The organism is Ruegeria sp. C5 (assembly GCF_056537605.1).
The window spans coordinates 1-55643 of the sequence record NZ_JBQFRX010000010.1 but is presented as its reverse complement, the minus strand read 5'-3'; the positions used below and the strand labels follow the sequence as shown (position 1 = coordinate 55643).

The window sequence follows — 55643 nt, the reverse complement described above, 5'->3', positions numbered from 1 at the left end:
TTCCCTCGTTAAGGTTTGTGGCAAGACCTTTCTTCCCGTTGGGCCCGGGAGGGCGGAAGGCGCCCATCGGGTCCCAAAGCCGCTCAGGGGTATCGGCGTCAGCCGATGGCCCGTGGCGGGTGCGGGAGCATTTGGACAAGGTGCCCGTGTGCTAGTTGGTCAGTCTTCTTCGAACGGGTCCCATTCGTCTTCAACCTCGGGCAGGGCTTCGGTTTCGACCTGAGCGGCGCGTTGTTCTGCGGTTTCGATGCTCTTGATCCGCGCTTTCGGGAAATGAGTCAGCACTGCTTGCACCAGAGGATGCTGTTCAGCCTCGGCCTTCAGTGCCAAGTCTGCAGCGTCCCGTACCTCGGCAATGGTCGGTGCGTTGCCCTCAGCGACAATAGAAACGGCCCACCGGTTGCCTGTCCAACGCTGCAGCGACGCGCCCAATCGTTGTGACAGGTCGGTCGGGGCGTTGTCGGTTGGGGCGAACTCGATCCTGCCCGGTTGGTAGGATACCAGACGCACGCCGTTTTCGACCTCGACCAACAACTTCACGTCCCGGTTGGCTCGGATCAGTTCAACCACATGTTCAAATGTTGGATAGCGTGCCAGCGCTGCCTGCACATCTTGGGCCAGCGCGGCTGTTGGCCCGCCTGCGTTGCCGCCGATTCCCGATGCGGCATAGGCCGGTCGGGCCACAGCCTGTGGCGCGGAAAGAGCATGTCCAGGCGCCCCGATTCCCTTGCCGGGGCCACCATTGGGCGGCGGAGGCGTATCTTGCAGACGCTTGATCAGCTCCTCCGGGCTAGGCAAGTCGGCCACATGGGTCAGGCGGATCACGGCCATTTCCGCAGCCATCATTGCGTTGGGTGCGGCGGAAACTTCCTCAAGCGCTTTCAGCAGCATTTGCCACATGCGTGTAAGGACTCGCATGGGCAGAGCCTCGGCCATTTGTTGACCTCGGGCGCGTTCGTCGGGGGAAACGGTGGGATCTTCGGCGGCATCCGGGGTGATCTTGACCACCGAAACCCAATGCGTGATTTCAGCCAGATCGCGTAAGACGGCGAGTGGATCAGCCCCTTCGGCATATTGCCCGCTCAGCTCGGTCAACGCGCCTGCAGCATCGCCGCGCAGGATCATATCCATCAGATCCAGCACCCGGCCCCGATCGGCCAGCCCCAGCATCGCGCGCACCTGATCCGCGCTGGTTTCACCGGCCCCGTGCGAGATCGCCTGATCCAGCAGTGAGGTCGCATCCCGCGCTGATCCTTCGGCAGCCCGGGTGATCAACGATAACGCATCCTCGGCAATCTGCGCCCCTTCGGCATCTGCAATTTTGCGCAGCAGTCCGATCATATCCTCCGGCTCGATCCGGCGCAGATCAAAGCGCTGGCAACGGGACAGGACGGTTACCGGGACCTTGCGAATCTCGGTGGTGGCAAAGATGAACTTCACGTGTTCGGGGGGTTCTTCCAGCGTCTTGAGCAGCGCGTTGAAAGCGCTGGTCGACAGCATGTGAACCTCGTCGATGATATAGATCTTGTAGCGCGCAGACGCAGCGCGATAGCGGACGCTGTCTATGATCTCGCGGATGTCATTGACACCGGTGCGGCTGGCGGCGTCCATCTCCATCACATCGACATGGCGGCCCTCCATGATGGCTACGCAGTGTTCACATTGACCGCAGGGTTCGGTGGTAGGGCCGCCGCTGCCATCGGGACCGATGCAGTTCATACCCTTGGCGATGATCCGGGCGGTCGTCGTCTTACCGGTGCCGCGGATGCCGGTCATGATAAAGGCCTGCGCGATCCGATCCGCTTCGAATGCGTTTTTCAGGGTACGCACCATGGCGTCCTGACCGACTAGATCGGCAAAGGTTTCGGGGCGGTATTTGCGGGCAAGAACCTGGTAGGCGGGGTTGGGCGTCTCGGTCATGTCTGCTCTGTCGGATTCGCGTTACGCCGCAGCGTAGAGGCCCCCGCCGCCCGCGTCCACAGCCAGCCGGGACGATTTTCATTTTGGAATGCGTGGGTATGCGGCTAAAATCCACTCTATTCTATTTACTGGACCAGTATGTTGTTGGGTGAAGTTTGTTTGGGGGGAGATTATGTCGCAACTGGTGGTTTATGCGTTGCAGGTTGGCGGAGGCACCTTGGCCTTGTCCTCGATGCCTGGGCGTGGAGGAACGTATACAGAAGACCTTGATCTTATCGCAGACTGGAAGCCCGGGCTTGTGATCTCGATGACGACTGAGGTCGAGATGATTCAGGATGGTGCGCGGAATTTTGGCGCTGATATTCAGGGGCGTGCCAGCAGATGGGTGCATTTGCCGATCGAAGATTTTGGCACGCCACCCAAAGAGATTTTGGACCGCTGGCCCCGCGTTGGCGCGACCGCACGTCAGGCGTTGTCAGGTGGTGGCCGTGTACTAGTGCATTGCCGTGGTGGCTGTGGCCGATCCGGGATGGTGGTTCTGCGTCTGATGGTTGAATGCGGTGAACGGCCTGAGGCGGCATTGAAGCGATTGCGTACGGTGCGTCCTTGCGCAGTCGAGACAAATGCCCAGATGCTTTGGGCCGTTGAACCGGCCCGTGTTCAAGCCGTTTGACGGCTTAGACACCAACATGTGGCGAGATTTCGCCACCGTTGTGCTGCACCAGAAGCGAAGCCTCAAGCATGGCGCAAGGAGGATTCCTTAGCAGGTCTGCGGGTAGGCTGCGGTACTCGGTTCCGAACATCATGTCTGCGTAGTCATCCAGCCGGCCGGTATCGATTTCAGGATCGGTTCCGCAGAATACACGTATCTGGTCGCATTGGGCGCGAAAGCGGGCGGTGCATCCTTCCGGGCAGTGCGACAGATCTATGGTGCCTTCAATCTCAAACTCAGTTTTCGTGACCGGTTTTGTGGCGGACATGGTCTGCGTCAGAGCCCGCGCCATCTGTGCCAATGCGGGGCAGGGCGCGCCAGTACGTTGGCACACGGTCGCCGCGAATTCGTGTGTTTTGGTCTTCCAGATCATCAATGCGCCCTCCGCGCGCAAGGCGAGGGCGTGGCACAGGTTGGTCGTTGCGGAGCACGATCAAACCCGTCCCGGACACCCCGCCCGAGTTTCGGTTCTACATCCGATGGCAGGTCTCCTGACTTGCGGGTCATCGCTTTGCCGACCTTCCCAGCCTTCAAGGCCAGTGGTATCTCGGCATTGCTCTCCGCTTACAGTTGCGGGGGCAGTCTCGGACTAGGTTCTTTCCGGATTTATTCGGGCAGAACCGCACCGTGTTCCCTTTTCATCCCGGCCCGATTGGGCGCGAGAACCATCGCGACATGGCTAGCGGCTGCGCCGTGCCCGAGTCAAGAAAATTGCGTCAGGCAAGTGACGTATGGTCCAGTCACGTCAACCTTGACTTGAGGCGCTTCGGGTGAACTGATCAGTTCAGTCGGTATTAGAGGGCACCATGTTGGACACGCAGCAGGCGGTTGTGACCGAGGATTTTCAAATCCCGTCCGGCCCGGCAATGTTGTCGGCGCGGCTTTACCGTCCGGTTGCCGACCCCGAAAAGGTGGTCGTCATAAACGGTGCGACTGGGGTGCCGAGGGATTACTATCAGTACTTCGCCCGATGGCTCGCCGAAGAACAGGGCATGGCCTGCCTGACTTACGATTACCGGGATTTTGGTCACTCTTTGGTGGGTTCGCAAAAGCGGTCAAATGTCACCATGGCCGATTGGGCGTTGATCGACATTCCAGCCGCCCGGGCCGAGATGCGCCGACGGTTTCCGCAGGCCAAGCTATGGAGCATCGGTCATTCCTTGGGCGGAATGTTTGGCCCGATCCAACCCGATATCGATCAGATTGACAGGATGATCTGTGTCTGTTCGGGTCTGGTAACGCTGGCGGATCACCCTTGGCCTTATCGCGCTTTGGCGGCGTTGTTCTGGTATGGTCACGCGCCGCTGGTGGTCAAGGCGCTTGGCTACCTGCCCGGGCGGTTGGTCGGGTTTGGATCGGACCTGCCTGCCCAAGTCTATTGGCAATGGCGCAAATGGTGCACCGCCCCCAAAAGCTATGTGCCAGAGATCGGCACGACACTGCCCGCCGCCCGCTGGAAAGACTTGGGCAAACGTGTCGATCTGTTTACCTTCGCAGATGATGAAATGGTGCCGCCGGATGCTGTCTGGCGTCTTGCCGATCTCTATGGACCCAAAGCCGGGCGCCATCTGCTTGCACCAAGCGAATTCGGAGTGTCCAAGATCGGCCATATCGGTGCATTCGCAAGACGGAATGCGGCAGTCTGGCCTAGGCTGATCGCCTGATAGCGCTGGGCACCGGTAGGTCGGTGCCCAGCTTCGTTATAGCCCTTTACGGGATTTTTTCTCGTGCATCACGCTGCGCACCATCTTGCCGAAAGCCTTGTCACGGGCGCGGGCCTGCGCCACCGAAGCGGAATTGTGTTGGTCTTCGCGCCGCAGCTTGCGCCAGCGGTCCAGCCGCGCGGGATCAAGCGTACCAGCGTCGATTGCCGCCTGCACCGCACATCCGGGCTCAGACTCGTGCTGACAATCCGAGAAGCGGCAATCCAGGCTGAGGTCTGAGATGTCCGAAAATACCTCATCCAACCCCTCCTGCGCATCCAGCAGACGCAACGCGCGCATGCCGGGCGTATCGATCAGCCAGCCGCCATTGCGCATGCGATGCAAGGCGCGTGCAGTTGTTGTGTGCCTGCCGCGCGCATCGTCTTCGCGAATACCTGCGGTGGCCTGATCCTGCCCCGTCATCCCGTTGGCGAGCGTCGTTTTCCCAACGCCGGATGATCCAAGCAAGGCGCTGGTTTGTCCTTTCGGACACCACGACAGAACTTGTTCGAGATCGCCGTGATCCAGCGCGTTGACCGCAAGTACCGTCAGAAACGGGGCGAGCGATTGGGCTTGATCTACATAAAGGCTCGGATCATCGCACATGTCCGATTTGGTCAGAACGACCACCGGATAGCAGCCTGCCTGATGCGCCAGCGCAAGATACCGCTCCAATCGTGGCATATTGAAATCGGCGTTGCAGGAACTGACGATGAACAGCACATCAACATTTGCAGCAATCAGCTGCGCCGCTGCCCCTGTACCTGCGGCCCGGCGCTGCAGCAGGCTGCGCCGGTCCAGCACTCGGCGTATGCGTTTGTTTTCATCCGCCAGAACCCAATCCCCAACGGCATATGCGCCGGTTGATTGATCCAGAGATAACAAAGGCGATTCACCTTCAGGGCTCAGCCCGATCAGTCGATCCCGGTGTACGGCCGAGATGCGATACGGAAGAAGTGACGGATCAGCCGTATGCTGAGCCGCGAAATGAGAGGACCATCCGAGGTCCGAAAAGGAAAGTAACATTGGTCTGCCTGTGATCAGAAACAGCAATCCCGTCGAATGGCAATCGCGCATCCGCCGGCGACGTGTTCAGGCAATCAGTTGATCGGAAAGGATCAGAACCGGTCTGCCCGAAGGGTTTTTGCTACAATCATAAACGCCCTCCTGCGGCTGATAGGTTCTAAGTGAGAGGTTGGACATCGACCCAAGCGGGGCTCGTTGTGGCTGCTTCCTTCCGGACCTGACCAGGTTGGCGAGGCGCTCGCCCGCGCCAACCTCTCAAAGCCGATATAGGTGCATCCCCTGAAAATGGCAACCCGTCAGAAGGTCAGATGAATGCGCATGAAACCATCCGCATAGTCGGGCAGAATGCGTGGATGATACTCAGCAAGCTCTGCAACATGGTGTAGCGCGCGTGGCCCCGTTGTCAGGATCGCGCCCTGCCTTTGGTTTGGTACAAAAGAAAAGGGGCGCGGTGCATGCGCGAGTGGGTCGGCGGGCAATGTGCCCGCGACGTATTTGCATAGAATATCCTGTATGCTGATCTGAGGCAGGTCAATCATACGGGCTTGTCGCGCAATTGGAAAATGACCACCGCCATTGGCGCGGTAGTTATTGGTGGCGACAAGGAAACTCTGGTCAGGCGCAATCGGCTGCCCATCGAATTCCAGGTTGCGTATGCGGGAAAATGCCGGATCAATCACTCGACCGAGCGTATCGAACCGCGCCGGTTGCGAAAGATCGATCTGGTAGGTGACGCCATGCAGGACATCGAAATTGAAGCCCGTGCGCTGAGGATCGGCAAGATCGATCGGGGCGTCTGATCCAAGTTGATGGAACAGCCCGGCTGACATCTCAAGCCAGTCCCGAATCTGAGAACCTGAGGCCAGCATCGCGCGCAATTCATTAGGAAAGACACTGAGATCAGCGATATGTCGAACTGAAATCTCGCCTGAGGGGATATCAGTGTAGTACTTGCTTCCTGCGCGCCCGCCGAACTTTGCCGGGGCGGCTGACGATATGATCGGCAAATCTGCCCAGTCGGTATCGACCAAATGCGGGCGTAGGGCAGCGGCCTGAGCCGCCGCAACCAAGGCCAGACCGCGATCCGGTATGCAATATGAGAAGTAGCTGTGTAGCGTGTGTGGGATTGTGCCCACTGGCCTGGTCACCCTTTTGCGCGTCGCAGCGTGGCCGGTCGCAAACAGCTCTGTGATCCTTGGGCATTCGGGTATTTCTGTGCCCGATTGAGCGATTGCCCGCGCTTCGACATGGCTGCCTGTAATGCGCCAATCGCCGGTGGTATCTTTTTGCAGTGTCAGATCAATGATCCCAAGATGAGACCCGGCCCAACCCTGCATGACAACCGGCGTTCCATGCACAAGCCCCCGCGTACTGTCGACGAATGGATAACCATCATGCGCCTTTCCGGGCAGTGTCAGATGGGTGTGGCCTGCGACGACGGCATCAATCAGCGGCATCTCGGCCAGCGGGATGATCGCGTTTTCCATATCCGGCTCGGCCATTGCCGATCCCAGTCCGGTATGCGCAAGGGCGACAATCAGATCGCAACCTTGCACGCTGAGATCTTCAGCAGCGCGCCACGCAGCGGCGAGAATGTCTGTTACCACGACCCGGTCCGTTAGCAGATGTGCTTCCCACTGTGCGGTTTGAGTGGGCAAAACAGAAAGAACCCCGATGCGGATTGCGGTGCCCTGTCCATTTAGTCTGACAACTCGATGCAGAATCGTGTGTGCATCCCACCCTTGTTCGGTCTGAGTGGTTTGCATATTGCTGCAAATCATTGGGCAGGCGGTTTGGCGAGCGATGCGATTGACGAGTTCCAACCCAAATCCGAAATCGTGATTACCCAATCCGATCGCGTCATAGTTTAACGTGTTGAACGCGCGTGGCAGGGGATGGGCGTCTGGCACGTTTTCAGCTGCCCAGTTGCCAAATGGCGTTCCCTGCAGGCTATCACCATTGTCAAACAACAGCACAAGGGCTTCGTCGCGTTCAGCCTGTCTGCGCGCCTCGTGAATCAGGCTGGCGGTACGGGTCAAACCAATCGCAGGTTCGGGGCGATCCGAATAGTAATCATATGACGTCAGGTGCATGTGTAGATCGGATGTAGCAAGGATTCGAATCCGTGCGCCATCATCTGCATCTCTTCGTTGTCGCATTAAATACTTTGATTTCAATATCTTCAACTTGTAGCTGTCAGTGTGCCAACGTTTCCACCATGAGGCCGATTTAATGCAATTTCCGGGGCGATGCTGCGGTCATTCCGCGGCAGGGTCGAAAAATGTTTGGTCGATACCCGTTGCACGATCAGGTAAGACGTGGCAGCCCTTTGCGCGGCAGTCAGGAACGGCAGGCATGAAACGCGCAGAACAGGTGACATTTGGCGGCTCGGCACTGGATCGGGCGGGTTTGCTGCGCGGCGACGCGGACAAACTGGCACAGGTTTATCGTGACCCTTTGGCAACATGTGTGTTGCTGTGGCGTGGCAAACTGTTGGTTGAGGGTGAGGCACTGGACCGGCTCGCCCGGCTTCCGATGGCGCACAAGATTCTCGAACAGGGCCCGGGCGGTGTGATCGAGCAACCGATTTTCCTTGGAAAATCCGAGGATGGATCGCCGCTTTTTGCCATGGACATCTCGGGCTGGGCGGCTGAAGGGCTGGATTTATCCGGTGTCGGAGATTTTGTCGACCGCAGCGAACAGCAGCACCCTGATCTGCCCGAGGGGTGTGTCTTTGCCGAGCTGCGCCGCATCATGACACGCCTCAACCCACGAGACGCAGAGATTGCGGCAACCGCCAAGGCGGTGATCGGCTGGCACGAAACGCATCAATTCTGTGCCCGATGTGGTGCCCGCAGCGAGATGTCTCAGGGTGGATGGCAGCGCAGTTGCCCGGCCTGCGGCGGCCAGCATTTCCCGCGCACCGATCCTGTGGTCATCATGTTGATTACCCATGGCAATTCGGTGCTGATGGGGCGCTCTCCGGGCTGGCCTGAAGGCATGTATTCGCTTTTGGCTGGTTTTGTTGAGCCCGGTGAAACGCTGGAAGCCGCTGTGCGGCGCGAAGTGATGGAAGAGGCGGGCGTGCCCGTGGGTGCGGTGCGCTATCTCGCAAGCCAACCCTGGCCCTTTCCCGCATCCCTGATGTTTGGATGCGCAGGCGAGGCGTTATCGCGCGATATCCAGATCGATCCGGTCGAGATCGAGGATGCGATCTGGGTCACCCGGACAGAGATGATGCAGGCCTTCGCTGGGGATCACCCTAAGCTGTTGCCTGCCCGAAAAGGTGCGATTGCGCACTTTTTGTTGCAACACTGGCTTGCAGACACGCTGGACTGACGAGAAACTGAACCCAATCTAGGGCAGAGAAAAGCAAACATGCAGTTTTCAGCGCAGGAAGATATCGATGTCCCAATCGAGACGGTCTTCACCATGGTCTCGGATTTTGAACGCTTCGAACGCAAAGCCTTGCGGCGCGGGGTCGATGTGCGTCGGGTCACGGGGTCGGTTGTGCCGCAGGCCGGAATAACCTGGGAGACCGAATTCAAAATACGTGGCAAGCCACGTCATATCATTATCGAGATGACAGAATGCGATCGCCCGTCCTTGATGCGGTTCCAGTCCAGCAGCAAGGGAATGAACGGCGACACGGTGATCGAGCTTTTGGCGCTTTCCCAACGTCGGACACGGCTGCGCGTTGAAACATCGCTGGGTGCGAAAACGCTGCCCGCCCGCCTATTGCTTCAATCCCTGAAGTTAGGGCAATCCCGATTCAGGCGACAGTTCCAGACCCGTCTCAGCGAATTCGCGCGCGATATGGAGGAACGACACCTCCATGGTGTCTGACAACCGAGAAGTAGATGAGTACTTTAACGAGACCGATCATACGCGACGCTGTCGAAGCCGATGCGGATGGCTTGTCCGGTGTGCTAACAGCGCTTGTAGCGGCCGGAAAGCGGACCAAGCCCGCCGACAGCGCCTTTGCACTGACGCATTACATCTGCGACCCTGAGCGGATTCAGTGTAGCCTTGCCGTTGCGCCGGACGGACAGATACTGGGTTTCCAGTCGTTGAAGCTTGCCACCCGAAACAACCCGTATGGCGTTGCGGTCGGGTGGGGCATCATTGGGACGCATATCAAACCGTCCGCTGCGCGATGTGGTATCGGTCGGGCGTTGTTCAAACGTTCTCTTCAAGCCGCTCGGCAGCAGGGATTGCCCGCTATCGATGCTACGATCGGGGCCAACAATTTCGACGGCCTTGGCTATTATGAGGCGATGGGATTCAGAGAGTACCGGCAGATGGATGGCGCGATTTGCAAGGTCTATCGCATGGGGACCGGAGTGACCAACCCGTAATCCGCCGCACTTTCAGGATGTCGCACCGAAGGATTCTAATTACTGTTCTAAGGTGCAAGCGTAGCTGCCCCGCCTATCCAGGCCGTTCCTTTGAAGGGGCGAGCCAACTACCTGCACTATCCACGAGGTTGCGCCGCCGGATAAACGCCGAGGACTTCTACGTTGGTGGTAAAATGCTCAAGCTCATCCATCGCCAGTTGCACATTTCGATCGCCTGGATGACCCACGATATCGGCATAGAACTGGGTCGCGGTGAAGGACCCGTCGACCATATAGCTTTCCAGCTTAGTCATGTTGATTCCGTTGGTGGCAAATCCGCCCATCGCTTTGTACAACGCCGCCGGGATGTTACGCACCTGAAAGACAAAACTTGTGATCATGCCGTGATCACCACGGCGCGATTCGTCGGCCTCACGAGACATCACCAGAAAACGGGTCGTGTTGTCGCCCTGATCTTCAATGTGACGGGCCAAAACGTTGAGGCCGTAAATCTCACCTGCCAGCTCACTGGCTAACGCTGCGGAGTGTTTGTCGCCGATCTCGGCGACCTCGCGTGCGGCACGAGCATTATCCGGGCTGACCCTGCCACGAATTCCGTGTTGCTTCAGGAAACCTGCGCATTGTGGTAGCAAGACGAGGTGGGAATGCGCCTCAGTGATATCCTCCAGAGTCGCGCCCGGTACGCCCAACAGGTTGATGTGCACGCGCACAAATGCTTCGTCGATGATGTGCAGCCCGCTATCCGGAAGCAGGCGGTGAATATCGGCCACACGACCATAGGTGGTATTTTCCACCGGTAGCATGGCCAGATCAGCCTCACCTGAGCGCACTGATTCGATCACATCTTCGAAAGTGCGGCAGGGCAGGGCGTCCATATCCGGTCGCGCGTTCCGGCAGGCTTCGTGACTGTATGCGCCGGGTTCTCCCTGAAATGCTATGCGATTGGTCATTTGGTCGTTTCCGTGCAACAAGTTCTTGAATTGGGCGTTTAGTCGCGGTGTCTATACCTTGCGTCTTCTCAGGGGAAGCCTTAGACACCCCGCAGACAGCTGAAATGGACACGCGATCAAAATGTTCGACACGATGACAGTTACCAAAGCCGCAGCCGGCTTGTTTGGCACCTTCCTGGTGTTGCTTCTGGCAAAATGGGGGGCGGATGTCCTCTATAGCTCTGACAGCCATCTTGCCGAAGCTGCTTACATTATCGAAACCGAAAGCTCGGGCGAAAGCGCGGACGGCGAAGAAGTAGTCTTTGAAGATATGTTGGCTGCAGCCGATCCGGAAAAAGGCGCGCGCGTATTCCGCAAGTGCACCGCTTGCCACAAACTGGAAGACGGCGCCAATGGTACAGGTCCTTACCTTTATGGTGTCGTAGATCGCCCGGTTGCCTCAGCTAAAGGCTTTACCGGTTATTCGGCCTCGATGCAGGCGCATGGTGGCAACTGGACACCCGAAGCCCTGGACGCGTTCCTAGAACGCCCAAGCGCCTATATCTCGGGCACTTCGATGAGCTTTGCTGGCCTGAAAAAACCACAAGAACGCGCCGATCTGATTGCGTATCTGCAGACCATCGGCAACTGATCTGTTGATCAGATTTGCTGGATTTAAAGCCGCTGCCTTGCGCAGCGGCTTTATTTTTTGTCTGAGAAGAACTTCACAAAGCGTTCACGCATTCTAAACTTGCAACTGACAGTGCTGGACCTTTAGCTGGCGGGCACGACAATGAAGATGACAGAAATTCAGAGGACGAGCCTGATGAAACCCCTTCTGCCCCAGATGCGCTTTACCGGAATTCACGCTTGGGCTGCGGCTTTTGGGATTTCGGCGACACTGGTTCTGGGCAGCAGCGATCCTGCCCGTGCCAATGAAGAGGGCGTCACGCGCAGCCACGGGTATTCCTATTTCGGAAATCTGGATTATCCGGCCGACTATCCGTACTTGAACTACGTCAACCCAGACGCACCAAAGGGCGGAGAGCTGTCTTTATCGGGCTCAGGTACGTTTGATTCCCTGAACCCTTATTCGCGCAAGGGGCGGGCAGGCGCTTTGACTACGCTTCAATATGACCCGCTGATCGAAAGTACCGCGGACAGTGTCGGGCAGTATTATGGGGTTGTTGCGGAAAGTATGGAATATGACGAAGGGCGCAATTATGTGATCTTCAATCTGCGCCCCGAAGCTATGTTCTGGGATGGCACCCCGGTGACTGCCGAAGACGTCGTCTATAGTCATCGTTTGTTCATTGAGCAGGGTTTGCCGTCTTATGCGCAAGCCGTCGGGCGCATGGTTACAGGGGCTGAAGCTCTGGATGACCACACTGTAAAATTTACTTTTAGTCCGGATGTCACCCGGCGCGGGTTGATCGAAACCGTCGGGTCGACCCCGGTATTTTCAAAAGCCTGGTTCGAGGCCGATGAAAGCCGTCGTCTGGACGAACCGCGGCTGGAGGTCGCCGTTGGTTCAGGTCCTTACAAACTGGACAGCTATGACATCAACCGTCGTATAGTCTACAAGCGTCGCGACGATTATTGGGGCAAGGATCTGCCGATCAACATAGGCCGCAACAATTACGACACTATCCGGATCGAGTATTTCGCGGATCAAACCGCCGCCTTCGAAGGGTTCAAGGCGGGCGAATACACGATGCGTATCGAAAGTGACCCCAAGCTCTGGGCCTCTAGTTACGATTTCCCGAAACTCAGCGAAGGGTTTGTCGTGCAGGACGAGATCGTGGATGGTAGCCCACCGACGCCGTCGGGTTTCGTTTTCAATCTGGGCAAGCCTCAATTTGCCGACAAGAATGTGCGTAAAGCGCTGGCGCTGGCGTTCAATTTCGAATGGGCAAATGAATCGCTGATGTTCGGTCTGAACGCACCGCGCAGTTCATTTGTGCAGGGGACACATCTTGAAGCGACAGGCGTGCCGGAGGGTGCCGAACTGGCGTTTCTGGAAACGCTGGGTGACGTGGTTCCGGCCGAGGTGTTCAGCGAGCCTGCGCTTGTCGTCCACGAATCCAATCCAGCTCGGTTGAACGACCGTCGCAATTTGCGGCAAGCCTCGAAACTGCTGGACGAGGCTGGTTGGCCCGTCGGCGACGGCAATCTGCGCCGCAATGCCGATGGGCAGACGCTGAAGGTCAATATTCCGTATGCGTCGAGCATTCCAACCTCGACCGCCACCATGATCGAGACCTATGTGCAGAACCTGCAGTCGATCGGTGTGGATGCTTCGGCAGAGAAGGTAGATCCTTCTCAATTCACCCTGCGGCGGCGTGAGCGTGATTATGATATGGTATATTCGAACCGCTACGGCTCGTTCCTGTCGACCGGCGGGGGTCTCAGTCAGATGTACGGATCGGAGGAAGCCGCGTTCAGCTTGTTCAACCCTGCCGGTCTTGCCAGCCCGCTTGTTGACGCTGTGATCGAAGCGTCATTCGACACGACAAATCAGGCAGAACAGGATGCTGCGCTGATGGCGTTGGATCGTGTCTTGCGTTATGAGTTCTTCGTCATTCCCGATGGGTATGTGGCGGATTACTGGACGGCTTATTACGACATGTACGAATACCCTGAAAACCTGCCTCCATTCTCGCTTGGGTATCTCGATCTGTGGTGGATCAACCCCGAGAAAGAGGCTGACCTGAAAGCCAAAGGCGCGCTGCGATAACATGGGCGCCTATATCCTAAGACGCCTGTTGCTGGTCATTCCGACCCTTCTGGGCATCATGATCGTCAACTTCACGCTGGTGCAGTTCGTGCCCGGTGGTCCCATTGAACAGATCATCGCGCAGATCGAAGGGCAGGGCGACGTCTTTGCTGGGTTCGCTGGTGGTGGCGATGCCGGAGCCGGGGCCGAGCCCGCAGGTGGTGCCTTTGATGACAAATACGTCGGTGCGCGTGGCCTTCCGCCCGAATTCATCGCTGAACTGGAAAAAGAGTTTGGCTTCGACAAACCGCCACTGGAACGCTTTCTAGGCATGATGGGCAACTACCTGACGCTGGATTTTGGCGAGAGCTATTTCCGCTCGATCAGTGTGATTGATCTGGTTCTGGAAAAGATGCCGGTGTCTATTTCGCTGGGTCTGTGGTCGACGCTGATCGCCTATCTGGTGTCGATCCCGCTGGGTATCCGCAAGGCGATCAAGGACGGGTCGAGCTTTGATACTTGGACCAGCGGTGCGATCATCGTGGCCTATGCTATCCCCGGTTTCCTGTTTGCCATTCTGCTGCTGGTGTTGTTCGCCGGTGGCTCTTACTGGCAGATTTTCCCGCTACGGGGTTTGACTTCGGACAACTGGGACAGCCTCAGCCTGTTTGGAAAGATTACTGACTATTTCTGGCACATCGCTTTGCCGATAATCGCGCTGACCATCTCGGCCTTTGCAACGCTGACGCTGCTGACCAAGAACTCGTTTCTGGATGAGATCAAGAAGCAGTACGTGATGACCGCTCGCGCCAAGGGTTTGAGTGAAAGTAAGGTGCTGTATGGTCATGTCTTCCGCAACGCGATGCTGATCGTGATTGCAGGTTTCCCTGCTGTATTCATTGGTGTGTTCTTCGGTGGATCGATCATCATTGAAACCATTTTCTCGCTCGATGGTCTTGGGCGTCTGGGCTTTGAGGCCGCAGTGGCGCGCGACTATCCGGTAATTTTTGGTACGCTTTTCATATTTGGCCTGATGGGGCTGGTCGTCGGCATTATCAGCGATCTGATGTATGTGCTCGTTGACCCGCGTATCGATTTCGAAAAGCGGGAGGGGTAAATGGCACTCTCCCCTCTCAATCAGCGCCGTTGGCGCAACTTCCGGCGCAATGGCAGGGCGTTCTGGTCGCTGATCATCTTCTCGGTGTTGTTCGGCCTATCGCTGTTTGCCGAGTTCATCGCCAACGACAAACCGATCCTGGTAAAGTACCGGGGTGAAATCTACACGCCTGTCTTCAACTTTTACGCCGAGACTGAGTTCGGCGGTGATTTCCAGACCGAGGCGATCTATCGCGACCCCGAGGTCATGTGCCTGATCGATAGCGGCGGATTGGATCAGTGCTTCGACGACCCCGAAGGTATTATCGACGAAATCAAGGCGGGCACGTTCGAAGCGGATGGGTTTGAGCGAGGCTGGGCCATCTGGCCTCCAATCCCGTATTCCTTCAACACCAGCGTGGACCGCCCGGGCGCTGCACCGCTGCCGCCCAATGGTCAGAATCTGCTCGGCACTGACGACACCAAGCGAGATGTGTTAGCTCGTGTCATCTATGGCTTCCGCCTGTCGATCCTGTTCACTTTACTCGTCACCGGTGTGGCCAGTTTGATCGGCATTTTTGCTGGGGCCATTCAGGGGTTCTTTGGCGGTTGGCTGGATCTGATCTTCCAACGTATTATCGAGATCTGGTCGGCGACACCCTCGCTTTATGTCATTATCATCATGTTCGCGATTCTTGGGCGAAGTTTCTGGCTCTTGGTGATTCTGATGATCCTGTTCAGTTGGACCGGACTGGTGGGCGTCGTGCGCGCTGAATTCCTGCGGGCACGAAATTTGGAGTATGTCCGTGCCGCGCGGGCGCTGGGCGTGGGTAACATGACGATCATGTTTCGCCACATGCTGCCTAATGCGATGGTCGCCACGCTGACCTTCATGCCGTTCATCGTGACCGGAACCATCGGTGGGCTGGCTTCGCTGGATTTCCTTGGCTTCGGTTTGCCGTCTTCAGCACCGTCGCTTGGAGAGTTGACTTTGCAGGCGAAACAGAACCTTCAGGCACCGTGGCTGGCCTTCACTGCCTTCTTCACCTTTGCCATCATGCTGTCGCTGTTGGTCTTCATTTTTGAAGGCGTCCGCGATGCGTTTGATCCCAGAAAGACCTTCTCATGAGCCTTTTGGATGTGAACAACCTCAAGGTCTCGTTCCGGCAGGACGGGCAGGTGAGTGCGGCAGTCAAAGGCGTGTCCTTTACCGTCGACCGCGGTGAGACGGTGGCTTTGGTGGGCGAATCCGGTTCGGGCAAATCCGTGACGGCGTTGAGCACTGTGTCGCTGCTGGGTGATAGCGCAATTGTCGAAGGCTCAGTCACCTATGGCGGTCAAGAGATGATTGGCGCGTCCGAAGACAGGTTGATGGACGTGCGCGGCAACGACATTAGTTTCATCTTTCAGGAGCCGATGACCTCGCTCAATCCATTGCACACGATCCAGAAACAGATGGCGGAATCGCTGGCTCTGCATCAGGGCGTTACCGGCGATGAGGCGCGGGAACGGATTGTAGAACTGCTGACCAAGGTCGGCATCCGAGACCCCGAGGAGCGGCTGGACAGCTATCCGCACCAGTTGTCCGGCGGGCAGCGTCAACGCGTGATGATCGCGATGGCGTTGGCGAACAAGCCGGACATTTTAATCGCGGATGAGCCGACAACGGCGCTGGACGTCACCATCCAGGCGCAGATTCTGGAGTTGCTGGCCGAACTGCAAAAGTCCGAGAACATGGGGATGTTGTTCATCACCCATGACCTTGGCATCGTCCGCCGCATCGCCGACCGGGTTTGCGTGATGAAGGACGGTGAAATTGTCGAAGCCGGAGTGACAACGGAGATTTTCGACAACCCGCAACACCCCTATACTCGCAAGCTTCTGGAGGCCGAGCCGTCCGGGCACCCCGACCCGGTGGCCCCGGATGCCGAAGAGGTAGCCCGCACCGATCACCTGAAAGTCTGGTTCCCGATCCAGCGCGGTTTCCTGAAACGGACCGTAGGCTATGTGAAGGCCGTCAACGACGCGACCCTCAGCGTCCGTGCCGGGGAAACGCTTGGGATCGTGGGGGAGAGCGGCTCGGGCAAGACGACGCTGGCGCTGGCGATCATGCGTCTGATCGCGTCCGAGGGCGGGATCACTTTCCGCGACCAGAATGTGCGCCGCTGGTCAACGCGCGAGTTGCGGCGGTTGCGCAAGGACATGCAGATCGTATTTCAGGATCCGTTCGGCAGCCTCAGCCCGCGGATGACCTGCATGCAGATCATCGCCGAGGGGCTGGCCATCCATAAGGTCGATCCTCATCGCGCCCCGCGCGATCTGGTGGCCGAAGTGATGAACGAGGTCGGATTGGACCCCTCTGCGATGGACCGCTATCCGCATGAGTTTTCCGGCGGGCAACGCCAGCGGATCGCCATCGCCCGCGCCATGGTGTTGCGGCCCAAGCTGCTGGTTCTGGACGAGCCTACAAGTGCGCTGGACATGACCGTGCAGGTGCAGATCGTTGACCTGCTGCGTGAGCTGCAAAGGAAATACGGGCTGGCCTATCTGTTCATCAGTCACGATCTGAAGGTCGTGCGCGCGATGTCCCACAACGTGATCGTCATGCGAAACGGCGATGTCGTCGAGATGGGCGCTGCCGAAGATTTGTTCGAACACGCTCAGACCGACTATACCCGCGAGCTGATTGTGGCGGCGGGCTGACACGCACCCCGCGCCTTTGATGTCAGGCTATTTCCTTGTTTTTGGCTGACGCGGGAACGGGGCCGCGCAGCTCTTCATAGTGATCGAATTGTAGTTTGACCCAACCGGTCCCGCGGGTAGCACTGGCAAGTGTGCGGTGCAGTTCATCCTCGGCCACGGCGGGGAGTGTCGCATTGAAGATTTCCCAGCCTGAGGCGTTGGGGTTGCCTTCAAACCCAAGAACCTGCCCCTGCAGCGAGCTGATCGTCGGGACAAGATCGCCGACGAAGGTTGAGGGCAGATGGATTTCGGCGTTCAGGATAGGTTGCAGGACGACGGGCTTCGCCTCTGGCAACGCTTCGCGCACGGCATTCTTGCCTGCAGTGCGGAAAGCATAATCCGAACTGTCCACGTTATGGTGTTTGCCGTCGCTGAGTGTCACCTTGACGTCCACAACTGGGAAGCCTTCAGGCCCCTCAACCAGTGCGTCCTTGGCCCCATGTTCAACCGAAGGAATGTAGTTCCGGGGTACGGCCCCGCCTTTGACCACTTCTTCGAACTGAAACCCCGAGCCGCGCGGCAGCGGCGCGATTGAGATCACCACATCAGCGAATTGACCTGCACCGCCGGATTGCTTGCGGTGGCGATGGCGATGATCGACCTTTGTGCGGATGGTCTCGCGATAGGCGGTTCCGGCGGCTTCGGCCTCAATCTCGATGCCAAAATCCTCGGCGAGTTTGGCGGTCACGCGGCGCATGTGCTGCGGGCCTTGTGAGCCCAGAATAGAATGACCGCTCAACTCGTCTTGCTCCAGGTGCAGGCCGGGGTCGATCTCAACCAGCCGGGTCAACGCATTCGACAGGCGCACGTCGTCTCGCTCATGCGCAGGCGATACGACCTGACGATGCGCGGCAGGATGGGATGAGGCCCATTCCGGCAACGGCGTTGCCGCCGCGCTGTCATAGATGAAGCCAGGATTAAGGTGGTCGGATTTGACAGCAAGGCCAATATGTCCGGCTTCAAGCGCGCTGATCTGGGTCTTGGCGTCCAAGGTTGTCAGATTTCCAACAGTTTCGCCACCAAGGGGTTCATGAGCTTTCACGCCGTCGCCCAGACCGCGCAATACGGTGATCTTGCCGATATGCTTCTTCACATCCGCAAAGCCAGCAATGGCACGGGCGTTTTCTTCGGCCTCATCCCGGTCAGCTGCAATGTTGAATTCCGGTGCTTCATGACGCAGCGCTTTCATCAAGCGGGTCAGACCGTTGCCATGGCTCGCGGCACCTAGGCAGGCCGGGATAAGCTGATGGTTCTGCAAGACCTGTGCGGCCAGCTCGTAGACCTCGTCGCTTGGGGGCTGTTTGTCCTCAATCAGTTGCTCCAGCAGATTGTCATCGAAATCCGATAGGGTCTCCAACAACTCGGTGCGTGCTTCCTGTTCGCGGTCTTCCGCTGATTGCGGTAGCTCGATCAGGGCCGAGGGCTGCCCCTCCTGATACTTCCAGGCGCGTTCCGAGATCAGATCGACTGCGCCGATAATGGTGTCTCCGTCCCGGATCGGCACCTGCCGCAGAGCGATGTGGTGGGTGCAATAGGTCTGCAGTGCAGCAACGATGTCGCGGATGCGACCGTTGGGGCTGTCCATGCGGTTGATGAATAAAAAACAGGGAATGCCGGCCTCTTCGACCAACCTTAGATACGGGGCACACAGAACGGCGGCATCGGGGTCAGGTGGGACAACCACAACTGCTGCGTCCGAGATCGCCATGGCTGGGCCGACATAGGCCAGCGCATCGCCGCCTCCGTCTACGTCCACCGCGCACCACGGTTCGTTTAAATAAGAAAAACCGTGCAGATGCACGGTTCCGGCAACATCGAATGTGGTGGGCCGCCCGTCGAGGCGGCTGATCGCTTCGACCAAGGTGGATTTGCCCGATTGGCTGGGGCCGAGGACGGTGAAAACGCGCATGAGTGCTGTCCCTCTTTCAGGTTGCAGTATGGCTGCACGAAAAGGGCTGTCGAACGCATGCGCGTCGGCAAGAACTGTCTGCGTTTGCCTGCCTCAGGCTGTGAAGAGGTGGGTCTCTCCACCCCTTGAGTGTGGAGAAAACCGAAGGCATGCGTCAAGCCCCCGTGCCGGTTTGTAAGGGAAGGTCGCAAAAAACGACCTGCCGAAGAGTGTTCAGATCGCGGAACTATGCCCAGCCTTACTCAGATCATACGTGTCAAAGCTGCGCGCGATCATGCGGGTCAGCGCACGTGCTTCGGGCGGTATGAACAATCCGTTTTCATCCACGCGTAGCAACCCGTCGAAGGCCGCGTTTGCCGTTGCGTACATTTGCTGCAGTTCCGCAGTTGAAATGTCATAATCGCGCAGAATCTCGGCCGAGTTGATCTGAAAATCGCACATCAATGCTTCGATCAGACGAGACCGTAGAACATCCTGATCTTTGAACAAATGCCCGCGCGACGTCGAGAACCGCCCTTCGCGTATGGCCTTCGTATGAGCCGAGGTTGCCGGTGCGTTTTGCGCATATCCTTGCGGGAAGCGTGAGATCGAGCTGGCACCCAAGCCAATCAGAATAGGAGCTTGATCGTCTGTATAGCCCTGGAAATTCCGTTTCAATCGACCAGCGCGCAGCGCATGGGTCAGCCCATCGTCCTGCGTTGCAAAGTGGTCAATCCCGATCTCGGCATAATTGTCCCATAGGAACAGTCGCCGGGCGGTTTCAAAAAGTTCCAGTCGCTGTTCCGGTGTGGGCAGGGCATCTGATGGAATCAACTGCTGGCGCTTGGCCATCCACGGCACATGCGCGTAGCCATAGAGTGCGACCCGGTCAGGGTTCAGCGACAACAGCTTTTGCACACTTTCGGTCATGCGCGCCTTGGTCTGGTGGGGCAGGCCATAAAGAATGTCCGCATTCAGGCTGGATATACCACGCGCGCGGATCATCTCGGCAGCTTCGCGGGTGGTGTCATAGCTTTGAATGCGACCGATGGTTTTCTGGATTTCGTCGTCAAAATCCTGAACGCCGATCGATGCGCGATTCATCCCGGCTTCGGCCAGTGCATCCAGCCGGGCTTCGTCGATCTCATTCGGATCGATCTCGACGGAAAACTCGGCGTCTGGGCCTAAAGGCACAATCTCAAGGATTCGCGCGGCCAGATCCCGCATCAAGTCTGCATTCAACAGCGTCGGCGTACCGCCGCCCCAGTGTAGCCGCGACAATTTAACACCCTCTGGCAGGCGTGCCGCCAGCAGGTCCAGCTCGGCCTTTAGCACGTCGACATAGGCAATGACCGGGTTATCAGTCTGGGTGCCTTGTGTCCGGCAGGCGCAAAACCAGCACAGCCGACGGCAGAAGGGTACATGGATGTAAAGCGAGATTGAACTGCCCGGAGCAATCCCGGAAATCCAGTCGCTAAACAGATCAGCCCCGACGTCATTGCTGAAGTGGGGTGCGGTGGGATAGCTTGTGTAACGCGGTACTTTCGCGTCAAAAAGTCCAAGCCGTGCCAGTTGAGGTTTCAGTGTCATAAAGATATGACTATAGCTGGAGGGCCCAGGGTACTTTGACCGAAATCAAATGGAAGCGCGAATGACACTCAAGGCCCAATTCGACCACACCAATTGCGCAGAATGCCCGATCCGGCATCGTGCGGTGTGCGCGCATTGCGAAAAGGACGAGCTGGAAGAGCTTGAGAACATCAAGTACTACCGCAGCTTTGAGGCGGGGCAGACGATCATCTGGTCCGGCGATCCGATGAATTTTGTCGGCTCGGTCGTGTCGGGAATCGCGTCTTTGACACAGACGATGGAGGATGGGCGCAGGCAAATGGTCGGCCTGCTGCTGCCCAGCGATTTCGTGGGTCGCCCCGGACGGGACAACGCGCCATACGACGTGGTTGCAACCACCGATCTGATGATGTGCTGTTTCCGCAAAAAGCCGTTCGAAGACATGATGATCACGACGCCTCACATCTCGCAGCGCCTGCTGGAAATGACGTTGGACGAACTGGATGCGGCCCGTGAATGGATGCTGGTGCTTGGACGCAAGACCGCGCGAGAAAAGATTGCAAGCCTGCTTTCGATCATCGCGCGCCGGGACGCGTCAATCCACCAAGCCGGAATGGTAGCTCCGATTGTCTTTGACCTGCCACTGACGCGCGAGGCGATGGCCGACTATCTTGGGCTGACCCTGGAAACTGTCAGCCGACAGATTTCCGCCTTGAAGAAAGATCAGGTCATTACTCTGGAAGGTAAACGCCATGTAACAATCCCCGATATGGGGCGCCTAATGGAAGAGGCGGGCGACGATACCGATGGCGGATTTCTGGTCTGATGCCTCAGCCCGCCGCCCTCGAACAATTGGGAGTCCCTTATGGAATTTAGCGGTTTACTCGCCATGCTGTTCATCGGCGCGATAGCTGGCTGGCTGTCGGGGAAAATCATGGAAGGGCGTGGGTTCGGCCTGATCGGGAATATTATAGTCGGGATTGTCGGTGCGTTTCTGGCGGGCACGATCTTTCCCGCCCTGGGCTTTGCGGTTGGCGGAGGGCTCATCTCTTCGATCTTCTTTGCCACTATCGGCGCGGTGATCCTGCTGTTCCTGATCGGCCTGATCCGCAAGACATAAAGCCGCTCCAGAGACGGGCGGCTTTTGCGTTCGTTGGCGTCGTCAGTGGGCCAGAAACACGGGGATTTCTGATTGCTCCAGCATATTGCGGGTCGCGCCACCCAAAATGGCCTCGCGAAAGCGCGAATGGCCATAGGCCCCCATAACGATCATATCGGCCTCGGTATCGGCAGCGTGGCGATTGAGGATGTCCGAGACGCGCGTCATGGTCTTGCTGAGCACGTCGATTTCGCACTTCACCCCATGTCGCGCCAGCATCTGAGATAGCAGACCGCCCGGATCCGATCGATCCGGCCCATGACGCGGTGGATCAATCACAACAATCCGTGTGAGTTCGGCCTGCTTCAAGAATGGCAACGCGCGACGGATGGCGCGCATCGCTTCGACGCTTTCGTTCCAGCCCACCATGACGGTTTTTGGGGCCGAAATCGGTTTGTTATCATCGGGCACTAACAGCACCGGCGAATGGCCTTCGAACATGGCGGCCTCGACGATGGGTTCAGCTTCTGCGTCGCGGTCTTTTCCATAAGGTCGCGGCAATACCACGAGATCCGAAAAGCGCGCGCGACGTGCGACATGTCGCCCGAGATCAGCGATCTGAGCTACCCCGTTTTCAGCGGACCAGCGCACGCCCGACTTACCCAGATAATCCTGAGCGTAGGCGAGTATCTCGTCCGCCTCGGCATTGGCGCGGCTCAGGGTCTCCTGCAGGATCAAAGCGTTTGCACCGGCATAATAATAACCGGTCTGACTGCGATCGACGCCAAGACACAACGCTTCGACATGGGCGTCCTGCCCTTCTGCCAATGCCACCATTTGTGCCAGTGCGTTCTGAGAAAGCTTGGTTTCCGTCATGACCGTAAGAAGAGATTTAAATGCCATGTCGACCTCATGTTTCCGGCGCTGTCCGTTGCCAGCGCGTGTCTGTTTCTGCAAAATACCTCTCACAGAAAACAGGGGCTTGTCTTGATGCAGATCAAAGCGTCAAAGGCGACCTCGCTGCATTACAGCATGCAGTCAAAAAGGTTTCGCGTGACACGAAGAATCGCGCGAGGCATGGCAAAGGGACGCAATATGTCAAATTACATCAAGCTGATCGTGCTTGGGCTGGTGGTGCTGTTCGCAGCCATCGGCTCTAACTACGCACGGGATTTGGCGTATCAGGTGCACGCAATTCTGGTGATGTTGATCGCCGGCGGTCTGTTCATCTGGACGCTTAGAAACACGGAAGAGCCAGATATCCTCGTCGACCGCTCTGGTGAGTATATGGATGACGTGATCCGCTACGGCGTGATCGCAACCGCATTCTGGGGGGTAGTCGGGTTCCTGGCGGGGACTTTTATTGCATTCCAGCTAGCTTTTCCGGCGCTAAACTTCGAATGGGCGCAGGGCTATCTTAATTTCGGGCGTCTGCGGCCTTTGCATACATCGGCGGTTATCTTTGCCTTTGGCGGTAACGCGTTGATCGCAACTTCGTTCTATGTCGTACAGCGCACCAGCGCTGCGCGACTTTGGGGTGGAAACCTGGCATGGTTCGTGTTCTGGGGCTATCAGCTGTTCATCGTGCTTGCGGCAACCGGTTATATACTTGGTGGAACGCAGTCGAAAGAATATGCCGAACCTGAATGGTACGTTGACCTGTGGCTGACTGTTGTCTGGGTTGCCTATCTGGCTGTTTATCTGGGCACGATCATCAAGCGGAAAGAGCCGCACATCTACGTGGCAAACTGGTTCTATCTGGCCTTTATCGTGACTGTCGCCATGCTGCACCTGGTCAACAACATGACCATCCCGGTCAGCATCTGGGGATCGAAATCGGTCATCGTCTGGTCTGGTGTTCAGGATGCCATGATCCAGTGGTGGTATGGCCACAACGCCGTGGGCTTCTTTCTGACTGCCGGTTTCCTGGGTATGATGTACTACTTCATCCCGAAACAGGCTGAGCGTCCGGTATTCAGCTACAAGCTGTCGATCATCCACTTCTGGGCGCTGATCTTCCTGTATATTTGGGCTGGTCCGCACCACCTGCACTATACTGCGCTGCCTGATTGGGCCTCGACCCTTGGCATGGTGTTCTCGGTGATCCTATGGATGCCTTCGTGGGGTGGTATGATCAACGGTCTGATGACCCTGTCGGGTGCATGGGACAAACTACGCACTGACCCAGTGATCCGGATGATGGTGATTTCGGTCGGCTTCTACGGCATGTCCACGTTCGAGGGTCCGATGATGTCGATCCGCGCTGTGAACAGCCTCAGCCACTATACCGACTGGACTATCGGTCACGTACACTCGGGCGCGCTGGGCTGGAACGGTATGATCACCTTTGGTGCTCTTTACTTCCTAGTCCCTGTTTTGTGGAAGCGTGAGCGTTTGTACTCGCTGCAGCTGGTCAGCTGGCACTTCTGGCTCGCCACCATTGGCATCGTTCTCTACGCGGCGTCGATGTGGGTCACCGGTATCATGGAAGGCCTGATGTGGCGTGAAGTGGACGCCAATGGCTTCTTGGTGAATTCGTTCGCTGACACCGTTGCCGCGAAGTTCCCGATGTATGTGGTGCGTGCGCTGGGTGGCGTGATGTTCGTCGCTGGCTCGCTGATCATGTGCTACAACCTGTGGATGACTGTACGGAAAGCGCCGGCCAAAGAGGCCAGCCTGACCGTCGCGGTCCCGGCTGAATAAGGAGGGCCGGAGCAATGGCAATTCTCGACAAACACAAGATCCTCGAGACCAACGCGACCCTCCTGCTGATCTTCAGCTTTCTGGTCGTGACCATCGGTGGCATCGTACAGATCGCGCCCCTGTTCTATCTTGAGAACACCATCGAGAAGGTGGAGGGCATGCGCCCTTACACCCCTCTCGAACTGGCGGGGCGTGAGGTTTATCTGCGCGAAGGCTGCTATGTTTGCCACAGCCAGATGATCCGCCCGATGCGTGATGAGGTTGAACGCTATGGCCACTACTCGCTGGCGGCTGAATCCATGTATGATCATCCGTTCCAATGGGGGTCCAAACGCACCGGGCCGGATATTGCCCGCGTCGGTGGCCGGTATTCGGATCAATGGCAGGTGGACCACCTGCGCGATCCACAATCGGTGGTGCCGGAATCGGTGATGCCGAAATACGGCTTCCTTGAGGATCGTAAGCTAGACGGCAAGTATATCGGTGACATCATGGCGGCAAATGCCGTGGTCGGCACCCCGTATACCGACGAGATGCTTGAACAGGCGCAGGCCGATTTTCGGGCGCAGGCCGATCCGGACAGCGATTATGATGGATTGTTGGAACGCTATGGCGACAAGGTCAATGTGCGTAACTTTGACGGTCAGCCCGAGCTGACTGAAATGGATGCGTTGGTTGCTTACCTCCAGATGCTGGGCACGCTGGTCGATTTCTCGACCTTCACCCCGGACGCAAGCCGTTAAAGGAGGGTGTGATGGAACTATACACAATTCTAAGGCAGTTCGCGGATAGCTGGATGTTGCTGCTCCTGTTCTCGTTTTTTATTGGCATCATCATCTGGGTTTTCCGCCCTGGTGCCAGCAAGGAATACAAGGACACCGCCAACATCCCGTTCCGGCACGCTGATGCCCCAGCGCCCCGTCGGGGCGACGACAAACCCGCCACATCCAAGGAGGCGCGGCAATGAGTAAGACACCTGAAAAACAGCCGGGCGATCCTAACACCACGGGTCACAGCTGGGACGGAATCGAGGAATTCGATAATCCGATGCCACGCTGGTGGCTTTGGACCTTTTACGCGACCATCATTTGGGGCGTGATCTACACGATCATGTACCCCGCATGGCCCTTGGTTCAATCGGCAACCGCCGGTGTGCTGGGTTGGTCCTCGCGCGAGCTGGTGCAGCAGGAAATGGTCGCGTTCGAAGAAGCGAATGCGCCGTGGAATGCCAAGTTGGTGGAAACGCCGCTGGAAGAAATCTCGGCCGACGCGGAGCTGCAACAATACGCAGTTAACTCTGGTGGCGCTGTGTTCCGAACCTGGTGTGCGCAGTGCCACGGATCGGGCGCGCAGGGTGCGCCGGGTTTCCCGAACCTGCTGGATGATGCCTGGCTGTGGGGCGGCTCGCTTGAGGATATCGAGTACACCATCGCCTATGGCATCCGGAACGAGGAAAGCGACGACGCGCGCTATTCCGAGATGCCGGCCTTTGGTGAGATCCTCGAAAAGGATGAGATCACTCAAGTGGTTCAATACGTCATGTCCCTGACCAACGCCCAGACCGATGACGCGGCGGCGCAGGCAGGCAAGATTGTGTTCGAAGACAACTGCGCGGCTTGCCACGGTGATGACGGCAAAGGCGACGTTTCCCAGGGTGCGCCGAATCTGACCGATGCGATCTGGCTTTACGGCGGCAGCCAAGAGGCCCTGACCGAGACGGTCACCTACAGCCGCTTTGGCGTGATGCCCCCATGGGAAAATCGCCTGACCGACGCGCAAATCCGCGCCGTGACGGCCTATGTCCACCAGTTGGGTGGCGGTCAGTAAGGGTTAAAAGAACACCTCCGGGCGGTCTCCCGCCCGAAGGTCTAGGCACCGGCTGTTCCATCTGTTCGCGCGTTTCCAGAACAGCCGGTGCCGATTTTCAAACAATAGGGCTGCAATCTCTGCCGGTCCAGATACGGCATTCAAACCAGTATCAAAGATCGTTCAGATTTACATCGCGCGGGTTTTCTCTCCACCAATGATGTTCGGGCAGCCAGCGCCGCTTGCGACGGCCCGGCTTTGGCGCATCGTAGATGTGAGGCGTATTGATGCGTGTCGCGTTCAAAAAAGATCTGGCGAATACGGTCAGCATGGTTTCCCTCCTGTGCAGAGTTGTTTCTGAGCTTTAAGATTGACCTTTCGCACGCCGAATGCGACTCAATTACCATTTCAATGTGTAAGTAGGGTTTACATATGGACTGGCTATCACTGCCGCCGTTGGCCTCTCTCAGGGCCTTTGCGGCCTTCGCTGAGAAGCGAAGTGTTGTCGAGGCCGGTGCTGCGCTCAATGTTAGCCACGCTGCAATCAGTCAGCAGCTTCGCGCGCTCGAGAAACATCTGGGCGCGGCTCTGCTGGACCGAACGGGCAAAGCGCTGACACTTACCGCGGAAGGTGAGCATCTGGCCCGTGCCCTGCAGCTTGGATTTGGTGCGATCGAGGCTGCTGTGGGTGATCTGGCTCGCTCGGCTCAGGACCGCCCGGTTCATGTGTCGCTGACGTCTTCCTTCGCTGCATCTTGGCTGATGCCGCGACTGCCGAGTTTCCGCGCGACGCATCCCGACGTAAACCTGATCCTCGATCCAACCTTTGAGGTGGTCGAGCTGCAACCGGGTGGGGTGGATGTGGCAATCCGTTATGGCGCTGGCGGTTGGCCAGGGGTGGAGTGTGAGATGTTGTTGCAGACGCCGATGGTCATCGTCGCCTCACCCACACTATTGGGTAACAAGACCGATTGGTCCCCGGCAGAACTTGCGCAGTTGCCGTGGCTTGAGGAAATTGGCACGACTGAGGGGACAAAATGGCTGACTGAGCGAGGTGTCGGACCCGAACGCGGCGCGGGGCGTACGCAGCTTCCCGGTAACCTGCTGCTGGATGGTTTGCGGTCTGGGCAAGGGGTCACCGTCACTGTGCGACAATTCGTCGAAGCGGACATCAAAGCGGGCCGCATCGTCGAACTGTTCGCCGAGCCGGATACGCGCGGGTATCATATAGTTACGCAAAAACAAGCTCTTAGGCGATCCGTGAAAATCTTCATCAACTGGCTGAGGCGCGAAACGCGAAGCCAGCAGTAATTCACGCGTCTAAAGGTGTCTGCTCGATGCGCGTTTTGACCCATGTCAAAGTCCCTTGCCTCGTGATCTGGAAGAACACACACTCAGAATAGCCAGTTGCGGAGCCAGCCTGTGAGCGATTCCAATCCCACCCCCAGTCTCTACGCCGCCAGAGAGCCGATTTTCCCGAGACGTGTGTCCGGCCCGTTTCGCAATTTGAAATGGATCATCATGGCGGTGACGCTGGGCATTTACTATGTGACGCCTTGGATCAGGTGGGATCGCGGGCCAAGCCTTCCGGATCAGGCCGTTCTTCTGGATCTGGCGAACCGCCGATTCTATTTCTTCTGGATCGAGATTTGGCCGCACGAGTTCTATTTTGTCGCTGGGCTGCTGATCATGGCAGGATTGGGTCTGTTCCTGTTCACCTCGGCGCTTGGGCGGGTCTGGTGCGGATATGCCTGCCCGCAGACGGTTTGGACGGACCTGTATATCCTTGTCGAGCGCTGGATCGAGGGCGACCGTAATGCGCGCCTGCGTCTGCACAGGCAGAAAAAGCTGGATTTCCGCAAGGCGCGGCTGCGCCTGACCAAGTGGGTCGCTTGGTTCTTCATCGGGCTCGCAACTGGTGGCGCCTGGGTTTTCTATTTTGCGGATGCACCAACGCTGGCGCGTGATCTGGTCACCGGAAACGCGCATCCAGTGGCCTATACGACGATGCTGATTCTGACCGGCACCACATTTTTCTTCGGTGGCTTTGCACGCGAACAAATCTGCATCTATGCCTGCCCATGGCCGCGCATTCAGGCCGCGATGATGGACGAGGATACCCTGGTCGTCGGATATCGCGAATGGCGGGGTGAACCACGCGGCAAAGGCAAACGTACGGCTGACAGCGAGCTGGGCGATTGCATCGATTGTATGGCTTGCGTCAATGTCTGTCCGGTAGGGATCGACATTCGAGACGGTCAGCAACTGGAATGCATTACCTGTGCGCTTTGCATCGACGCCTGCGATGACATGATGGCTAAGATAGGCAAGCCCCGTGGTCTGATCGATTATATGGCGCTGAGTGATGAGGCCCGCGAACGCGAAGGTCAGCCACCCAAAAACGTTTGGAAACACATCCTGCGTCCGCGCACGATCCTGTACACGGCGCTATGGTCACTGGTCGGATTTGCATTGCTCTTTGCGCTGTTCATTCGTTCGGATATCGATTTGACGGTTGCGCCGGTGCGGAATCCGACTTTCGTTACCCTTTCAGATGGCACGATCCGTAACACCTATGATGTACGCCTGCGCAACAAACATGGCGAGGATCGGCCATTCAAACTGACGATTGCTGGCGATCCTTCGCTGCAGATTGAAATCGAAGGTGTTGAAGGCGAGACTGTTAATGTTACCGCAGATACGGCACAATTGACCCGCGTCTATATCACCGCTCCGCAGGGTACCGCCCCTGCAGCGGCTGACAGCACCTCGGTTCGCATCTGGGTCGAAGATCTGGAAAGTGGTGAGCGGGCCTACAAGGATACCAGTTTCAACGGACGAGGAAGCTGAGAATGGCAGAACGTCAATTCACAGGCAAACACGCATTGGCGGTATTTGTCGCGGCCTTTGGCGTGATCATCACGGTGAACCTCGTCTTGGCTTATAGTGCAATCAAGACCTTTCCGGGGCTTGAGGTGAAGAACACTTATGTAGCCAGCCAGGAGTTCAATGAACGTTTGAAGGAACAGCAGGCCTTGGGTTGGAACATCAAGGCCGAGCTGACCGGAGGGCTGCTGGTGCTATACATAACCGATCAGACCGGTTCCCCTGTTGAAGTGGCAGATCTGCAGGCCGTGGTGGGGCGCGCCACCCATGTGAAGGAAGACTTCTCGCCGGACTTTACTTTTGATGGCATCGCCTATGCCGCCCCGGCTGCCCTGGGCAAAGGTAACTGGAACATTCGCCTTGTGGCGAAAGCAAAAGATGGTGCCGAGTTCGCGCAACGTGTGCCCCTGTATGTGAAAGGTTAGAGATGGTTGCGCAAGCCACTCCATCTCGGGCAGCCTGTCCCGGCTGCATCGCAGCCCCGGCGGAAGCGGCGCTGCGAATCCCAGAGGATGTGCAGATCGCGCTGTCGCTGCCGGGCATCCACTGCTCGGCCTGCATCTCTACGGTCGAGCGTGAGTTGAATGCCCATCCCGGCGTTGAAGACGCGCGGGTCAATCTCACGCTGAAACGCGCGATGATCAAGGCGGCACCGGATACGCGCGCCGCCGATCTGATCCCGGTGCTGGAGCGCGCTGGCTTTGAAGCCCACGAACTGGACCCGGGTGCGCTTTCGGCTACGCAAACCGATAAGGCCGGGCGCGATCTGCTGATGCGGCTAGCAGTGGCGGGTTTTGCTTCGATGAACGTGATGCTGTTATCGGTGTCGGTCTGGTCCGGCGCCACCGATGCGACGCGCGACATGTTCCACTGGATATCTGCGGCGATTGCGCTGCCTGCAATTGCGTTCTCGGCCCAGCCTTTCTTTTCCAACGCCTGGAGCGCGCTGCGCGTACGCCGGTTGAATATGGATGTGCCGATTGTTTTGGCGATACTGCTAGCTCTGGTCACGTCGCTTTGGGAAACTGCACTCAGCGGTGAACATGCTTATTTCGACGCGGCTTTGACCCTGACATTCTTCCTGCTAGCGGGCAGGTATTTGGACTATCGCACCCGTGCCGCGGCACGTTCGGCTGCCGAAGAACTAACCGCGCTGGAGGTCCCGCGCGCCATCCGGCTCGTGGATGGGACCGAAGCGGAAGTGGCGGTTGCGAGCCTTAACGTGGGTGATCTGATTCTGGTTCGCCCCGGAGGTCGCATGCCAGTGGATGGCGAAATCATCTCGGGCCAGTCCGAGTTGGACCGGTCGCTGCTGACCGGGGAAACCCTCCCGGTCTTTGCCGAGGCCGGGCTGAACGTCAGTGCAGGTGAGGTTAACCTGACCGGCCCTCTGACCATCCGTGCGACGGCAGTCGGGGAAGATACCTCGCTGCACCGTATGGCGGATCTGGTAGCCATCGCTGAATCGGGCCGGTCACGGTATACCTCGCTGGCAGACAAGGCGGCCAAGCTTTATGCGCCGGGGGTACATATACTCTCCGCGCTCAGCTTCTTAGGATGGTATATTTATTCGGGCGATATCCGGACGGCGCTGAATATCGCTGCGGCGGTTTTGATCATCACATGTCCCTGCGCGCTGGGCTTGGCAGTCCCGGCGGTAACCACTGCAGCATCAGGCCGATTGTTCCGCAGCGGCATGCTGATCAAACACGCGACCGCGTTAGAACGGCTGGCCGAAGTGGATACTGTGGTATTTGACAAGACCGGCACCCTAACATCTGGTGCTCCCGAGTTGACCAATCTTGGTGATCATTCGCGTACCGATTTGCAAGTGGCTCTGGCATTGGCCGAAGCGTCTTCGCACCCCTTGTCTCTTGCCCTTGCAAAGGCTGCGCGTGAGGCCGGGATCAAGCCTGCCAAGTTGCACGATGTTGTTGAGGTGGCGGGATATGGCACTGAGGGCGTTTACCGTGATCAGCAGGTCCGGCTGGGTCGAGCGGCCTGGGTCGGCGGCGAAGATGGTGAGCAGACCGCAGCCTGGCTCGCAATTGGATCGCGGACGCCATCACGCTTTACTTTTACCGAAAGTCTGCGCGCAGGCGCTGCCGAGGCGGTTGCGGCTTTCCGCACTGCTGGCAAAGACGTCATCCTGATTTCCGGCGATATGCAAGGCGCGGTTCAGGCCTTGGCGGGCAAGCTTGGCATTGAGAACTGGATCGCCCAGGCCTTGCCACAAGACAAAGCCGCCAAAGTGCGGGAGCTGAGTGATCAGGGTCGGCAGGTTCTGATGGTCGGCGATGGGCTGAACGATACGGCGGCATTGGCGGCGGCGCATGTCTCGATTTCTCCGGCCAGCGCCTTGGATGCCGCGCGGGTGGCGTCGGATATCGTGCTACTGGGCAATGATCTGTCCCCGATCGCTGAGGCTTGCGATACAGCCGTCAGGGCGACGCGTCGGATTCGCGAGAATTTCCGGATCGCCACTGTCTATAACATCATCGCGGTGCCGCTGGCCGTTGCCGGGTTGGCGACACCCCTTATTGCGGCGTTGGCGATGTCGACCTCGTCGATTACTGTTTCGCTGAACGCCTTGCGGCTGAGGTAACTCTGATGGAAGTGCTTGCCTATCTGATCCCGATTTCCCTGCTTTTGGGCGGGGTTGGCTTGGTTGCGTTTATCTACACGGTCCGCTCGAACCAGTATGAGGATCCGGAAGGCGATGCGCGCCGTATCCTAAGCGACGAATGGGATGACAAGCCCAAGCCCTGACAGAGGCGTCAACAGCCCTTGAAATTGCCGCAATGCCCGGCTATGTCCGGCCCATCCGCTAGAAGAGAGATTGTAGCCTCATGGCAACCTTAAACCCGATCCAGTTCATTCAGCAGGTCCGCGCAGAAGTCGCAAAGGTCGTCTGGCCGACCCGTCGTGAGGTTCTGTTGACCACGGTCATGGTGTTCATCATGGCGGCGCTGACGGCTGTGTTCTTTGCTCTGGTTGATCTGGGCATTCGCGGCGGTCTGCAACTGGTACTCGGCGCGTTTAGCTAAGCCGGTTTGGGCAAGCTGAAACGCGACTGCCCCCTTGCACAGCTTGCGATGTCAGAGTAGGTGACATGACTATTCGGAATGGGCGTGCGGCGAATCGGGCTGCGCGCCGCTTTTTATTCCGGGTGACGCAATAGGATTTCAACGAAGGGCGCGATGCGTCGCAGCCCAAAGGCAAACAAGGACGACAGGTTCATGGCGAAACGGTGGTATTCGGTCAGCGTTCTTTCGAATTTCGAAAAGAAGATCGCAGAGCAGATCCGCACGTCGGTGGCTGAGCAGGGCCTTGAAGACGATATCGACGAGGTACTGGTGCCCACCGAAGAGGTGATCGAAGTGCGCCGGGGCAAGAAGGTCACCACCGAACGTCGCTTTATGCCGGGTTACGTGCTGGTACACATGGAAATGTCGGATCAGGGCTATCACCTGATCAACTCGATCAATCGCGTTACCGGCTTCCTGGGCCCTCAGGGCCGCCCGATGCCGATGCGCGACGCCGAGGTGAACCAGATCCTCAACCGCGTTCAGGAAGGTGAAGAAGCGCCCAAGCTGATGATCAGCTTCGAGGTCGGCGAGAAGGTCAAGGTCAACGACGGCCCGTTCGAGGATTTCGACGGCATGGTCGAAGGTGTGGACGACGAGAACCAGAAACTGAAAGTTTCGGTTTCGATCTTTGGCCGCGAAACACCGGTCGAGCTGGACTTTACGCAGGTCACCAAGCAGAGCTGATTGGTTTCCATCGTACCATCGTTTGGGGTGCCTTATGGGCACCCTTTTTACGTTTGGGGCGTGCTCATCTGCCAGACAGTTTGATCCTCACCAAAACCTTTAAGTGATACAGTTCCGACCGGTTCGCAGAGTGTCGGGAGAAATGCTGCGGCTGTATCCGAAAGGACATGGTCGCAATCCAAGTCTGTGGCCGCCGCTACAAGTCTAGCCGCCAAATTGACGTCTGGACCGATGGCCGTGAAATCCAGCCGGTCCCCGCCACCTACATTGCCATAATGGAAGCGACCGTGATGAATTGCAGTGCGCACGCCTAGCTTTTGCTGAAAATCGGCCTCGGCCAGCGACGCCACACCCTCGCGCACCGCTGCGATGGCGGCCTGAATCTGCACCTTTGGCGGAAGATTCGTGCTGGTTGGGAAGATGGCAAAAAAGCCGTCGCCCATGAACTTCAGAATCTCTCCGCCGTGGTCCATGACCGACGGGACAAGGCAATCAAACGTGTCATTCAGCAGCCGGACCAGCGTATCGCCGGAAACCGAATTCGAAAGGCGGGTAAATCCCTTGAGATCCGCAAACAGGATAACGGCCTCGATTTTGCTGCCATCACCGCGATGTACTTTACCGTCCAGAATGTGGGCGCCACTGTTACGGCCGACATAGGTCGACAGAAGGTAGGTCGCGTCGAGCCGCAGCATATAGGTCTCGGTCAGGCGGGCGAGCGGACCGCGAACCCGGCTCAGGATCGCTAGATCACTCTCTGAAAACCCACCGGGCGTGGCACTTGACCAAGTGCAGACATGGGTATCGCCGTTGAGATAGATCAGCGGTTGCGCCAGATAATCGGTGAAGCCCTGCTCGCGCAATTCGCCGACAATGATGTAATCCTCGGGGCAGCTGGGGTCTTCCAGATGGCGGCGGATGGGTTGCTGACGCTCGATCACATGCGGCAGGGGGTTATCGGTGTAGATCGCCTCGGTGAACAATTGAGACGGCGCGTCGACCCGATCAACGCCAGCGTCCGCTTTCCACAGGAAACGTCGACCCATCAGATTGGGATGCAGCGTCCAGATGAACAAACCGAACCGGTCGATGGCGACACCGGCATCCAGCAGACGGGTACAGATACCTTCGATGATATCGACCGCATTTCCAGCTGGACGGGCACCGTCAACCATCCACTCGATCAAAGCGTCGATCTTGTCCTGTTTTGGGATCGGTTCCGGTGGGGTCGGCATAGTGGCACCCTCAAGATAGAACGCCGCGATGCAAACAGACACCGCGGCGTTATTTGTATCAGCCTCGCAGTGGCTGAAACGACTGAGTGCGCGACTTACTGCGCTTGAACCATAGCCGCACGCAACAGTTGCGGGCGGTCGGTCTGGGACGGCAGGAAGACGGCTTGCGAACCGGCATCCAGTGCCGAAAGGCTCGCATCGTACCACTGCATCGCAAGATCGCGACGCTGTTGCACACCAAAGCCTTCGCGCAGGTGGTGGCCGATCAACTCTCCATAGGCAGGCTCACCCATCGCGACTAGCATCAATGCGGAACCGACTGCCGTGTCCATGTTGTCCTGACGGTAGCCCATCGACAGACAGACCTTGCTTGTCGCGGCAAGATCAGCGGGGCTGAGGCCCGAGTCCAGCGCAAGCTTGCGTACCTGGGTTTCAGCTTCTGCCTTCGAGCTGATCGACAGCGCATCAACTTGCGGTGCCAACATTTCACCGTACGAGTCGCATTGTGCGCTTACCTGATCTGGCGTCAGCCCCTGGATATCCGCCATCAGATCTTCGCCACGCGCCATCGCATAGCTGCGAGCAAGGCAGAACTGTTCGCTGAGGGCAAAATCGGCATCCGTCATGTTCGACAACGTCGTGTAGCCGCCATTGGTCGAAGTTTGCAGCATCACACCGCTACACCGATTGGCGAGCGATGGGCCTCCGGTCCCACCGGAAAACAGGCTCGGCAGGCTGGCAGAGGCGGTTTCAGTTGTATTGGCCTCGGGCTCTGGTTCCTGAGCTTGAGGAACCACAACCGGAATCGTGGTTGCTGGGGCTTGTGCTGGTGCCTGAGGGGCGGCAGCCAGGGCAGAGCCGGTTTGTATCTGCCGGCGGTATTCCATCAAAAGCGGTTGGCCTGCGAGTTGAGTTGTCGTCTGACCGCCGCTTGTCGCCCAGTAATAGGCCTGCATCAGGAAGTCGCGCTGATAGGGCTGGAAGTCATAGCCATTCACGGGGTAGCCCATCGAGACCTGATAGCGTTCGATCGCAGACCGTGTGCCACGACCGACTTGACCATCAACGCGACCCGCATTGTAGCCGAAATAGTTGAGCGCGGTCTGGGTTTGCGCCCCTTGTGTGGTCGACGGAATTCCGGGGCGATAGGTGCGTGTTGTTGTTGACCTCGTCCGGGCTTGCTGTTTTCTCTGCTGATCCCGGCCGATAGCGTAGCCGATGACGCCACCAACCACAGCACCGCCCAGTATCTCGCCAGCATCGGCCCGCGCGGTCTGAGGAGAAGACGCCGCAAATGACAGCGCGATGCCAACTGTTATTAATAAACGAATGATCATAACTAACCTCCACCAAAAATACTAATTTCGTCGAGTATAGCACAGCTGCGAGTATTGAGGTGAGGGGGGTGGCGGAAACCCGACCATCCCGCAACCACCGCGCAGATTCTGCATTGATATTAATTTCTTAAGAGTTGTCAGTCGCACCTTGTTAGTAACGATCTGTACGCCGTGAGCGTATAAGACCCACTTGGGGGCTTGATTCGATGTGTGAGAGCAGGGCAGGCCACTTGCCAACCCCGCCGTTCCGCTGTAAGTGCCGCCCCTATCGTCTTCGGGCGAGATTCTCTCGTGGGAGGTTGCTGGGATCGCGATCCCGGATCGGACCACGCAACATAGTCTGGGTGAAACGCGTTTCACCTAAGTTGAAAGGAAAACCAAATGGCCAAGAAGCTTGCTGGTACAATGAAGCTGCAGGTTCCTGCAGGTCAGGCGAACCCGTCGCCGCCAGTTGGTCCGGCGCTGGGTCAGCGCGGCATCAACATCATGGAATTCTGCAAGGCGTTCAACGCCAAGACCGCAGACATGGAGCCCGGCGCCCCGTGCCCGACCGTGATCACCTACTATCAGGACAAGTCCTTCACCATGGACATCAAGACGCCGCCCGCGTCTTACTACCTGAAAAAAGCGGCTGGTCTGAAGCCGGTCGGCAAGCGGAACCGCCCTCGTGGTGCGGAAAACCCAGGTCGTGAGACCGTGGCAACCGTAACCTCGAAGCAGGTTCGTGAAATCGCCGAAGCCAAAATGAAAGATCTGAACGCCAACGACGTCGAAGGCGCAATGCAGATCATCCTGGGCTCGGCCCGCTCAATGGGCATCGAGGTGAAGTAAGATGGCAAAACTCGGTAAACGTACCCGCGCTGCGCGCGAAGCTGTCGCTGGCAAGGAAAACCTGTCGGTCGAAGAAGCTGTTTCCCTGGTCAAAGGCAACGCAACCTCAAAATTCGACGAGACCATCGAGATCGCTCTGAACCTCGGCGTTGACACCCGTCACGCGGACCAGATGGTTCGCGGCGTTGTTGGCCTGCCGAACGGTACCGGCAAAGCGATGCGCGTCGCTGTATTTGCTCGTGGCCCCAAGGCAGACGAAGCGAAAGAAGCGGGCGCAGATATCGTTGGCGCGGAAGACCTGATGGAAACCATTCAGGGCGGCACCATCGAATTTGATCGCTGCATTGCAACCCCGGACATGATGCCGATCGTCGGTCGTCTGGGTAAAGTGCTCGGCCCCCGCAACCTGATGCCGAACCCCAAAGTTGGCACCGTGACCATGGACGTGAAAGCGGCTGTGGAAGCAGCAAAAGGTGGTGAAGTTCAGTTCAAAGCGGAAAAAGGCGGCGTTGTGCACGCCGGTGTTGGCAAAGCGTCCTTCGACGAAGCCAAGCTGGTCGAGAACGTCCGTGCCTTCATCTCGGCTGTGGCCAAGGCCAAGCCGTCGGGTGCCAAAGGCACCTATATGAAGAAAATCGCGCTGAGCTCGACCATGGGCCCGGGTGTGACTCTGGACGTGGCGGCTGCTGCGGGCGAATAAGCCTTAGCGTTAAGCTGTGAGAACTTGATCCCGGGTAGTGAGAACTGTCCGGGATTTTTATTGCGTGCCACATGAGAAACAGGCTCTAGCTGTGTGATAGCGTGGTTGCTTGCACATCAATTGAAATCTTGAAGTTTTGCCAATTTCAAACCCGGTTACAGCTAAGCTGACTAAAAAGCAGCGATACGCACAAACATAGATTCACTGCTTCAGCAGCGGTGGCTAAAGAAGCGATTGAACTAGGGGGTGCGGTCTGACACAGTTCCCCCATTGCCGTGTAGTAGCTGTTCGAGAATACCCATCAATGAACCAAAATATTCGTCAGAAATCACTTCCAGAAGATCGACGCGCCTTTTGGGACCAGTTTTATGCGAAATCGGCAGGGTCATGGGAGCTTACCTTGCCGTCGCAATTCGCAGCGTTTGTGGCAAATGAGATTGATCGGCAGTCACATGTCATTGACGTAGGGTGTGGGAATGCCCGTGACAGTTTTTTCTTTTCACGACACGGGTTCAAAGTGACCGGCATGGATGCGTCTGAGGCAGCGATTGCGTCAGCGCAAAAGCATGCACAAAAGCAGGGCGGCGACGATCTTGAATTTGTTCAGACCAATCTCGAAGATGGATTGATTGAGCGTGTGTTGTCCGAGCGACGATCTGAAATCGTTTGCGTTTATGCTCGGTTCTTTTTGCATGCGATCACAGATGATGAAGAAGATGCTCTGATCCGGGCGCTGCGGAGCGAGTGCAGGCCTGGCGATGTCGTAGCGTTCGAATATCGAACGTTGGCGGACCGAGCCACAACGAAAATTGCGGCGCCGCATTTCCGGCGATACGTAAGTGCGACGGATCTGGATTCAAAAATGGAAGCCTCAGAATTCCGAAAGTGTTATGGCGTCGAAGGCAGTGGTTTCGCAAAATATAAAACAGAAGATGCGATCGTCGCCCGCGCGATCTATGAAAAAACACCATGACAGAAGAAGAATTAATCAAGGAGCTTGCCTCACTTCGAGAGCATGTTTTTACCCATGCTGCGGCACAAACTGCACTACCACGGCCTCGTAAAACGCGTTTGGCTGTCAATTCGCTAAAGGAACCAATAAAGCGCTTGGAAAACCAAGCGCTCTTTGATGACTGGGAAGAGACCTATATCCTTCTTTGCTGCCATGGGAGAACAAAGCCTGCCCGGACGCACGGTAGGCTAAAGCATATGGAGACTCGCTATGCGGATCAGGGCAAAGAGGCGCGCTTTGCCTCATTTTTTGAGCGCGTAAAGCAGACGCTACACCCCGATTTCATTACACCGCATGGCTATAACAGAACATTCGGGGAAAAGGCTGGTGATGAAATCTTTTCAAAACTTGACGCCGAGCTTGAACCCGTAATTCGTTTGGGGAAGCCGATCATTCTGTACGCTGGCGCTTTGTTGGGTCATGTTCGCGAGGGTGGATTGATTGGTCACGACGACGATGTCGATTTTGCGGTGTATCTGGGTGAGTCAACGCTTGAAGGTGTTGCAGGAAAATGGGCCGAATATCAGCGAGAATTGCTGGAAAGCGATTGCTTGGATGCCAATTCGCTAAAAAACAGCATTCCTATATTCAAAGTTAAAAATAACTTGGGTATTGATATCGATCTGTTTCCGGCTTGGACGGAAAACGGGCGCTTTAGCGTGTATCCGTACTCACTTTATGATCTGCCGGAAAGCGCGATTTTCCCGCTTAAATCTCTTAACGGTGGGGAAATCATGCTACCGCAGGACGCGCCCGCATTGCTGGCGCAGAGTTACGGTGAAAATTGGCGGATACCGGACCCGCTGTTTCATTTCGCTTGGCGAAGGGCGCGCCGCAAGTTTGCACCTTTGCTTCAGCACGACTTTAGTATCGGTTGAAAGCACCGCATCATCGTGTCCTCAAGCAACAGTCGCATTTGCGTCACGGGATAAACTGGAGGAATACTTGTCTAGATCAATATGCGGATAGGCGCTAAGTCGTGGCTGGGGTGAAGCTATGGTGCGCGTAGCGAAATCCGCAAGCCTTAGTGTCGGCTCGTTTTCTGGAAACCGAGATGCCTCAGAACAGTTTCAACTATGTGGCAGCCCCTGCGCGGGAGGTGCAAGCCGCCTAAATTTACCTCTTGGAAACCCGGCCTATCTGTCCTAAGTAGACCTGCGGAATAAAGCGTGCGATTCGTCGTGCGCTTTATTTTGTTTCGTCCAAGACGGTGGGTGGGTCCATCTGGCCCCTTAATTCCCTGCCTGAGACGGGTAAGACCAAAGAATTCTGAGGGTCACGATCCTCGGGCGCATTTTGGCCAATCCCGTAACAACGGACCTGAACGCCGGAGCGAAAGCTGCGGCAAATATGAGCCGGGGTGAGATATCACCCCTAACTTGGAGAGAACTGTGGATAGAGCCCAGAAAGAGAAAGTGGTCGAGGAGCTCGGCCAAATCTTCGAAAGCTCTGGCGTCGTAGTGGTTTCGCACTACGCCGGTCTGACAGTTGCCGAGATGCAGGACCTTCGCGCACGTGCTCGTGACGCGGGTGGTGCCGTGCGTGTTGCCAAGAACAGGCTCGCCAAAATCGCCCTTGAGGGTAAGCCGTGTGAAAGCATGGCCGACCTGCTGACAGGGATGACCGTTCTGACCTATTCCGAGGACCCCGTGGCAGCTGCCAAGGTGGCCGAGGACTTCGCCAAGGATAACAAGAATTTTGAGATCCTCGGCGGTGCAATGGGCGAGAACGCTCTGGACCGCAAAGGCGTTGAAGCCGTTTCGAAAATGCCGTCTCGTGAAGAGCTTATTGCTTCGATCGTGGGCTGCATTGGCGCACCTGCTTCGAACATCGCCGGCGCGATTGGCGCACCTGCAAGCAACATCGCAAGCATCCTTTCCACCATCGAAGAGAAGGCGGAAGCTGCGTAAGCGGTTGGCACTGAATGATCTGCGTAGGGGATCCACCCTGACGTTGGAACACACACTGTAAAACGGAAAGAGCTAATACAATGGCTGATCTGAAAGCACTCGCAGAAAGCATCGTGGGTCTGACCCTGCTGGAAGCACAAGAACTGAAAACCATCCTCAAAGACGAATACGGCATCGAGCCTGCAGCTGGCGGTGCCGTAATGGTTGCAGCTGGTGGCGACGCCGGTGGCGCAGCTGAGGAAGAGAAAACCGAATTCGACGTCGTTCTGAAGAACGCCGGCGCTTCGAAAATCAACGTGATCAAAGAAGTTCGCGGCATCACCGGTCTGGGCCTGAAAGAAGCCAAAGAGCTGGTCGAAGCTGGCGGCAAGATCAAAGAAGGCGTGTCGAAAGACGAAGCCGAGGAAGTCAAAGGCAAGCTGGAAGCAGCTGGCGCCGAAGTCGAGCTGGCCTAAGCCAACCGACAGGTGCATCGCTGATGCGCCGCAAAATTTGGCTGGGTCCGGAGAAATCCGGGTCCAGCCGAACCTGTCTTAGAAAGGGCCTCATTGTCTGGGGCGTTTTCTAAGACACGGTTTTCGGATCGGGAGGCCACCTTCGGGACGGTGGTCACGAATTGATCCGGACGTGTCGTCTCGATTGTGCAAGATGCCGGGGCCCGACGGTGTCTTTGCCCGCTGAGAACATCGAAAGGTGACATCTGACATGGCTCAAACGTTCCTTGGCCAGAAACGTCTTCGTAAATATTACGGCAAAATCCGCGAAGTTTTGGAAATGCCGAACCTCATTGAGGTGCAGAAATCTTCTTATGATCTTTTCCTGCGCTCCGGCGATGCAGAACAGCCCACAGACGGCGAAGGCATCAAAGGCGTGTTCCAGTCGGTTTTCCCGATCAAGGATTTCAACGAAACTTCCGTTCTGGAGTTCGTGAAATACGATCTGGAAAAACCCAAATACGACGTCGAAGAGTGCATGCAGCGCGACATGACCTACAGCGCGCCGCTGAAGGTCACGCTGCGTCTGATCGTGTTTGATGTAGATGAGGACACCGGCGCTAAATCGGTCAAAGACATCAAAGAACAGGACGTGTTCATGGGCGATATGCCCCTGATGACACCGAACGGCACCTTCATCGTGAACGGTACCGAGCGTGTGATCGTGTCCCAGATGCACCGTTCGCCTGGTGTGTTCTTTGATCACGACAAGGGCAAGACCCATTCCTCGGGCAAACTGCTTTTTGCTTGCCGCATCATCCCGTATCGCGGCAGCTGGCTGGACTTTGAGTTCGACGCCAAGGACATCGTGTTCGCCCGTATCGACCGTCGTCGTAAACTGCCTGTGACAACCCTGCTTTATGCGCTGGGTCTGGATCAGGAAGCGATCATGGACGCGTATTACAACACCGTGTCCTACAAGCTGGACAAGAAGAAAGGCTGGGTCACGCCCTTCTTCCCAGAGCGTGTGCGCGGTACCCGTCCGACATATGATCTGATCGACGCGAAATCGGGCGAAGTGATTGCCGAAGCGGGCAAGAAAGTCACCCCGCGCGCGGTCAAAAAGCTGATCGACGAAGGCGCTGTTACCGACCTGCTGGTGCCCTTCGACAACATCGTCGGCAAGTATGTCGCCAAGGACATCATCAACGAAGAAAACGGCGCGATCTATGTCGAAGCCGGTGATGAGCTGACCCTGGAGTATGATAAAGACGGCGACCTGATCGGCGGCACCGTCAAGGACCTGATGGATGCGGGCATCACCGACATCCCGGTTCTGGACATCGACAACGTCAACGTTGGCCCCTACATGCGCAACACCATGGCTCAGGACAAGAACCTGAACCGTGAAAGCGCGCTGATGGACATCTACCGCGTCATGCGTCCGGGCGAGCCTCCCACCGTCGAGGCTGCGTCGGCTCTGTTCGACACCCTGTTCTTCGACAGCGAGCGCTATGACCTGTCCGCCGTTGGTCGTGTGAAGATGAACATGCGTCTGGCTCTGGATGCGCCGGACACCCTGCGCACGCTGCGCCGCGAAGACATCGTGGCCTGCATCAAGGCGCTGGTGGAACTGCGTGACGGTAAAGGCGACGTGGACGATATCGACCACCTCGGCAACCGTCGTGTCCGTTCGGTCGGCGAACTGATGGAAAACCAGTATCGCGTTGGCCTGCTGCGCATGGAGCGCGCGATCAAAGAGCGTATGTCGTCGGTCGAGATCGACACCGTCATGCCGCAGGACCTGATCAACGCGAAACCAGCTGCGGCTGCTGTTCGTGAATTCTTTGGCTCATCGCAGCTGTCGCAGTTCATGGACCAGACCAACCCGCTTTCGGAAGTCACCCACAAACGCCGTCTCTCGGCGCTTGGCCCGGGCGGTCTGACGCGTGAGCGTGCGGGCTTTGAGGTGCGCGACGTACACCCGACCCACTATGGTCGGATGTGCCCGATTGAAACGCCCGAAGGTCCGAACATTGGTCTGATCAACTCACTGGCCACCTTTGCCCGCGTGAACAAGTATGGTTTCATCGAAACACCCTACCGCGTCGTCAAAGACGCCGAGGTGACCGATGAGGTTCACTACATGTCCGCGACCGAGGAAATGCGTCACACCGTGGCGCAGGCGAACGCGACGCTGGATGCCGATGGCAAGTTCATCAACGATCTGGTTTCGACCCGTCAGGCCGGTGACTACACCCTCGCCCCGCGCGAGAATGTGGACCTGATCGACGTGTCGCCGAAACAGCTGGTCTCGGTTGCTGCATCGCTGATCCCGTTCCTTGAAAATGACGACGCTAACCGCGCTCTGATGGGCTCGAACATGCAACGTCAGGCGGTTCCGCTGCTGCGCGCCGAAGCGCCGCTGGTCGGTACCGGGATCGAGGAAAAGGTCGCGATCGACTCAGGCGCTGCGATTCAGGCGAAACGCGCCGGTATCATCGACCAGGTCGATGCCCAGCGTATCGTTATTCGCGCCACCGAGGATTTGGAACTGGGCGACGCTGGCGTTGACATCTATCGTCTGCGCAAATTCCAGCGGTCGAACCAGAACACCTGCATCAACCAGCGTCCGCTGATCAAGGTGGGTGACACCGTCCAGAAGGGCGAAGTTATTGCCGACGGTCCGTCGACCGATATGGGTGAACTGGCGCTTGGTAAGAACGTGGTCGTCGCGTTCATGCCGTGGAACGGTTACAACTACGAAGACTCGATCCTGATCTCGGAACGTATCGCGCGTGACGACGTCTTCACCTCGGTCCATATCGAGGAGTTCGAAGTCGCCGCCCGTGACACCAAGCTGGGCCCGGAAGAGATCACCCGCGACATTCCGAACGTCGGTGAAGAAGCGCTGCGCAACCTCGACGAGGCAGGCATCGTTTACATCGGTGCGGATGTTGAGCCGGGCGATATTCTGGTCGGCAAGATCACTCCGAAGGGCGAAAGCCCGATGACCCCGGAAGAAAAGCTGCTGCGCGCCATCTTTGGTGAGAAAGCATCTGACGTGCGCGACACCTCGCTACGCGTGAAGCCGGGTGACTACGGTACGGTTGTTGAGGTCCGCGTCTTCAACCGTCACGGCGTCGAAAAAGACGAGCGTGCGCTGCAGATCGAGCGTGAGGAAGTCGAGCGTCTGGCCCGTGACCGGGACGACGAGCTGGCGATCCTGGACCGCAACATCTATGCGCGTCTGCAAGGTCTGATCCTTGGCAAAACCGCTGTCAAAGGCCCGAAAGGCGTCAAACCAGGCTCGGTGATCACCGAGGAACTGCTGGAAACCTTGACCCGCGGTCAGTGGTGGCAGTTGGCACTGGAAGGTGAGCAGGACGCACAGATCGTTGAAGCCCTGAACGAGCAGTACGAAGTGCAAAAGCGTGCTCTGGACGCCCGTTTCGAGGACAAGGTCGAGAAAGTCCGCCGTGGCGACGACCTGCCGCCGGGTGTGATGAAGATGGTCAAAGTCTTCATCGCCGTTAAGCGTAAGCTGCAGCCGGGCGATAAGATGGCCGGTCGTCACGGGAACAAGGGTGTGATCTCCAAGGTTGTTCCGATGGAAGACATGCCGTTCCTGGCCGATGGTACTCCGGTTGACTTCTGTCTGAACCCGCTGGGTGTGCCTTCGCGTATGAACGTCGGTCAGATCCTTGAAACCCACATGGGTTGGGCCGCACGCGGTCTGGGTCTGAACATCGATGAGGCTCTGGGTGAGTACCGCCGTTCCGGCGATCTGACCCCGGTGCGCGAAGCGATGAAGCTGGCTTATGGCGAGGATGTCTACGAAGAAGGCATCACCGGTCTGGACGAGGATGGCCTGATCGAGGCTGCGGGCAACGTGACCCGTGGTGTTCCGATCGCTACTCCGGTCTTCGACGGTGCCAAAGAAGCAGACGTCAACGACGCGCTGGTGCGTGCGGGCTTCTCGGAAAGCGGTCAGTCGGTTCTGTTCGACGGTCGCACCGGTGAGCAATTCGCGCGCCCGGTCACCGTGGGCATCAAGTACCTGCTGAAATTGCACCACCTGGTGGACGACAAGATCCACGCGCGTTCGACCGGGCCGTACAGCCTGGTTACCCAGCAGCCGCTGGGTGGTAAGGCGCAGTTCGGTGGTCAGCGCTTTGGTGAGATGGAGGTCTGGGCTCTGGAAGCTTACGGCGCCGCCTACACCCTGCAGGAGATGCTCACCGTGAAATCGGATGACGTCGCCGGTCGGACCAAGGTCTATGAGTCGATCGTCAAGGGCGAGGATAACTTTGAAGCGGGCGTACCGGAATCGTTCAACGTTCTGGTTAAAGAAGTCCGTGGCCTCGGCCTGAATATGGAACTCCTGGATGCGGAGGTTGAGGAGTAAGGGCCTCGGCCCTTCCTCCCGTCCCCCCTTCCGCAAAATTTGAGGTATCAAAATGAACCAGGAAATCACCAACAACCCGTTCAACCCGCTGACACCGCCGAAAGTCTTTGACGAGATCAAGGTTTCGCTGGCCAGCCCTGAACGGATCCTGTCTTGGTCCTATGGTGAGATCAAGAAACCCGAAACCATCAACTACCGGACGTTCAAGCCCGAGCGTGACGGTCTGTTCTGCGCGCGTATCTTTGGCCCGATCAAAGATTACGAATGTCTATGCGGCAAATATAAGCGGATGAAATATCGCGGCGTTGTCTGCGAGAAATGCGGTGTGGAAGTCACCCTGCAGAAAGTCCGCCGCGAGCGTATGGGCCACATCGAACTGGCCGCGCCCGTCGCACACATCTGGTTCCTGAAATCGCTGCCGTCCCGCATCGGTCTGATGCTGGACATGACGCTGCGCGATCTGGAACGCGTTCTGTACTTTGAAAACTACGTCGTCATCGAGCCCGGTCTGACCGACCTGACCTACGGCCAGATGCTGACCGAAGAAGAGTACATGGATGCGCAGGATGCCTATGGCATGGATGCGTTCACCGCGAATATCGGTGCCGAAGCCATCCGTGAGATGCTGGCCCAGATCGATCTGGAAGCCGAAGCCGAGCAGCTGCGCGCTGATCTGGCCGAAGCAACCGGCGAGTTGAAGCCCAAAAAGATCATCAAGCGTCTGAAGGTTGTCGAATCCTTCCTCGAGTCGGGCAACCGGCCTGAGTGGATGGTCATGACCGTGATCCCGGTCATTCCGCCGGAACTGCGTCCGCTGGTTCCGCTGGATGGTGGCCGGTTCGCGACCTCGGATCTGAACGATCTGTATCGCCGCGTCATCAACCGGAACAACCGTCTGAAGCGTCTGATCGAGCTGCGCGCGCCTGACATCATCGTCCGCAACGAAAAGCGGATGCTGCAGGAATCCGTGGACGCTCTGTTCGACAACGGCCGTCGTGGCCGCGTGATCACCGGCGCCAACAAGCGTCCGCTGAAATCGCTGTCGGACATGCTGAAAGGCAAGCAGGGCCGCTTCCGTCAGAACCTACTGGGTAAGCGCGTCGACTTCTCGGGCCGTTCGGTCATCGTGACCGGTCCGGAGCTGAAGCTGCACCAGTGTGGTCTGCCCAAGAAGATGGCGTTGGAGCTGTTCAAGCCGTTCATCTACTCGCGCCTTGAAGCCAAGGGTCTGTCTTCGACTGTTAAGCAAGCGAAGAAACTGGTCGAGAAAGAACGTCCCGAAGTGTGGGATATCCTCGACGAGGTGATCCGCGAACATCCTGTCATGCTGAACCGTGCGCCGACGCTGCACCGTCTTGGCATTCAGGCGTTCGAGCCGGTTCTGATCGAAGGTAAAGCCATCCAGCTGCACCCGCTGGTCTGCTCGGCCTTTAACGCCGACTTCGACGGGGACCAGATGGCCGTTCACGTCCCGCTAAGCCTTGAGGCGCAGCTGGAAGCGCGTGTTCTGATGATGTCGACGAACAACGTTCTGTCGCCTGCAAACGGTGCACCGATCATCGTTCCGTCGCAGGATATGATCCTGGGTCTGTACTATGTGACCCTCGAACGCGAAGGCATGCCGGGCGAAGGCAAGGTCTTCGGTTCGATCGAAGAAGTTCAGCACGCGCTGGACGCCGGTGAGGTGCATCTGCACTCGAAAATCACCGCGCGGATCACGCAGATCGACGACGAAGGCAACGAAGTTCAGAAGCGCTATGAAACCACTCCGGGCCGTCTGCGTCTGGGTGCATTGCTGCCGATGAACAACAAAGCCCCGTTCGAGCTGGTCAACCGCCTGCTGCGGAAGAAAGAAGTGCAGCAGGTGATCGACACCGTCTACCGTTACTGCGGTCAGAAAGAGTCGGTTATCTTCTGTGACCAGATCATGTCGATGGGCTTCAAAGAAGCGTTCAAGGCGGGCATCTCGTTCGGTAAGGACGACATGGTCATCCCGGATGACAAGTGGGGCATCGTTGATGACACCCGCGGTCAGGTGAAGGACTTTGAACAGCAGTACATGGACGGCCTGATCACTCAGGGCGAAAAGTACAACAAAGTTGTTGATGCCTGGTCGAAGTGTAACGACCGCGTCACCGAAGCGATGATGAGCACCATCTCGGACGTTGCCAAGGCCGAAGACGGGTCAGATCAAGAGCCGAACTCGGTCTACATGATGGCCCACTCCGGTGCGCGTGGCTCGGTCACTCAGATGAAACAGCTGGGCGGTATGCGTGGCCTGATGGCCAAGCCGAACGGTGACATCATCGAGACGCCGATTATCTCGAACTTTAAAGAAGGTCTGACCGTTCTCGAGTACTTCAACTCGACCCACGGTGCCCGTAAGGGTCTGTCGGATACCGCTCTGAAGACGGCGAACTCGGGTTACCTGACCCGTCGTCTGGTGGACGTCGCACAGGACTGCATCGTTCGCGAGATCGACTGTGGTACTGAGCGTGCGATCACAGCCGAAGCCGCCGTGAATGACGGTGAGGTTGTTGCCTCGCTGGCCGAACGTGTGCTGGGTCGTGTGGCGGCTGACGATGTTCTGCGTCCGGGCACGGATGAGGTGATCGTGGCCGCTGGTCAGTTGATCGACGAACGCATGGCGGACACCATTGACGAAGCTGGTGTTGCGTCGATGCGCATCCGCTCGCCTCTGACCTGTGAGTCCGAGGAAGGCGTCTGCGCCACCTGCTACGGTCGTGACCTTGCACGCGGCACGATGGTGAACACAGGTGAGGCTGTCGGCATCATCGCCGCGCAGTCCATTGGTGAACCCGGTACGCAGCTGACGATGCGTACTTTCCACATCGGTGGTGTTGCGCAAGGTGGTCAGCAGTCGTTCCAGGAAGCCAGCCAGGAAGGCGTCGTTTCCTTCGAGAACCCGCAGATTCTGGTCAATGCCGCAGGCGAAAGCCTCGTTATGGGCCGGAACATGAAGCTGGTGATCAGCGACGAACACGGCGAAGAGCGTGCCAGCCACAAGCTGGGCTATGGCTCCAAGCTGTTCGTCAAGGACGGCACCAAGGTTGCTCGTGGCGACAAGCTGTTCGAATGGGATCCCTACACCCTGCCGATCATCGCCGAGAAAGCCGGTACCGCGAAATATGTCGACCTTGTTTCGGGCCTTGCGGTCCGGGATGAGACCGACGATGCAACCGGCATGACCCAGAAGATCGTGATCGACTGGCGCGCGGCCCCCAAAGGCAGCGACCTCAAGCCCGAGATCATTCTGGTTGGTGAAGATGGCGAGCCGGTCCGCAACGATGCGGGCAACCCGGTTCACTATCCGATGTCGGTGGATGCGATCCTGTCCGTCGAAGATGGTCAGACCATCGAAGCCGGTGACGTTGTTGCGCGTATCCCGCGTGAAGGCGCCAAGACCAAGGACATCACCGGTGGTCTGCCACGTGTGGCCGAACTGTTCGAAGCCCGTCGTCCGAAAGATCACGCGATCATCGCAGAAGCCGATGGTTACGTGCGCTTTGGCCGCGACTACAAGAACAAGCGCCGCATCAGCATCGAACCGGCTGACGAGTCCATGGAGACCATCGAATACATGGTACCCAAGGGCAAGCACATCCCGGTCGCCGAAGGGGACTTCATCCAGAAGGGTGAATACCTGATGGACGGTAACCCGGCTCCGCATGACATCCTGTCCATCATGGGTGTCGAAGCGCTGGCGGATTACATGATCGACGAAGTGCAGGACGTTTATCGTCTGCAGGGCGTTAAGATCAACGACAAGCACATCGAGGTCATCGTGCGCCAGATGCTGCAGAAGTGGGAGATCCTGGATTCAGGTGACACCACCCTGCTGAAAGGCGAACATGTCGACAAGCAAGAGTTCGACGCAGCCAACGAGAAGACTATCTCGCGTGGCGGTCGTCCGGCTCAGGGTGAGCCGATCCTTCTGGGGATCACCAAAGCTTCGCTGCAGACGCGTTCGTTCATCTCGGCGGCGTCGTTCCAGGAAACCACCCGCGTGCTGACCGAAGCCTCGGTTCAGGGCAAGAAAGACAAGCTGGTTGGCCTGAAAGAGAACGTCATCGTTGGTCGCCTGATCCCTGCCGGTACCGGTGGGGCCACTCAGGCCGTCCGCCACATCGCGCAATCGCGTGACAACGTGGTCATCGAAGCCCGCCGGGAAGAGGCCGAAGCGGCTGCTGCTCTGGCCGCTCCGACCTTCGACGACGACATGGTCGGTGATGAGCTGGACGTTCTTGTGGAAACACCGGAAAGCCGCGAATAGGCACCCTCAATAACTAAGAAAGGCCCCGCGATTTCGCGGGGCCTTTCTTGTTGTGAGCGCTCCGAGGCGAACTCTCACAAAGATAGTTACTAATGTGACCCGGTTTGTGGCATGCTTTCGTCAACAGAGGAGGGGGCCGCAATGACAACCCGTCAAACGCATGGGCGAAAGCGCCTGTATGACAGTATTTTGGACACCGTTGGAGACACGCCAAGCATACGAATAAACAGGATCGCGCCCTCAAACGTGACGGTTTACGTAAAATTCGAAGCGTTTAACCCGGCCAGTTCTGTCAAAGATCGCCTTGCCCTCAACATCATCGAAGCGGCAGAACGCGACGGTAGCTTAAAACCCGGTCAGACAGTAGTTGAGGCGACCTCGGGGAATACCGGTATCGGGCTGGCGATGGTCTGCGCGGCCAAAGGCTATCCCTTAGTTGTGACGATGGCCGACAGTTTCTCGGTCGAGCGGCGCAAGCTGATGAGGTTTTTGGGGGCAAAAGTTGTCCTGACACCGCGCGCGCAAAAGGGGTTCGGCATGTATACAAAAGCCAAGGAATTGGCCGAGCAGAACGGCTGGTTCCTGGCCAGCCAGTTTGAAACCGCAGCCAATGCCGATATTCACGAAAATACCACCGCGAGGGAAATCTTGGGTGACTTTGATGGGCAGAATCTCGACTATTGGGTTACGGGCTATGGCACTGGCGGGACGGTCTCGGGCGTGGCCCGGGTGCTGAGGAAAGCGCGCCCTGAGACCAAGATCATCCTGACCGAGCCTGCCAATGCAGCCATTGTGTCGTCGGGGTATGTAAACACCCGCAACGAAATAAACCAGCCGACCGAGAGCCACCCGAACTTCGAACCGCATCCGATACAGGGTTGGACGCCTGATTTCATTCCGTGGGTTCTGCAGGAGGCCATTGATAACTCGTACTATGATGAGTTGATTCCCGTTCCCGGTAGCGACGGTATTGCATGGTCGCGCCGTTTGGCCGCAGAAGAGGGGATTTTTACCGGTATTTCTGGTGGCTCGACCTTTGCGGTCGCGATGAAACTGGCCGAGACTGCGCCGGAAGGTTCCGTCATGTTGGTAATGTTGCCAGATACGGGCGAGCGTTACCTTTCGACACCATTGTTTGATGGCGTAGAAGATGAGATGACGGATGATGAGATCGAGATCTCGAAATCTACGCCTTCCGCCCAGATGACAGATTGAAACGACTGAAAAGTCGACAGTTTGTGTAGCTCGTCGGAACTATTACTGTAGGATTGTCAGGCGCAAATTGACTTCGTGATCGATTGAACAGTTAGTACGACGATATATTGAAGACCGGGTGTTGATTAAATGAGTCCTAACGTTAAAGGCGCGCTGCTGATGATGGGCAGCATGGCGGCCTTTACCATCAATGATGCGTTGGTGAAAGTGGTGGGGCAAGATCTGCCTCTGTTCCAACTTGTGACCATGCGCGGAGTTTTGGCGACAGTTCTTGTGTTGATAATGGCCCGTTATCTTGAGGCGCTTCACCTGAATTTTCCCCTCCATGACAAATGGCTTATCGCATTACGGTGCCTGGCAGAGTTGGCGGCGACCATCTTCTTTTTAACGGCTCTGATGCACATGCCGCTTGCCAACGTTACGGCAGTTCTACAGGCGTTGCCGCTGACCGTGATTTTGGGTGCTGCCTTATTCTTCGGTGAAGTAATTGGATGGAGACGTATTGCTGCAATTGCGCTTGGGTTCGTCGGTATGTTGTTGATCGTTCGGCCCGGTCCTGAAGGATTCAGCATCTATGCGATTTACGCATTGATTGCGGTTGCTTCCGTTACAGTTCGCGATTTGATCACCCGCCGAATGTCAGCTGAAGTACCTTCTATGGTGGTAACACTGGCGACATCCCTCACTATCACATTGGCAGCGATCATCGTCTCCACGTTTGAAGGATGGGTGCCGGTCTCGACCGCATCTGGAGCGATGATCGCCAGCGCTGCGGTCTTTGTTCTGATAGGCTATCTGTTCAGTGTCATGGTGATGCGCGTGGGCGAGGTCGGTTTTGTTGCGCCATTTCGCTATTCCAGCCTGCTTTGGGCACTGGGACTGGGGTGGGCTGTGTTTGGTGACTGGCCGGACGCGATCACAATGCTGGGTGGTGCATTGGTAGTTGGGGCAGGGATGTTCACTCTGTTTCGCGAACGGTCGCGTCAAGCGGAGAAGTGAGGCAAACGTACGAAACCGGGGTTTAGCGCGAAACGCGTGGCAAAATCGGTCTCGATTTCGGGCGTGATCGGCGCAAGCTGCGCCTTCTGCTTTTCAGCGCGCGGCGAGTCGTTGGAGTTGTTCAATGTCCTGATCCACATCGGGCGATCAGGATAACTGACCACTGGCATAAAACGCCCGATCCGGTTGTGGGTAAAACTTATGATCGTGTGGTCGCACCCGCCCGCGATAAGCATGCCCAAGCCCACCCCAAGCAGAGATTTGTAGATTTGTGCCGCCCGAACCCCATTCGGCCCAAAGCTGGCCTGGTATCCGTTGTTGAAATCGAGGCCTATGGCCTGATTTTTTCCAATCAGCCCGGCAACATCATCGGCGGACTCGCGCAGTCTTTCGATGAAATCAATCGAAATGCTGTCGTCGTCATCATGGCGAAATTGAAGACAGGGCCGGTCCGGGTTTGAACGCGCTTCCTGAAGGATTCGTTTCATGACCTGCCGGTGTTTATGGCTTGGTTCGACGGGTCTTTGGACAATTCGTACCTGCTTGATGTCAGCGGTGAGGTCCTTAAGCCAGTCGAGCGCCTTTTGCGGCAGACAGTCCCCAACAACGACCAGAAGCTGATAGTCCCCATCTGTCTGCGCGCGAAAGCTGGGCAACGTCACAGATTCGAACAAGCGGAACCGCTCTTCCAGACGAACAGGGTTGTAGAGATGGGCGCGCCGATCTGCGACCGTGTCATGTTCGATCTGGAAATCGCCCAGAGCAGGGAATGAAAATCGACACAGGCCAAAGACTTGCATGGGGCATCCAATGGTTTGCAGGGCATGTTCACAATGCATACGGTGCCGAAGTGCTGCAATGCGTCGGCGCAGTGGGAATCTTCATTAGTTCCTGATAGACCGCCGGAGTTCTTATGTACAACACGCCTTTCCCGCTGGGCTGTTGACACTCGGGCCGACTCCCCTTAATACGCGCGACATCTCGGTACCGGGGGCCGCCCCATAACCGATTTCAGTAATGAACTGGTCAAGGCCCGAACACTTTTATCGTTCGCGCCCTCTGATAACAAACCGCGACGTTCACCTCGGAATGGGAACGCTCGCGGGTTTTGCGCTTGTGGACGCATGAGTGCAGCGAATTTAACCGCACGCAACGCGCGTGCATGTCATGTGTGTTGCAAAACGGGGAAGAAACCGGAATGCCAACTATTCAACAGCTGATCCGCAAACCGCGGCAGCCCAAAGTAAAACGCTCGAAGTCCATGCACCTGGAGCAGTGCCCGCAGAAACGCGGCGTCTGCACCCGCGTGTACACCACCACACCGAAGAAGCCGAACTCGGCTATGCGTAAGGTTGCCAAAGTGCGCTTGACCAACGGGTTCGAGGTCATCTCGTACATCCCGGGTGAAAGCCACAACCTGCAGGAACACTCGGTTGTTCTGATCCGTGGCGGCCGTGTAAAAGACCTTCCCGGTGTGCGTTACCACATCCTGCGCGGTGTTCTGGATACTCAGGGCGTCAAAGATCGTAAGCAACGTCGTTCGAAATACGGCGCGAAGCGTCCCAAGTAAGAAGGAGAGGCTGATATGTCACGTCGTCACGCCGCCGAAAAACGCGAAGTCCTGCCTGACGCCAAATTTGGCGACAAGGTACTGACCAAATTCATGAACAACCTGATGATCGACGGCAAGAAGTCGGTCGCAGAGCGCATCGTTTACAACGCGTTTGACCGCGTTGAGAACAAGGTAAAGCGCGCTCCTGTCGAAGTGTTCCACGAAGCGCTCGACAACATCAAACCGTCGGTCGAGGTTCGCTCGCGCCGGGTTGGTGGTGCAACCTATCAGGTTCCGGTCGAAGTGCGCCCTGAGCGCCGCGAAGCACTGGCCATCCGCTGGCTGATCACTGCTGCGCGTGGCCGCAACGAAAACACCATGGAAGAGCGCCTTGCAGGCGAGCTGCTGGACGCCGTTCAGTCCCGCGGTACTGCCGTCAAGAAACGCGAAGACACCCACAAGATGGCCGAGGCGAACAAAGCCTTCAGCCATTATCGTTGGTAATCCGAGAGGCTTAGACCAATGGCACGCGAATATCCGCTCGAACTGTACCGTAACTTCGGTATCATGGCGCACATCGACGCAGGTAAGACCACCTGCTCGGAGCGTATCCTGTATTACACTGGTAAATCCCACAACATCGGTGAGGTGCACGATGGTGCAGCCACCATGGACTGGATGGAGCAGGAGCAGGAACGCGGCATCACCATCACTTCGGCTGCGACCACCACTTTCTGGGAACGCACCGAGGACGGTCAGACCGCAGAAACTCCTAAGCACCGCCTGAACATCATCGACACCCCCGGCCACGTTGACTTCACCATCGAAGTTGAGCGTTCGCTGGCGGTTCTCGACGGTGCTGTCTGCGTTCTGGACGCAAACGCCGGTGTTGAGCCCCAGACCGAAACCGTGTGGCGTCAGGCTGACCGCTACAAGGTTCCGCGTATGGTTTTCGTCAACAAAATGGACAAGATCGGCGCTGACTTCTTCAACTGCGTCAACATGATCGAAGACCGCACCGGCGCACGCGCTGTTCCGGTTGGTATTCCGATCGGTGCCGAGTCCGAGCTGGAAGGTCTGATCGACCTGGTCACCATGGAAGAGTGGCTGTGGCAGGGCGAAGATCTGGGCGCAAGCTGGATCAAAGCTCCTATCCGCGACAGCCTGAAAGACATGGCTGACGAATGGCGCGGCAAGATGATCGAAGCGGCCGTCGAAATGGACGACGACGCGATGATGGAATACTTGGAAGGCAATGAGCCCGACGTTCCGACCCTGCGCGCTCTGCTGCGCAAAGGTACTCTGGAAATCGCGTTCGTTCCGGTTCTGGGTGGTTCGGCGTTCAAGAACAAAGGCGTTCAGCCGCTGCTCAACGCTGTGATCGACTATCTGCCCAGCCCGCTGGACGTTGTCGATTACATGGGCTTCAAACCCGGCGACGAGGAAGAAGTTCGTGACATCGCCCGTCGTGCAGACGACGACATGGCCTTCTCGGGTCTGGCGTTCAAAATCATGAACGACCCCTTCGTTGGCTCTCTGACCTTCACCCGGATCTACTCGGGCACCATGAACAAGGGTGACTCGATCCTGAACTCGACCAAAGGTAAGAAAGAGCGCATCGGTCGTATGATGATGATGCACTCGAACAACCGGGAAGAGATCGAAGAAGCGTTTGCAGGCGACATCATCGCGCTGGCGGGTCTGAAAGACACCACCACCGGCGACACTCTGTGTGACGCGAAGGATCCGGTGGTTCTGGAAACCATGACCTTCCCCGACCCGGTGATCGAAATCGCGGTCGAGCCCAAAACCAAGGGCGACCAAGAGAAGATGTCCCAGGGTCTGGCCCGTCTGGCCGCCGAAGACCCGTCCTTCCGCGTGGAAACCGACCTGGAGTCGGGTCAGACCATCATGAAGGGCATGGGCGAACTTCACCTGGACATCCTGGTTGACCGTCTGAAGCGCGAGTTCAAGGTTGAAGCGAACATCGGTGCACCTCAGGTGGCCTATCGCGAAACCATCTCGATGCCGGTCGAGCACACCTACACCCACAAGAAACAGTCGGGTGGTTCGGGTCAGTTCGCGGAAGTCAAGCTGGAGATCCAGCCGACCGAAGCAGGCGAAGGCTATTCGTTCGAAAGCCGCATCGTAGGCGGCGCCGTTCCGAAGGAATACATCCCGGGTGTTGAAAAAGGCATCAACTCGGTCATGGATAGCGGCCCGCTGGCTGGCTTCCCCGTGATCGACTTCAAGGTTGCCCTGCTGGACGGTAAGTTCCACGACGTTGACTCGAGCGTTCTGGCGTTCGAAATCGCATCGCGGATGTGTATGCGTGAAGGCATGCGCAAAGCTGGCGCGAAACTGCTTGAACCGATCATGAAGGTCGAAGTGATCACCCCGGAAGAATACACCGGCGGTATCATCGGCGACCTGACCTCGCGTCGTGGCCAGGTGTCTGGTCAGGAACCGCGCGGCAACGCAATCGCGATCGACGCGTTCGTTCCGCTGGCGAACATGTTCGGCTACATCAACACTCTGCGTTCGATGTCGTCGGGCCGTGCCCAGTTCACAATGCAGTTCGATCACTACGATCCGGTTCCGCAGAACATCTCGGACGAGATTCAGGCGAAATACGCATAAGCGAAGATTTGAGGGAGCGCGGCTAACGCGCTCCCTTCATTACCGAAAAAGGAGGCCATCATGGCAAAGGAAAAGTTTGAGCGTAATAAGCCGCACGTCAACATCGGCACGATTGGCCACGTTGACCACGGCAAGACCACGCTGACCGCAG

50 protein-coding genes, 1 other RNA gene and 1 riboswitch are annotated in these 55643 nt (G+C 57.4%); of the genes, 37 read left to right on the top strand and 14 right to left on the bottom strand.

The features are described 5' to 3' along the window. Positions 1 to 159: 159 nt before the first annotated feature. Positions 160 to 1920: a DNA polymerase III subunit gamma/tau gene (locus tag ACR0AW_RS20675; RefSeq protein ID WP_170732493.1), complete on the bottom strand. Its 1761-nt coding sequence runs from the start codon at positions 1918 to 1920 to the stop codon at positions 160 to 162. A 172-nt stretch (positions 1921 to 2092) separates the two neighbouring features. Between ACR0AW_RS20675 and ACR0AW_RS20670 the strand changes: the two genes are divergently transcribed. Further along, a complete protein-coding gene (locus ACR0AW_RS20670; protein ID WP_170398687.1) occupies positions 2093 to 2593 on the top strand; it encodes a phosphatase domain-containing protein in 501 nt (166 codons plus the stop codon). A 4-nt stretch (positions 2594 to 2597) separates the two neighbouring features. On the opposite strand, the gene ACR0AW_RS20665 is transcribed toward ACR0AW_RS20670, so the two are convergent. Further along, complete coding sequence (locus ACR0AW_RS20665; RefSeq protein ID WP_170562413.1) at positions 2598 to 3005, bottom strand: hypothetical protein; 408 nt, start codon at positions 3003 to 3005, stop codon at positions 2598 to 2600. Between the two features lie 91 nt (positions 3006 to 3096). Continuing rightward, a riboswitch (cobalamin riboswitch) is annotated at positions 3097 to 3317 on the bottom strand. Positions 3318 to 3438: 121 nt separating this feature from the next. Between ACR0AW_RS20665 and ACR0AW_RS20660 the strand changes: the two genes are divergently transcribed. Continuing rightward, positions 3439 to 4296 carry an alpha/beta fold hydrolase gene (locus tag ACR0AW_RS20660; RefSeq protein ID WP_170732491.1) on the top strand — a complete coding sequence of 286 codons (858 nt, stop codon included), beginning with the start codon at positions 3439 to 3441 and terminating at the stop codon, positions 4294 to 4296. A gap of 36 nt (positions 4297 to 4332) precedes the next feature. Here ACR0AW_RS20660 and rsgA read toward each other — a convergent pair whose 3' ends face one another. The 3 genes from rsgA to ACR0AW_RS20645 all read right to left on the bottom strand — a co-directional run bounded on the left by rsgA (position 4333) and on the right by ACR0AW_RS20645 (position 7520). Continuing rightward, on the bottom strand, positions 4333 to 5361 hold the full coding sequence (rsgA, locus tag ACR0AW_RS20655) for a ribosome small subunit-dependent GTPase A (RefSeq protein ID WP_170732489.1): 1029 nt from the start codon (positions 5359 to 5361) through the stop codon (positions 4333 to 4335). 159 nt (positions 5362 to 5520) lie between these two features. After that, an RNA gene (ffs, locus tag ACR0AW_RS20650) (signal recognition particle sRNA small type) lies at positions 5521 to 5619 on the bottom strand. 38 nt (positions 5620 to 5657) lie between these two features. Then, positions 5658 to 7520, bottom strand: coding sequence for a bifunctional 2',3'-cyclic-nucleotide 2'-phosphodiesterase/3'-nucleotidase (locus ACR0AW_RS20645; protein ID WP_170732487.1), 1863 nt, complete (start codon positions 7518 to 7520; stop codon positions 5658 to 5660). A 196-nt stretch (positions 7521 to 7716) separates the two neighbouring features. Here ACR0AW_RS20645 and nudC point away from each other — a divergent pair, with 196 nt between their 5' ends. The 3 genes from nudC to ACR0AW_RS20630 are packed head-to-tail and all read left to right on the top strand — an operon-like array spanning position 7717 to position 9719. Then, entirely contained in the window at positions 7717 to 8700 is a 984-nt protein-coding gene (gene nudC, locus ACR0AW_RS20640) for an NAD(+) diphosphatase (protein ID WP_170732484.1), read from the top strand. 39 nt (positions 8701 to 8739) lie between these two features. Continuing rightward, positions 8740 to 9207 (top strand): SRPBCC family protein, encoded by a 468-nt coding sequence (locus ACR0AW_RS20635; protein WP_170508814.1) that lies wholly within the window; start codon positions 8740 to 8742, stop codon positions 9205 to 9207. Positions 9208 to 9221: 14 nt separating this feature from the next. Then, positions 9222 to 9719, top strand: coding sequence for a GNAT family N-acetyltransferase (locus ACR0AW_RS20630; RefSeq protein WP_170508813.1), 498 nt, complete (start codon positions 9222 to 9224; stop codon positions 9717 to 9719). Between the two features lie 116 nt (positions 9720 to 9835). Here the strand turns inward: ACR0AW_RS20630 and ACR0AW_RS20625 are convergent, their stop codons facing one another. Further along, positions 9836 to 10669 (bottom strand): prephenate dehydratase, encoded by an 834-nt coding sequence (locus tag ACR0AW_RS20625; RefSeq protein ID WP_170732482.1) that lies wholly within the window; start codon positions 10667 to 10669, stop codon positions 9836 to 9838. Positions 10670 to 10790: 121 nt separating this feature from the next. Here ACR0AW_RS20625 and ACR0AW_RS20620 point away from each other — a divergent pair, with 121 nt between their 5' ends. The 5 genes from ACR0AW_RS20620 (at position 10791) to ACR0AW_RS20600 (ending at position 17162) form a co-directional block, all read left to right on the top strand. Beyond that, entirely contained in the window at positions 10791 to 11300 is a 510-nt protein-coding gene (locus ACR0AW_RS20620) for a c-type cytochrome (RefSeq protein WP_170398660.1), read from the top strand. A 174-nt stretch (positions 11301 to 11474) separates the two neighbouring features. Beyond that, positions 11475 to 13385 carry an extracellular solute-binding protein gene (locus tag ACR0AW_RS20615; protein ID WP_170732480.1) on the top strand — a complete coding sequence of 637 codons (1911 nt, stop codon included), beginning with the start codon at positions 11475 to 11477 and terminating at the stop codon, positions 13383 to 13385. A 1-nt stretch (position 13386) separates the two neighbouring features. Next, positions 13387 to 14481 (top strand): microcin C ABC transporter permease YejB, encoded by a 1095-nt coding sequence (locus ACR0AW_RS20610; RefSeq protein ID WP_170398655.1) that lies wholly within the window; start codon positions 13387 to 13389, stop codon positions 14479 to 14481. Then, complete coding sequence (locus tag ACR0AW_RS20605; protein ID WP_170398652.1) at positions 14482 to 15588, top strand: ABC transporter permease; 1107 nt, start codon at positions 14482 to 14484, stop codon at positions 15586 to 15588. It begins immediately after the preceding gene. Next, positions 15585 to 17162, top strand: a complete 1578-nt coding sequence (locus ACR0AW_RS20600) for an ABC transporter ATP-binding protein (protein ID WP_170732479.1) — start codon at positions 15585 to 15587, stop codon at positions 17160 to 17162. Before ACR0AW_RS20605 ends, ACR0AW_RS20600 begins: the two co-directional genes overlap by 4 nt. Before the next feature lie 22 nt (positions 17163 to 17184). Here ACR0AW_RS20600 and ACR0AW_RS20595 read toward each other — a convergent pair whose 3' ends face one another. Beyond that, a complete protein-coding gene (locus ACR0AW_RS20595) occupies positions 17185 to 19110 on the bottom strand; it encodes an elongation factor G (protein WP_170732477.1) in 1926 nt (641 codons plus the stop codon). A 213-nt stretch (positions 19111 to 19323) separates the two neighbouring features. Then, positions 19324 to 20679, bottom strand: coding sequence for an oxygen-independent coproporphyrinogen III oxidase (gene hemN / locus ACR0AW_RS20590; protein WP_170406528.1), 1356 nt, complete (start codon positions 20677 to 20679; stop codon positions 19324 to 19326). 61 nt (positions 20680 to 20740) lie between these two features. Between hemN and fnrL the strand changes: the two genes are divergently transcribed. After that, the gene (gene fnrL, locus ACR0AW_RS20585) at positions 20741 to 21484 is read left to right on the top strand and encodes a transcriptional regulator FnrL (protein WP_170406526.1); all 744 of its coding nucleotides are present in this window, start codon (positions 20741 to 20743) and stop codon (positions 21482 to 21484) included. Positions 21485 to 21523: 39 nt separating this feature from the next. Further along, positions 21524 to 21778 carry a GlsB/YeaQ/YmgE family stress response membrane protein gene (locus ACR0AW_RS20580; protein WP_170398637.1) on the top strand — a complete coding sequence of 85 codons (255 nt, stop codon included), beginning with the start codon at positions 21524 to 21526 and terminating at the stop codon, positions 21776 to 21778. A 42-nt stretch (positions 21779 to 21820) separates the two neighbouring features. On the opposite strand, the gene ACR0AW_RS20575 is transcribed toward ACR0AW_RS20580, so the two are convergent. Next, positions 21821 to 22660 (bottom strand): universal stress protein, encoded by an 840-nt coding sequence (locus tag ACR0AW_RS20575; protein ID WP_170398633.1) that lies wholly within the window; start codon positions 22658 to 22660, stop codon positions 21821 to 21823. A gap of 192 nt (positions 22661 to 22852) precedes the next feature. Here ACR0AW_RS20575 and ccoN point away from each other — a divergent pair, with 192 nt between their 5' ends. From ccoN to ccoP, 4 genes are read left to right on the top strand one after another with little or no spacing between them, the layout of a single operon-like run. After that, positions 22853 to 24460 carry a cytochrome-c oxidase, cbb3-type subunit I gene (gene ccoN, locus ACR0AW_RS20570; RefSeq protein ID WP_170398630.1) on the top strand — a complete coding sequence of 536 codons (1608 nt, stop codon included), beginning with the start codon at positions 22853 to 22855 and terminating at the stop codon, positions 24458 to 24460. A 14-nt stretch (positions 24461 to 24474) separates the two neighbouring features. Continuing rightward, complete coding sequence (gene ccoO, locus ACR0AW_RS20565; protein WP_170398627.1) at positions 24475 to 25203, top strand: cytochrome-c oxidase, cbb3-type subunit II; 729 nt, start codon at positions 24475 to 24477, stop codon at positions 25201 to 25203. A gap of 11 nt (positions 25204 to 25214) precedes the next feature. Next, positions 25215 to 25427 (top strand): cbb3-type cytochrome c oxidase subunit 3, encoded by a 213-nt coding sequence (locus ACR0AW_RS20560; RefSeq protein WP_170398624.1) that lies wholly within the window; start codon positions 25215 to 25217, stop codon positions 25425 to 25427. Next, a complete protein-coding gene (ccoP, locus tag ACR0AW_RS20555; RefSeq protein WP_170732475.1) occupies positions 25424 to 26287 on the top strand; it encodes a cytochrome-c oxidase, cbb3-type subunit III in 864 nt (287 codons plus the stop codon). The genes ACR0AW_RS20560 and ccoP overlap by 4 nt, the downstream gene beginning before the upstream one ends. 151 nt (positions 26288 to 26438) lie before the next feature. On the opposite strand, the gene ACR0AW_RS20550 is transcribed toward ccoP, so the two are convergent. Continuing rightward, positions 26439 to 26597 (bottom strand): hypothetical protein, encoded by a 159-nt coding sequence (locus tag ACR0AW_RS20550; protein WP_170398617.1) that lies wholly within the window; start codon positions 26595 to 26597, stop codon positions 26439 to 26441. 101 nt (positions 26598 to 26698) lie between these two features. On the opposite strand from ACR0AW_RS20550, the gene ACR0AW_RS20545 reads away from it, so the two are divergent. From ACR0AW_RS20545 to nusG, 7 genes are all read left to right on the top strand, one after another. Beyond that, positions 26699 to 27577, top strand: a complete 879-nt coding sequence (locus ACR0AW_RS20545; RefSeq protein ID WP_170732473.1) for a LysR family transcriptional regulator — start codon at positions 26699 to 26701, stop codon at positions 27575 to 27577. 111 nt (positions 27578 to 27688) lie between these two features. Continuing rightward, entirely contained in the window at positions 27689 to 29116 is a 1428-nt protein-coding gene (ccoG, locus tag ACR0AW_RS20540) for a cytochrome c oxidase accessory protein CcoG (RefSeq protein ID WP_170398610.1), read from the top strand. Between the two features lie 2 nt (positions 29117 to 29118). Then, complete coding sequence (locus tag ACR0AW_RS20535) at positions 29119 to 29577, top strand: FixH family protein (protein WP_170732471.1); 459 nt, start codon at positions 29119 to 29121, stop codon at positions 29575 to 29577. A gap of 2 nt (positions 29578 to 29579) precedes the next feature. Continuing rightward, positions 29580 to 31757: a heavy metal translocating P-type ATPase gene (locus ACR0AW_RS20530; RefSeq protein ID WP_170732470.1), complete on the top strand. Its 2178-nt coding sequence runs from the start codon at positions 29580 to 29582 to the stop codon at positions 31755 to 31757. A gap of 5 nt (positions 31758 to 31762) precedes the next feature. Next, entirely contained in the window at positions 31763 to 31921 is a 159-nt protein-coding gene (gene ccoS / locus ACR0AW_RS20525; protein ID WP_074737762.1) for a cbb3-type cytochrome oxidase assembly protein CcoS, read from the top strand. An 80-nt stretch (positions 31922 to 32001) separates the two neighbouring features. Beyond that, a complete protein-coding gene (gene secE, locus ACR0AW_RS20520) occupies positions 32002 to 32199 on the top strand; it encodes a preprotein translocase subunit SecE (protein WP_170398600.1) in 198 nt (65 codons plus the stop codon). Between the two features lie 192 nt (positions 32200 to 32391). Beyond that, entirely contained in the window at positions 32392 to 32925 is a 534-nt protein-coding gene (gene nusG, locus ACR0AW_RS20515) for a transcription termination/antitermination protein NusG (RefSeq protein ID WP_152459924.1), read from the top strand. A gap of 47 nt (positions 32926 to 32972) precedes the next feature. Here nusG and ACR0AW_RS20510 read toward each other — a convergent pair whose 3' ends face one another. Further along, positions 32973 to 34160, bottom strand: coding sequence for an adenylate/guanylate cyclase domain-containing protein (locus tag ACR0AW_RS20510; protein WP_170732468.1), 1188 nt, complete (start codon positions 34158 to 34160; stop codon positions 32973 to 32975). A 95-nt stretch (positions 34161 to 34255) separates the two neighbouring features. Next, positions 34256 to 35497 (bottom strand): peptidoglycan-binding domain-containing protein, encoded by a 1242-nt coding sequence (locus tag ACR0AW_RS20505; RefSeq protein WP_170398593.1) that lies wholly within the window; start codon positions 35495 to 35497, stop codon positions 34256 to 34258. 381 nt (positions 35498 to 35878) lie between these two features. On the opposite strand from ACR0AW_RS20505, the gene rplK reads away from it, so the two are divergent. Together rplK and rplA are read left to right on the top strand one after the other, a co-directional pair. Next, entirely contained in the window at positions 35879 to 36328 is a 450-nt protein-coding gene (gene rplK, locus ACR0AW_RS20500) for a 50S ribosomal protein L11 (RefSeq protein ID WP_010440985.1), read from the top strand. Position 36329: 1 nt separating this feature from the next. Next, a complete protein-coding gene (gene rplA / locus ACR0AW_RS20495) occupies positions 36330 to 37028 on the top strand; it encodes a 50S ribosomal protein L1 (protein ID WP_010440987.1) in 699 nt (232 codons plus the stop codon). 239 nt (positions 37029 to 37267) lie between these two features. Here rplA and ACR0AW_RS20490 read toward each other — a convergent pair whose 3' ends face one another. After that, positions 37268 to 37417: a hypothetical protein gene (locus ACR0AW_RS20490; protein WP_480439580.1), complete on the bottom strand. Its 150-nt coding sequence runs from the start codon at positions 37415 to 37417 to the stop codon at positions 37268 to 37270. Positions 37418 to 37428: 11 nt separating this feature from the next. Between ACR0AW_RS20490 and ACR0AW_RS20485 the strand changes: the two genes are divergently transcribed. The 8 genes from ACR0AW_RS20485 to ACR0AW_RS20450 all read left to right on the top strand — a co-directional run bounded on the left by ACR0AW_RS20485 (position 37429) and on the right by ACR0AW_RS20450 (position 51300). After that, complete coding sequence (locus ACR0AW_RS20485; protein WP_480439578.1) at positions 37429 to 38001, top strand: class I SAM-dependent methyltransferase; 573 nt, start codon at positions 37429 to 37431, stop codon at positions 37999 to 38001. Further along, positions 37998 to 38918, top strand: a complete 921-nt coding sequence (locus ACR0AW_RS20480; protein ID WP_170514688.1) for a hypothetical protein — start codon at positions 37998 to 38000, stop codon at positions 38916 to 38918. The genes ACR0AW_RS20485 and ACR0AW_RS20480 overlap by 4 nt, the downstream gene beginning before the upstream one ends. Before the next feature lie 513 nt (positions 38919 to 39431). Next, on the top strand, positions 39432 to 39950 hold the full coding sequence (gene rplJ / locus ACR0AW_RS20475; RefSeq protein ID WP_170406495.1) for a 50S ribosomal protein L10: 519 nt from the start codon (positions 39432 to 39434) through the stop codon (positions 39948 to 39950). Positions 39951 to 40030: 80 nt separating this feature from the next. After that, positions 40031 to 40405: a 50S ribosomal protein L7/L12 gene (rplL, locus tag ACR0AW_RS20470; RefSeq protein ID WP_010441182.1), complete on the top strand. Its 375-nt coding sequence runs from the start codon at positions 40031 to 40033 to the stop codon at positions 40403 to 40405. A gap of 250 nt (positions 40406 to 40655) precedes the next feature. Beyond that, the gene (gene rpoB / locus ACR0AW_RS20465; RefSeq protein WP_170732466.1) at positions 40656 to 44792 is read left to right on the top strand and encodes a DNA-directed RNA polymerase subunit beta; all 4137 of its coding nucleotides are present in this window, start codon (positions 40656 to 40658) and stop codon (positions 44790 to 44792) included. 52 nt (positions 44793 to 44844) lie between these two features. Beyond that, positions 44845 to 49086: a DNA-directed RNA polymerase subunit beta' gene (rpoC, locus tag ACR0AW_RS20460; RefSeq protein ID WP_170406489.1), complete on the top strand. Its 4242-nt coding sequence runs from the start codon at positions 44845 to 44847 to the stop codon at positions 49084 to 49086. A 141-nt stretch (positions 49087 to 49227) separates the two neighbouring features. After that, positions 49228 to 50301 (top strand): pyridoxal-phosphate dependent enzyme, encoded by a 1074-nt coding sequence (locus ACR0AW_RS20455; RefSeq protein WP_170732465.1) that lies wholly within the window; start codon positions 49228 to 49230, stop codon positions 50299 to 50301. Positions 50302 to 50430: 129 nt separating this feature from the next. Next, the gene (locus ACR0AW_RS20450; protein WP_170732464.1) at positions 50431 to 51300 is read left to right on the top strand and encodes a DMT family transporter; all 870 of its coding nucleotides are present in this window, start codon (positions 50431 to 50433) and stop codon (positions 51298 to 51300) included. On the opposite strand, the gene ACR0AW_RS20445 is transcribed toward ACR0AW_RS20450, so the two are convergent. Next, the gene (locus ACR0AW_RS20445; protein ID WP_170732463.1) at positions 51285 to 52100 is read right to left on the bottom strand and encodes a glycosyltransferase; all 816 of its coding nucleotides are present in this window, start codon (positions 52098 to 52100) and stop codon (positions 51285 to 51287) included. The genes ACR0AW_RS20450 and ACR0AW_RS20445 overlap by 16 nt on opposite strands. Before the next feature lie 398 nt (positions 52101 to 52498). On the opposite strand from ACR0AW_RS20445, the gene rpsL reads away from it, so the two are divergent. From rpsL to ACR0AW_RS20425, 4 genes are all read left to right on the top strand, one after another. Next, positions 52499 to 52870, top strand: a complete 372-nt coding sequence (gene rpsL, locus ACR0AW_RS20440; protein ID WP_005621086.1) for a 30S ribosomal protein S12 — start codon at positions 52499 to 52501, stop codon at positions 52868 to 52870. Positions 52871 to 52885: 15 nt separating this feature from the next. After that, positions 52886 to 53356 (top strand): 30S ribosomal protein S7, encoded by a 471-nt coding sequence (gene rpsG / locus ACR0AW_RS20435; RefSeq protein ID WP_010441203.1) that lies wholly within the window; start codon positions 52886 to 52888, stop codon positions 53354 to 53356. A gap of 18 nt (positions 53357 to 53374) precedes the next feature. Next, positions 53375 to 55492 (top strand): elongation factor G, encoded by a 2118-nt coding sequence (fusA, locus tag ACR0AW_RS20430; protein ID WP_170328783.1) that lies wholly within the window; start codon positions 53375 to 53377, stop codon positions 55490 to 55492. A 60-nt stretch (positions 55493 to 55552) separates the two neighbouring features. Further along, on the top strand, positions 55553 to 55643 hold a 91-nt coding region (locus ACR0AW_RS20425), incomplete at its 3' end, for a GTP-binding protein (RefSeq protein ID WP_036223564.1).

What these genes read in the sequence shown, in the direction of transcription:
- ACR0AW_RS20675 (WP_170732493.1), bottom strand. Translation starts at nt 1,920, where the DNA reads ATGACCGAGACGCCCAACCCCGCCTACCAGGTTCTTGCCCGCAAATAC.
- ACR0AW_RS20670 (WP_170398687.1), top strand. Translation starts at nt 2,093, where the DNA reads ATGTCGCAACTGGTGGTTTATGCGTTGCAGGTTGGCGGAGGCACCTTG.
- ACR0AW_RS20665 (WP_170562413.1), bottom strand. Translation starts at nt 3,005, where the DNA reads ATGATCTGGAAGACCAAAACACACGAATTCGCGGCGACCGTGTGCCAA.
- ACR0AW_RS20660 (WP_170732491.1), top strand. Translation starts at nt 3,439, where the DNA reads ATGTTGGACACGCAGCAGGCGGTTGTGACCGAGGATTTTCAAATCCCG.
- rsgA (WP_170732489.1), bottom strand. Translation starts at nt 5,361, where the DNA reads ATGTTACTTTCCTTTTCGGACCTCGGATGGTCCTCTCATTTCGCGGCT.
- ACR0AW_RS20645 (WP_170732487.1), bottom strand. Translation starts at nt 7,520, where the DNA reads ATGCGACAACGAAGAGATGCAGATGATGGCGCACGGATTCGAATCCTT.
- nudC (WP_170732484.1), top strand. Translation starts at nt 7,717, where the DNA reads ATGAAACGCGCAGAACAGGTGACATTTGGCGGCTCGGCACTGGATCGG.
- ACR0AW_RS20635 (WP_170508814.1), top strand. Translation starts at nt 8,740, where the DNA reads ATGCAGTTTTCAGCGCAGGAAGATATCGATGTCCCAATCGAGACGGTC.
- ACR0AW_RS20630 (WP_170508813.1), top strand. Translation starts at nt 9,222, where the DNA reads ATGAGTACTTTAACGAGACCGATCATACGCGACGCTGTCGAAGCCGAT.
- ACR0AW_RS20625 (WP_170732482.1), bottom strand. Translation starts at nt 10,669, where the DNA reads ATGACCAATCGCATAGCATTTCAGGGAGAACCCGGCGCATACAGTCAC.
- ACR0AW_RS20620 (WP_170398660.1), top strand. Translation starts at nt 10,791, where the DNA reads ATGTTCGACACGATGACAGTTACCAAAGCCGCAGCCGGCTTGTTTGGC.
- ACR0AW_RS20615 (WP_170732480.1), top strand. Translation starts at nt 11,475, where the DNA reads ATGAAACCCCTTCTGCCCCAGATGCGCTTTACCGGAATTCACGCTTGG.
- ACR0AW_RS20610 (WP_170398655.1), top strand. Translation starts at nt 13,387, where the DNA reads ATGGGCGCCTATATCCTAAGACGCCTGTTGCTGGTCATTCCGACCCTT.
- ACR0AW_RS20605 (WP_170398652.1), top strand. Translation starts at nt 14,482, where the DNA reads ATGGCACTCTCCCCTCTCAATCAGCGCCGTTGGCGCAACTTCCGGCGC.
- ACR0AW_RS20600 (WP_170732479.1), top strand. Translation starts at nt 15,585, where the DNA reads ATGAGCCTTTTGGATGTGAACAACCTCAAGGTCTCGTTCCGGCAGGAC.
- ACR0AW_RS20595 (WP_170732477.1), bottom strand. Translation starts at nt 19,110, where the DNA reads ATGCGCGTTTTCACCGTCCTCGGCCCCAGCCAATCGGGCAAATCCACC.
- hemN (WP_170406528.1), bottom strand. Translation starts at nt 20,679, where the DNA reads ATGACACTGAAACCTCAACTGGCACGGCTTGGACTTTTTGACGCGAAA.
- fnrL (WP_170406526.1), top strand. Translation starts at nt 20,741, where the DNA reads ATGACACTCAAGGCCCAATTCGACCACACCAATTGCGCAGAATGCCCG.
- ACR0AW_RS20580 (WP_170398637.1), top strand. Translation starts at nt 21,524, where the DNA reads ATGGAATTTAGCGGTTTACTCGCCATGCTGTTCATCGGCGCGATAGCT.
- ACR0AW_RS20575 (WP_170398633.1), bottom strand. Translation starts at nt 22,660, where the DNA reads ATGGCATTTAAATCTCTTCTTACGGTCATGACGGAAACCAAGCTTTCT.
- ccoN (WP_170398630.1), top strand. Translation starts at nt 22,853, where the DNA reads ATGTCAAATTACATCAAGCTGATCGTGCTTGGGCTGGTGGTGCTGTTC.
- ccoO (WP_170398627.1), top strand. Translation starts at nt 24,475, where the DNA reads ATGGCAATTCTCGACAAACACAAGATCCTCGAGACCAACGCGACCCTC.
- ACR0AW_RS20560 (WP_170398624.1), top strand. Translation starts at nt 25,215, where the DNA reads ATGGAACTATACACAATTCTAAGGCAGTTCGCGGATAGCTGGATGTTG.
- ccoP (WP_170732475.1), top strand. Translation starts at nt 25,424, where the DNA reads ATGAGTAAGACACCTGAAAAACAGCCGGGCGATCCTAACACCACGGGT.
- ACR0AW_RS20550 (WP_170398617.1), bottom strand. Translation starts at nt 26,597, where the DNA reads ATGCTGACCGTATTCGCCAGATCTTTTTTGAACGCGACACGCATCAAT.
- ACR0AW_RS20545 (WP_170732473.1), top strand. Translation starts at nt 26,699, where the DNA reads ATGGACTGGCTATCACTGCCGCCGTTGGCCTCTCTCAGGGCCTTTGCG.
- ACR0AW_RS20535 (WP_170732471.1), top strand. Translation starts at nt 29,119, where the DNA reads ATGGCAGAACGTCAATTCACAGGCAAACACGCATTGGCGGTATTTGTC.
- ACR0AW_RS20530 (WP_170732470.1), top strand. Translation starts at nt 29,580, where the DNA reads ATGGTTGCGCAAGCCACTCCATCTCGGGCAGCCTGTCCCGGCTGCATC.
- ccoS (WP_074737762.1), top strand. Translation starts at nt 31,763, where the DNA reads ATGGAAGTGCTTGCCTATCTGATCCCGATTTCCCTGCTTTTGGGCGGG.
- secE (WP_170398600.1), top strand. Translation starts at nt 32,002, where the DNA reads ATGGCAACCTTAAACCCGATCCAGTTCATTCAGCAGGTCCGCGCAGAA.
- nusG (WP_152459924.1), top strand. Translation starts at nt 32,392, where the DNA reads ATGGCGAAACGGTGGTATTCGGTCAGCGTTCTTTCGAATTTCGAAAAG.
- ACR0AW_RS20510 (WP_170732468.1), bottom strand. Translation starts at nt 34,160, where the DNA reads ATGCCGACCCCACCGGAACCGATCCCAAAACAGGACAAGATCGACGCT.
- ACR0AW_RS20505 (WP_170398593.1), bottom strand. Translation starts at nt 35,497, where the DNA reads ATGATCATTCGTTTATTAATAACAGTTGGCATCGCGCTGTCATTTGCG.
- rplK (WP_010440985.1), top strand. Translation starts at nt 35,879, where the DNA reads ATGGCCAAGAAGCTTGCTGGTACAATGAAGCTGCAGGTTCCTGCAGGT.
- rplA (WP_010440987.1), top strand. Translation starts at nt 36,330, where the DNA reads ATGGCAAAACTCGGTAAACGTACCCGCGCTGCGCGCGAAGCTGTCGCT.
- ACR0AW_RS20490 (WP_480439580.1), bottom strand. Translation starts at nt 37,417, where the DNA reads ATGACCCTGCCGATTTCGCATAAAACTGGTCCCAAAAGGCGCGTCGAT.
- ACR0AW_RS20480 (WP_170514688.1), top strand. Translation starts at nt 37,998, where the DNA reads ATGACAGAAGAAGAATTAATCAAGGAGCTTGCCTCACTTCGAGAGCAT.
- rplL (WP_010441182.1), top strand. Translation starts at nt 40,031, where the DNA reads ATGGCTGATCTGAAAGCACTCGCAGAAAGCATCGTGGGTCTGACCCTG.
- rpoB (WP_170732466.1), top strand. Translation starts at nt 40,656, where the DNA reads ATGGCTCAAACGTTCCTTGGCCAGAAACGTCTTCGTAAATATTACGGC.
- rpoC (WP_170406489.1), top strand. Translation starts at nt 44,845, where the DNA reads ATGAACCAGGAAATCACCAACAACCCGTTCAACCCGCTGACACCGCCG.
- ACR0AW_RS20455 (WP_170732465.1), top strand. Translation starts at nt 49,228, where the DNA reads ATGACAACCCGTCAAACGCATGGGCGAAAGCGCCTGTATGACAGTATT.
- ACR0AW_RS20450 (WP_170732464.1), top strand. Translation starts at nt 50,431, where the DNA reads ATGAGTCCTAACGTTAAAGGCGCGCTGCTGATGATGGGCAGCATGGCG.
- ACR0AW_RS20445 (WP_170732463.1), bottom strand. Translation starts at nt 52,100, where the DNA reads ATGCAAGTCTTTGGCCTGTGTCGATTTTCATTCCCTGCTCTGGGCGAT.
- rpsL (WP_005621086.1), top strand. Translation starts at nt 52,499, where the DNA reads ATGCCAACTATTCAACAGCTGATCCGCAAACCGCGGCAGCCCAAAGTA.
- rpsG (WP_010441203.1), top strand. Translation starts at nt 52,886, where the DNA reads ATGTCACGTCGTCACGCCGCCGAAAAACGCGAAGTCCTGCCTGACGCC.
- fusA (WP_170328783.1), top strand. Translation starts at nt 53,375, where the DNA reads ATGGCACGCGAATATCCGCTCGAACTGTACCGTAACTTCGGTATCATG.